Source organism: Salipiger pentaromativorans (assembly GCF_024721115.1).
Lineage (GTDB): Bacteria > Pseudomonadota > Alphaproteobacteria > Rhodobacterales > Rhodobacteraceae > Salipiger > Salipiger pentaromativorans.
In genome coordinates, this window is the sequence record NZ_JAMDHK010000008.1 from 1 (window position 1) to 56,028 (window position 56,028).

At 66.5% G+C, this 56,028-nt stretch carries 56 protein-coding genes (1 of these 56 only partly in view); 50 read left to right on the forward strand and 6 right to left on the reverse strand.

Annotation, left to right across the window (positions count from 1 at the left end; genetic code table 11):
• Positions 1-27: 27 nt before the first annotated feature.
• The gene (locus M4578_RS13430) at positions 28-1,491 is read right to left on the reverse strand and encodes a sigma-54-dependent Fis family transcriptional regulator (protein ID WP_258093793.1); all 1,464 of its coding nucleotides are present in this window, start codon (positions 1,489-1,491) and stop codon (positions 28-30) included.
• 300 nt (positions 1,492-1,791) lie between these two features.
• On the opposite strand from M4578_RS13430, the gene M4578_RS13435 reads away from it, so the two are divergent.
• The 6 genes from M4578_RS13435 to M4578_RS13460 are packed head-to-tail and all read left to right on the forward strand — an operon-like array spanning position 1,792 to position 8,306.
• Entirely contained in the window at positions 1,792-2,844 is a 1,053-nt protein-coding gene (locus tag M4578_RS13435) for an NAD(P)-dependent alcohol dehydrogenase (RefSeq protein WP_258093794.1), read from the forward strand.
• A gap of 44 nt (positions 2,845-2,888) precedes the next feature.
• Positions 2,889-4,424 (forward strand): extracellular solute-binding protein, encoded by a 1,536-nt coding sequence (locus M4578_RS13440; RefSeq protein ID WP_258093795.1) that lies wholly within the window; start codon positions 2,889-2,891, stop codon positions 4,422-4,424.
• 58 nt (positions 4,425-4,482) lie between these two features.
• Positions 4,483-5,343 (forward strand): carbohydrate ABC transporter permease, encoded by an 861-nt coding sequence (locus tag M4578_RS13445; RefSeq protein WP_258093796.1) that lies wholly within the window; start codon positions 4,483-4,485, stop codon positions 5,341-5,343.
• Positions 5,344-5,345: 2 nt separating this feature from the next.
• Positions 5,346-6,191, forward strand: a complete 846-nt coding sequence (locus M4578_RS13450) for a carbohydrate ABC transporter permease (RefSeq protein ID WP_258093797.1) — start codon at positions 5,346-5,348, stop codon at positions 6,189-6,191.
• Entirely contained in the window at positions 6,191-7,255 is a 1,065-nt protein-coding gene (locus tag M4578_RS13455; RefSeq protein ID WP_258093798.1) for an ABC transporter ATP-binding protein, read from the forward strand. Before M4578_RS13450 ends, M4578_RS13455 begins: the two co-directional genes overlap by 1 nt.
• On the forward strand, positions 7,248-8,306 hold the full coding sequence (locus M4578_RS13460; RefSeq protein WP_258093799.1) for an ABC transporter ATP-binding protein: 1,059 nt from the start codon (positions 7,248-7,250) through the stop codon (positions 8,304-8,306). The genes M4578_RS13455 and M4578_RS13460 overlap by 8 nt, the downstream gene beginning before the upstream one ends.
• Before the next feature lie 147 nt (positions 8,307-8,453).
• Here the strand turns inward: M4578_RS13460 and M4578_RS13465 are convergent, their stop codons facing one another.
• Positions 8,454-9,140, reverse strand: coding sequence for a cysteine hydrolase family protein (locus M4578_RS13465; RefSeq protein WP_258093800.1), 687 nt, complete (start codon positions 9,138-9,140; stop codon positions 8,454-8,456).
• 163 nt (positions 9,141-9,303) lie between these two features.
• Here M4578_RS13465 and M4578_RS13470 point away from each other — a divergent pair, with 163 nt between their 5' ends.
• From M4578_RS13470 to M4578_RS13485, 4 genes are read left to right on the forward strand one after another with little or no spacing between them, the layout of a single operon-like run.
• Positions 9,304-10,305: an ABC transporter substrate-binding protein gene (locus tag M4578_RS13470; protein ID WP_258093801.1), complete on the forward strand. Its 1,002-nt coding sequence runs from the start codon at positions 9,304-9,306 to the stop codon at positions 10,303-10,305.
• Positions 10,302-11,114, forward strand: a complete 813-nt coding sequence (locus M4578_RS13475) for an ABC transporter ATP-binding protein (RefSeq protein ID WP_258093802.1) — start codon at positions 10,302-10,304, stop codon at positions 11,112-11,114. Before M4578_RS13470 ends, M4578_RS13475 begins: the two co-directional genes overlap by 4 nt.
• A complete protein-coding gene (locus M4578_RS13480; protein WP_258093803.1) occupies positions 11,107-11,925 on the forward strand; it encodes an ABC transporter permease in 819 nt (272 codons plus the stop codon). Before M4578_RS13475 ends, M4578_RS13480 begins: the two co-directional genes overlap by 8 nt.
• A 55-nt stretch (positions 11,926-11,980) precedes the next feature.
• Positions 11,981-12,721, forward strand: a complete 741-nt coding sequence (locus tag M4578_RS13485) for a sulfite exporter TauE/SafE family protein (protein ID WP_258093804.1) — start codon at positions 11,981-11,983, stop codon at positions 12,719-12,721.
• Here the strand turns inward: M4578_RS13485 and M4578_RS13490 are convergent.
• Positions 12,706-13,389 carry a GntR family transcriptional regulator gene (locus M4578_RS13490; RefSeq protein WP_258093805.1) on the reverse strand — a complete coding sequence of 228 codons (684 nt, stop codon included), beginning with the start codon at positions 13,387-13,389 and terminating at the stop codon, positions 12,706-12,708. The genes M4578_RS13485 and M4578_RS13490 overlap by 16 nt on opposite strands.
• Positions 13,390-13,851: 462 nt before the next feature.
• On the opposite strand from M4578_RS13490, the gene M4578_RS13495 reads away from it, so the two are divergent.
• The 15 genes from M4578_RS13495 (at position 13,852) to dmpG (ending at position 27,016) form a co-directional block, all read left to right on the forward strand.
• Positions 13,852-15,390, forward strand: coding sequence for a class I adenylate-forming enzyme family protein (locus M4578_RS13495; protein ID WP_258093806.1), 1,539 nt, complete (start codon positions 13,852-13,854; stop codon positions 15,388-15,390).
• A gap of 65 nt (positions 15,391-15,455) precedes the next feature.
• Positions 15,456-16,508 (forward strand): TRAP transporter substrate-binding protein, encoded by a 1,053-nt coding sequence (locus tag M4578_RS13500; RefSeq protein WP_258093807.1) that lies wholly within the window; start codon positions 15,456-15,458, stop codon positions 16,506-16,508.
• Positions 16,505-17,005, forward strand: coding sequence for a TRAP transporter small permease (locus M4578_RS13505; RefSeq protein WP_258093808.1), 501 nt, complete (start codon positions 16,505-16,507; stop codon positions 17,003-17,005). Before M4578_RS13500 ends, M4578_RS13505 begins: the two co-directional genes overlap by 4 nt.
• The gene (locus tag M4578_RS13510) at positions 17,002-18,291 is read left to right on the forward strand and encodes a TRAP transporter large permease (protein WP_258093809.1); all 1,290 of its coding nucleotides are present in this window, start codon (positions 17,002-17,004) and stop codon (positions 18,289-18,291) included. Before M4578_RS13505 ends, M4578_RS13510 begins: the two co-directional genes overlap by 4 nt.
• Before the next feature lie 11 nt (positions 18,292-18,302).
• The gene (locus M4578_RS13515) at positions 18,303-19,130 is read left to right on the forward strand and encodes an alpha/beta fold hydrolase (protein ID WP_258093810.1); all 828 of its coding nucleotides are present in this window, start codon (positions 18,303-18,305) and stop codon (positions 19,128-19,130) included.
• Positions 19,127-19,384: a hypothetical protein gene (locus tag M4578_RS13520; RefSeq protein WP_258093811.1), complete on the forward strand. Its 258-nt coding sequence runs from the start codon at positions 19,127-19,129 to the stop codon at positions 19,382-19,384. The genes M4578_RS13515 and M4578_RS13520 overlap by 4 nt, the downstream gene beginning before the upstream one ends.
• A 2-nt stretch (positions 19,385-19,386) precedes the next feature.
• Complete coding sequence (locus M4578_RS13525) at positions 19,387-20,220, forward strand: DODA-type extradiol aromatic ring-opening family dioxygenase (protein WP_258093812.1); 834 nt, start codon at positions 19,387-19,389, stop codon at positions 20,218-20,220.
• Positions 20,217-20,546, forward strand: coding sequence for a Rieske (2Fe-2S) protein (locus M4578_RS13530; protein ID WP_258093813.1), 330 nt, complete (start codon positions 20,217-20,219; stop codon positions 20,544-20,546). Before M4578_RS13525 ends, M4578_RS13530 begins: the two co-directional genes overlap by 4 nt.
• On the forward strand, positions 20,539-21,945 hold the full coding sequence (locus tag M4578_RS13535) for an aromatic ring-hydroxylating oxygenase subunit alpha (RefSeq protein WP_258093814.1): 1,407 nt from the start codon (positions 20,539-20,541) through the stop codon (positions 21,943-21,945). The genes M4578_RS13530 and M4578_RS13535 overlap by 8 nt, the downstream gene beginning before the upstream one ends.
• Positions 21,946-21,950: 5 nt before the next feature.
• Complete coding sequence (locus tag M4578_RS13540) at positions 21,951-22,508, forward strand: 3-phenylpropionate/cinnamic acid dioxygenase subunit beta (protein WP_258093815.1); 558 nt, start codon at positions 21,951-21,953, stop codon at positions 22,506-22,508.
• A complete protein-coding gene (gene hcaB, locus M4578_RS13545) occupies positions 22,508-23,314 on the forward strand; it encodes a 3-(cis-5,6-dihydroxycyclohexa-1,3-dien-1-yl)propanoate dehydrogenase (protein WP_258093816.1) in 807 nt (268 codons plus the stop codon). The genes M4578_RS13540 and hcaB overlap by 1 nt, the downstream gene beginning before the upstream one ends.
• Positions 23,311-24,279, forward strand: a complete 969-nt coding sequence (locus tag M4578_RS13550) for an NAD(P)H-dependent flavin oxidoreductase (protein ID WP_258093817.1) — start codon at positions 23,311-23,313, stop codon at positions 24,277-24,279. Before hcaB ends, M4578_RS13550 begins: the two co-directional genes overlap by 4 nt.
• Complete coding sequence (locus M4578_RS13555) at positions 24,276-25,046, forward strand: 2-keto-4-pentenoate hydratase (RefSeq protein WP_274705630.1); 771 nt, start codon at positions 24,276-24,278, stop codon at positions 25,044-25,046. The genes M4578_RS13550 and M4578_RS13555 overlap by 4 nt, the downstream gene beginning before the upstream one ends.
• A 4-nt stretch (positions 25,047-25,050) precedes the next feature.
• Positions 25,051-25,995 carry an acetaldehyde dehydrogenase (acetylating) gene (locus M4578_RS13560; protein WP_258093818.1) on the forward strand — a complete coding sequence of 315 codons (945 nt, stop codon included), beginning with the start codon at positions 25,051-25,053 and terminating at the stop codon, positions 25,993-25,995.
• A gap of 1 nt (position 25,996) precedes the next feature.
• A complete protein-coding gene (gene dmpG, locus M4578_RS13565; RefSeq protein WP_258093819.1) occupies positions 25,997-27,016 on the forward strand; it encodes a 4-hydroxy-2-oxovalerate aldolase in 1,020 nt (339 codons plus the stop codon).
• A gap of 26 nt (positions 27,017-27,042) precedes the next feature.
• On the opposite strand, the gene M4578_RS13570 is transcribed toward dmpG, so the two are convergent.
• A complete protein-coding gene (locus M4578_RS13570; RefSeq protein ID WP_258093820.1) occupies positions 27,043-27,657 on the reverse strand; it encodes a TetR/AcrR family transcriptional regulator in 615 nt (204 codons plus the stop codon).
• Positions 27,658-27,723: 66 nt separating this feature from the next.
• On the opposite strand from M4578_RS13570, the gene M4578_RS13575 reads away from it, so the two are divergent.
• Positions 27,724-28,929: an NAD(P)/FAD-dependent oxidoreductase gene (locus tag M4578_RS13575; RefSeq protein WP_258093821.1), complete on the forward strand. Its 1,206-nt coding sequence runs from the start codon at positions 27,724-27,726 to the stop codon at positions 28,927-28,929.
• A 91-nt stretch (positions 28,930-29,020) separates the two neighbouring features.
• Here the strand turns inward: M4578_RS13575 and M4578_RS13580 are convergent, their stop codons facing one another.
• Positions 29,021-29,734, reverse strand: coding sequence for a FadR/GntR family transcriptional regulator (locus tag M4578_RS13580; RefSeq protein WP_258093822.1), 714 nt, complete (start codon positions 29,732-29,734; stop codon positions 29,021-29,023).
• Between the two features lie 214 nt (positions 29,735-29,948).
• Between M4578_RS13580 and M4578_RS13585 the strand changes: the two genes are divergently transcribed.
• The 22 genes from M4578_RS13585 to M4578_RS13690 all read left to right on the forward strand — a co-directional run bounded on the left by M4578_RS13585 (position 29,949) and on the right by M4578_RS13690 (position 53,157).
• Complete coding sequence (locus M4578_RS13585) at positions 29,949-31,052, forward strand: ABC transporter permease (RefSeq protein WP_258093823.1); 1,104 nt, start codon at positions 29,949-29,951, stop codon at positions 31,050-31,052.
• Positions 31,049-31,909, forward strand: coding sequence for an ABC transporter permease (locus tag M4578_RS13590; protein ID WP_258093824.1), 861 nt, complete (start codon positions 31,049-31,051; stop codon positions 31,907-31,909). The genes M4578_RS13585 and M4578_RS13590 overlap by 4 nt, the downstream gene beginning before the upstream one ends.
• On the forward strand, positions 31,906-32,718 hold the full coding sequence (locus M4578_RS13595; RefSeq protein WP_258093825.1) for an ABC transporter ATP-binding protein: 813 nt from the start codon (positions 31,906-31,908) through the stop codon (positions 32,716-32,718). Before M4578_RS13590 ends, M4578_RS13595 begins: the two co-directional genes overlap by 4 nt.
• Positions 32,715-33,695 (forward strand): ABC transporter ATP-binding protein, encoded by a 981-nt coding sequence (locus tag M4578_RS13600; RefSeq protein ID WP_258093826.1) that lies wholly within the window; start codon positions 32,715-32,717, stop codon positions 33,693-33,695. Before M4578_RS13595 ends, M4578_RS13600 begins: the two co-directional genes overlap by 4 nt.
• A gap of 39 nt (positions 33,696-33,734) precedes the next feature.
• Positions 33,735-35,366, forward strand: a complete 1,632-nt coding sequence (locus M4578_RS13605) for an ABC transporter substrate-binding protein (protein ID WP_258093827.1) — start codon at positions 33,735-33,737, stop codon at positions 35,364-35,366.
• A 51-nt stretch (positions 35,367-35,417) separates the two neighbouring features.
• Positions 35,418-36,815 (forward strand): M24 family metallopeptidase, encoded by a 1,398-nt coding sequence (locus M4578_RS13610; protein ID WP_258093828.1) that lies wholly within the window; start codon positions 35,418-35,420, stop codon positions 36,813-36,815.
• A 143-nt stretch (positions 36,816-36,958) separates the two neighbouring features.
• Positions 36,959-37,183: an AbrB/MazE/SpoVT family DNA-binding domain-containing protein gene (locus M4578_RS13615; protein ID WP_258093829.1), complete on the forward strand. Its 225-nt coding sequence runs from the start codon at positions 36,959-36,961 to the stop codon at positions 37,181-37,183.
• Positions 37,180-37,563, forward strand: a complete 384-nt coding sequence (locus M4578_RS13620) for a type II toxin-antitoxin system death-on-curing family toxin (protein WP_258093830.1) — start codon at positions 37,180-37,182, stop codon at positions 37,561-37,563. The genes M4578_RS13615 and M4578_RS13620 overlap by 4 nt, the downstream gene beginning before the upstream one ends.
• 324 nt (positions 37,564-37,887) lie before the next feature.
• On the forward strand, positions 37,888-39,516 hold the full coding sequence (locus tag M4578_RS13625; protein WP_258093831.1) for an FAD-dependent monooxygenase: 1,629 nt from the start codon (positions 37,888-37,890) through the stop codon (positions 39,514-39,516).
• Positions 39,513-39,692, forward strand: a complete 180-nt coding sequence (locus M4578_RS13630; protein WP_258093832.1) for a hypothetical protein — start codon at positions 39,513-39,515, stop codon at positions 39,690-39,692. The genes M4578_RS13625 and M4578_RS13630 overlap by 4 nt, the downstream gene beginning before the upstream one ends.
• A gap of 81 nt (positions 39,693-39,773) precedes the next feature.
• A complete protein-coding gene (locus M4578_RS13635) occupies positions 39,774-40,808 on the forward strand; it encodes a TRAP transporter substrate-binding protein (RefSeq protein ID WP_258093833.1) in 1,035 nt (344 codons plus the stop codon).
• Positions 40,809-40,811: 3 nt separating this feature from the next.
• Positions 40,812-41,360, forward strand: coding sequence for a TRAP transporter small permease (locus tag M4578_RS13640; RefSeq protein ID WP_258093834.1), 549 nt, complete (start codon positions 40,812-40,814; stop codon positions 41,358-41,360).
• A complete protein-coding gene (locus M4578_RS13645; protein ID WP_258093835.1) occupies positions 41,357-42,673 on the forward strand; it encodes a TRAP transporter large permease in 1,317 nt (438 codons plus the stop codon). Before M4578_RS13640 ends, M4578_RS13645 begins: the two co-directional genes overlap by 4 nt.
• Before the next feature lie 119 nt (positions 42,674-42,792).
• Entirely contained in the window at positions 42,793-43,542 is a 750-nt protein-coding gene (locus M4578_RS13650) for a helix-turn-helix transcriptional regulator (protein ID WP_258093836.1), read from the forward strand.
• 257 nt (positions 43,543-43,799) lie between these two features.
• Positions 43,800-45,512, forward strand: a complete 1,713-nt coding sequence (locus M4578_RS13655; protein WP_258093837.1) for a glycerol-3-phosphate dehydrogenase/oxidase — start codon at positions 43,800-43,802, stop codon at positions 45,510-45,512.
• On the forward strand, positions 45,509-46,993 hold the full coding sequence (locus tag M4578_RS13660) for an FGGY-family carbohydrate kinase (protein WP_258093838.1): 1,485 nt from the start codon (positions 45,509-45,511) through the stop codon (positions 46,991-46,993). The genes M4578_RS13655 and M4578_RS13660 overlap by 4 nt, the downstream gene beginning before the upstream one ends.
• Before the next feature lie 41 nt (positions 46,994-47,034).
• Entirely contained in the window at positions 47,035-48,315 is a 1,281-nt protein-coding gene (locus tag M4578_RS13665; protein ID WP_258093839.1) for an ABC transporter substrate-binding protein, read from the forward strand.
• Between the two features lie 67 nt (positions 48,316-48,382).
• The gene (locus M4578_RS13670; protein ID WP_258093840.1) at positions 48,383-49,255 is read left to right on the forward strand and encodes a carbohydrate ABC transporter permease; all 873 of its coding nucleotides are present in this window, start codon (positions 48,383-48,385) and stop codon (positions 49,253-49,255) included.
• Positions 49,243-50,058 (forward strand): carbohydrate ABC transporter permease, encoded by an 816-nt coding sequence (locus M4578_RS13675; RefSeq protein ID WP_258093841.1) that lies wholly within the window; start codon positions 49,243-49,245, stop codon positions 50,056-50,058. The genes M4578_RS13670 and M4578_RS13675 overlap by 13 nt, the downstream gene beginning before the upstream one ends.
• Positions 50,059-50,067: 9 nt before the next feature.
• Complete coding sequence (locus tag M4578_RS13680) at positions 50,068-51,153, forward strand: ABC transporter ATP-binding protein (RefSeq protein ID WP_258093842.1); 1,086 nt, start codon at positions 50,068-50,070, stop codon at positions 51,151-51,153.
• A 4-nt stretch (positions 51,154-51,157) separates the two neighbouring features.
• A complete protein-coding gene (locus tag M4578_RS13685; protein WP_258093843.1) occupies positions 51,158-52,165 on the forward strand; it encodes a hypothetical protein in 1,008 nt (335 codons plus the stop codon).
• Positions 52,166-52,203: 38 nt separating this feature from the next.
• Positions 52,204-53,157, forward strand: coding sequence for a sugar-binding transcriptional regulator (locus M4578_RS13690; RefSeq protein WP_258093844.1), 954 nt, complete (start codon positions 52,204-52,206; stop codon positions 53,155-53,157).
• A gap of 145 nt (positions 53,158-53,302) precedes the next feature.
• On the opposite strand, the gene M4578_RS13695 is transcribed toward M4578_RS13690, so the two are convergent.
• Entirely contained in the window at positions 53,303-54,649 is a 1,347-nt protein-coding gene (locus M4578_RS13695; protein ID WP_338054559.1) for a formimidoylglutamate deiminase, read from the reverse strand.
• 91 nt (positions 54,650-54,740) lie between these two features.
• On the opposite strand from M4578_RS13695, the gene hutI reads away from it, so the two are divergent.
• Positions 54,741-55,925 (forward strand): imidazolonepropionase, encoded by a 1,185-nt coding sequence (hutI, locus tag M4578_RS13700; protein ID WP_258093845.1) that lies wholly within the window; start codon positions 54,741-54,743, stop codon positions 55,923-55,925.
• On the forward strand, positions 55,922-56,028 hold the 5' end (the start) of the coding sequence (gene hutH / locus M4578_RS13705; RefSeq protein WP_258093846.1) for a histidine ammonia-lyase. 1,423 nt of this gene lie beyond the right edge of the window; only the first 107 of its 1,530 coding nucleotides appear in the window; its start codon is at positions 55,922-55,924; its stop codon lies off the right edge, out of view. Before hutI ends, hutH begins: the two co-directional genes overlap by 4 nt.

Consider the following 56,028-nt stretch of genomic DNA (forward strand, 5'->3'; position numbering starts at 1 on the left):
TACGAGCCCAAAATCGGTCCCTGTATGCTAAATCAAAGCCCGATTGCATGGAAATCGGCACAGCCAAAACGGTAGATCAGACGTTCCTTCGCCCGAGGCGGCCACGACGAAGACATCGCAGCGCAGCAGCGCGCCGCTGGCCGGGTGCCGGTATTCGCCGCTGTCGAGCACCCGAGCCAGCGTGGCCTGGGCCGGCAATGGCAGCGCGGTCACCTCGTCGAGAAACAGGCTGCCGCCGGAGGCGCGCTCGAGCAGCCCGGGCGCCTCTTCGCCGGCCCCGAAGAAGGCGGCGGAGAAATCCGCCTCGCGCAGCATCCGCCCGTCGAGCACGACGAAGGGCCCCTCCCGCTCGGAGGCGGCATGGGCGAGCCGCGCCACCACCTCCTTGCCGGTGCCCGTCTCGCCATGGATCGAGATCGGGGTGAGGCGGCGCGCGGCGCGCGGCAACGCGGCGAGACGGCGGCGCAGCTCGGCATCCTCGATCACCACATCCTTGAACGGATTTCGGGACGGGGCGGCGGGCGCGGCCCGGGTTGGCTCGGGGTCCGGCGCCCAGGAGCGCAGACGCCCGGCAAGCGCAAAGCTCGCCCGGTTCGCCACCGCGCGCACCGACACCGCCGAGCCCATCCGGTCGCGCAGACGCAGGGTCTCGCCCTGGGCGAGCCGGTGGGCCACGTCCTCGAACCGCTGTTCGAAGATCCGGTCGAAGTTCTCGCCGATCAGCTCGGGAAAGCCGGTGAGGAACATCTCGCCACGCCGGTTGACCGCGTGAATGCGGAAATCCTCTTCCAGCACCAGCATACCCACCGACAGCGTGCCGAGATATTCGCCGCGCGGGTGGAATTGCAGCACGACGCGGGTGTCATGTGCCGCATGCAGCAGGCAGTTCTCGATATTGCTGGCCGACATCTGCACCAGCGCGGCGGTGTGCTGCTGGCGCGCGGCGGTGCAGGAGGAGGCGTCGAGCACCCCCGCCAGATTGCCGCGCCCGTCGAAGATCGGCGCGCTGATGCAGGACACGCCGGAATGGTCGCGCAGGAAATGCTCGCCGCCATAGACCTGCGCCAGCCGGCGGGTGGCGATGCAGAGCCCCAGCGCGTTGGTGCCGCGCAGCTCTTCGGTCCAGACCGAGCCGGGCACCACCGTGCGGCCGGCCTCGGTCGCGGCGAAATCGGTGTCGCTCAGCGTGTCGAGAACGACCCCGTCGGGCGACCCGAGCGCGATCATGAAATGCGAGCCGGCGATCTGGTCGAACAGCAGTTCCAGCTCGGGCCGGGCGAAGCGGATCAGCTCTTCGTGGCGCTGGGTGGTTTCGCGCATCCGGTCGGGCGTGAGCATGAGCTTTGCCGCCCGGCCCAGCGGGTCGAGCCCGTGCGACAGGCTGCGCAGCCAGCTGTCCGAGATGTCGCCGGCCAGCGCGCCGCCGGGAAAGCGTCCCTGCGTTTCAAGCTGATAGCGCGCGCGGTCAAGCGCGGTTGTATGGAAACTCATCGCCTGGCTCCTCCCTGATCCCAAGCTGGCGGGCAGGTTAGCGGAGTCCCCGCCCCACCTGTCAACCGCTCTGCCGATTCGCGCGGGATCTGTTCAGAAAGTGAACGTCGCGACGGCGCGGGCCTGGCGGGGGATGGTCCCGCTGCGCGGCCGTCCAGATGCTGGACGCCGGCGTGGGCGGGCTGTTCGCGGAGTGCACGCGATCCGGCGATGCTGCGGCGCGGCTTGTCCGATCCGGGTCCGGGTCGCGACTGTGCGTCTCGCCGTCACTTCCGGCGGCGGGCGACATGGCGCGAAAAGATGAAAGCACAAGTACTCCACCAATACGATCCGTCTCTCACCGCCCCGACCTGGGTCTCGCTGGAAGACGTTCCCGATCCGGCAATCCGGAAACATACCGATGTGATCGTGCGGATCGGCGGCGCCGGCGTCTGCCGCACCGATCTGCACATCATCGAGGGCATCTGGCAGCCGATCACCGACCCCACCGGCACCGGGCTGCTGCCGCTGATCATGGGCCACGAAAACGCCGGCTGGGTCGAGGAGATCGGTCCCGAGGTCGAGGGCATCAAGGTGGGCGATCCGGTGATTGTGCATCCCAAGCAGTCCGACGGCACCTGCATGGCCTGCCGCCGCGGCCACGACATGCATGGCGACGGCGCCTTTCCGGGCCTCGATGCCAATGGCGGCTATGCCGAATATCTCCAGACCAACGCCCGCAATCTCGTGGCGTTGCCGAAGACGCTCGCGCCCAAGGACGTGGCGCCCTATTCCGATGCCGGGCTCACCGCCTACCACGCCGCCAAGAAGGCCGCGCAGGTGCTGTTGCCCGACCAGACGGCGGTGGTGATCGGGGCAGGGGGCCTTGGCCATATCGGGGTGCAGGTGCTGCGCGCGATGTGCGCCGCGCGGATCATCGTGGTCGATATTTCGGACGAGGCGCTGGAGATGGCCGGCCGCTACGGCGCGGACCATCTGGTCAAGGCCGATAGCGGCGAGGTCGATGCGGTGCTGTCGCTGACCGGCGGCAAGGGCGCCGAGGCGGTGATCGACTTCGTCGGGGAAAAGGGCACGACCTCGAAGGGGCTCGCGATGACCCGGGCGATGGGCAGCTATTACATCGTCGGCTACGGCGAAGAGATCCGCGTGCCCACGGTCGAGATGATCATCACCGAGAAGAACATCATCGGCAATCTCGTCGGCACCTGGGCCGAGCTGACCGAGCTGATGGCGCTGGCCGACCGCGGCCTCGTCGAGCTGGCGACCCGGGATTATCGCCTCGCCGATGCCAACCAGGCGCTGCAGGACCTGCATCACGGCAAGATCCACGGCCGTGCGGTGCTGATCCCCTGAGCTCGCAGCCAAGTTCACGTACCAGTCTTTAGGGAGGAGACTTCATGACCACGACCAAGACGACCGTTCTCAAGCGGGCGCTTTACGCGGCGACCGCGCTGTGCCTGCCGGCGGCGGCGATGGCGCAGGATTACAGCAGCTACGGCATCAAGGAAGACGTGCCCGGCGCCTGCAGCTTTGCCGCGATCGACGCCAAGGATTATTCCGGGCGCACGCTCAACATCATCACCCATGCGATCCCGGTGATCGGCGAGCCGACCGCGCTGCACGCTCAGCAGTTCCAGGAGCTGACCGGCGCCACCGTCAATGTGGTGCATGTGCCCTTCGGCGATCTGTTCCAGCGCATCATGATCCCTTTCCAGACCGGGCAGGCGGCCTATGACGTGCTGTTCTACGCCTCGCTCTGGCTGGGCGATTTCAACCCCTATTTCGCCGAGGTGCCGCAGAGCTATCAGGACAGTTCGGGGATGATGTCGGTGACGCCCACCTACAAGGGGGTCGCCACCTGGAACGGCAAGATGCTGCAATACACGATGGATGGCGACCGCCACTATCTGAAGTACCGCGCCGATGTCTTCGAAAACCCCGAGATGCAGGCGATGTTCAAGGAGAAGACCGGCCGCGACCTCACGGTGCCCGCCACCTGGGAGGAATACAACGAGGTCGCCGCCGCCTTCAACGACATGGATTTCGACGGCGACGGCCAGCCCAATTTCGGCAGCGCCGAGGTGACCAAACGCGACGATCTGATGTTCTCGGCCTTCATCAGCCGGGTGGCGCCCTATGCCAAGCATCCGGACGTCAAGGGCGGGTTCTTCTTCGATCTCGAGACCATGACGCCGCTGGTCAATACGCCGGGCTGGGTGCACGGGCTCGAGCTGTTCGTGGAGGCGCAGAAATCCATGCCGCCGGGGGGCACCTCCTTCGGGCTCGGCGACGAGATTTTCTCCTTCGGGGGCGGGCAGACGCTGATGTCCTATAGCTGGGACGATGCCTTTATCCAGGCGATGCAGGAGGACAGCCCGATCCGCAACAAGGTGGCGGCGGCGATCCTGCCCGGCGCGCATGAGGTCTGGAACCGCGACACCGGCGCATGGGATCATTTCGACGAGCCCAACCGCGCGCCCTATGTCACCTGGGGCTGGTCCTCGGCAGTGGCGGCGAACAGCCAGAACCAGGACATGGCCTTTGACTACCTGTGCTTCTTCGCCAACGAGGCCAACACCCTGTCCGATCTGCAAATCGGCCGCTTCGGGGTGAACCCCTATCGCGACACCCATTTCGATCCGGCCTTCTACGAGACCGAGATGGGCTGGGATGCGGCGGTGGCGGAAAGCTATGCCACCACGCTGCGCGACATCGACGGCGGCGCCAACCAGGTCTTTGACCTGCGCGTGCCGGGGGTGGGCGAATTCATGTCCTCGCTGGCTGCGGGCGTGGCGCGGGCCATGTCGGGCGAGGCCAGCGCGCAGGAGGCGCTGGACGGCGTCGCCGCCGAATGGGGCCAGATCGTCGACCGGATCGGCGCCGACCGCGTGCGCGCGGCCTATGCCAACGTCGTGGCGCTCGAAGACCGCTGAGCCCGACCGTTAGAAGGGGCCGGTCCGCCGGCCCCTTCGTGCCCCCCGAGAGGCCGTCATGTACCGTCAGAAATACCTTTTCCTGTTGCCGGGCCTCCTGGTTCTGGTGGCGATCATCCTCTTCCCGCTGCTGTTCACCATCCGCGTGAGCTTTTCCTCCTGGGATGTCTACAACCCCGGTCTGAACTGGATCGGCGGCGACAACTTCACGCGCCTGCTGGCGGACAGCCGTTACTGGCAGGCGCTTGTCCGGCTGTCGCTGCTGACGCTCGCCACCGTGACGCTGCAATATGTGCTGGGCTTCGGGCTGGCGCTGCTGGTCTGGCGCGACATCGCCGCGCGGCGGCTGTTCCGGGTGCTGTTCCTGGTGCCGATGATGACCACGCCGGTGGTCATGTCGGTGATCTGGCGCACCATCTTTCACGAAAGCCTGGGGCCGCTGAACCCGATCCTCGACGCGCTCGGCATCGGCGCGCAGCCCTGGCTGTCGCAGGCCGGCCACGCGCTGGCGGCGGTGATGATCGTCGAGATCTGGCAATGGACGCCCTTCATGTTCCTGATGCTGCTCGCCGGGCTGCTGTCGCTGCCGCAAGAGCCCTATCTGGCCGCCAGGATCGACGGCGCCGGCCCGATACGGACCTTTCTCTCGGTGACCTTTCCGATGATGGCGGCGATTTCGACCGGGGCGATCCTAATCCGGCTGATCGAGGCCTCGAAGCTGATGGAGACGATCTATGTGCTGACCTCGGGCGGGCCGGGCACATCGACCGAAACCACCAGCTATTACATCTATATCCGCGGCATGCGCGACTTTCAGATCGGCTATTCGGCGGCGCTGTCGCTGACCTATCTGGTGGTGATGATCGTGTCGCTGACCGTCATCGCCAAGGCGCTGACCCGCATGGTCGTGAAGGACTGAACATGAAACACACCTCTTATCTCGCGCTGAAATACCTGGTGGTTCTCGCCTGGTCGGCCTTTGTGGTCTTTCCCTTCCTGTGGATGCTCTCCACCAGCTTCAAATCCGCCAATGGCGTGACCGGCGGCGCCACCTGGCTGCCCTGGCTGCAATACGAACCCTCCACCGCCGGCTGGAGCGCGCTGTTCGGCGGGCCCGGCGGGGTGAACATCCTGCGCCCCTATCTCAACTCGGTGATCGTCACGCTCTCGGCCTCGGCGCTGTCGCTGGTGCTGGGCACGCTGGCCGCCTACGGGCTGTCGCGCTTCACCTTCCGCGCCGGGCCGGTGCGTAACGGCGACATCACCTTCTTCTTCATCAGCCAGCGGATCATGCCGCCCATCGTGCTGGCGATTCCGTTCTTCCTGATGCTCAAGACGCTGGGCCTGCTCGATACGCTGACCGGGCTGATCCTGGTCTATATCGCGCTGCTGCTGCCCATCGCGGTCTGGGTCATGGTGGATTTCTTCAACTCGGTGCCGCGCGGGCTCGACGAGATGGCCTGGATGGACGGCTGTACCCCGGTGGTGACCTTCCTGCGGGTGATCCTGCCCAATGCGATGCCGGGGCTGGTTGTGGCGGGGATGTTCTGTCTGATCTTCGGCTGGAACGATTTCTTCTTCGCCTTCACGCTGACCTTCACCAAGGTGCAGCTTCTGCCGGTCTCGATCGTCGCGCTGAACTCGTCGGTGACGCCCTGGTGGGCGCTGTCGGCGGCGGCCATCGTGTCGGTCGCGCCGCTGGCGGTGCTGGCCTTCGTGGTCGAACGGTTCCTGTCGCGCGGCGGCCTGGCCGGGGCGGTGCGCTGATGCTCGAGATCCGCTCTCTCTCGCTTGTGCAGGACGGCGATACCTGCCTCGACGATGTGTCGATCCGGTTCGAGCCGGGTCAGCTTACCACGCTGCTGGGGCGCACCCTTGCGGGCAAGACCTCGCTCATGCGGGCCATCGCGGGGCTGGTGCAGCCCGATGCGGGCAGCATCGCGCTCGACGGCACCGACTGGCTCGGGCTGCCGCCCTGGCGGCGCCCGGTGGCGATGGTGACGCAGCAGTTCATCAACTATCCGCATCTTTCGGTGCTCGATAACGTGGCCTTTCCGCTGCTGCGCCGGGGCGTCGCCCGCGACGAGGCCCGCGACCGCGCCCGCGACATGCTGGGCCGTGTCGGGCTGGCCGATTTCACCGACCGCCGCCCGGGGCGGCTGTCGGGCGGGCAGCAGCAGCGCGTCGCGATCGCCCGCGCGCTGGTCAAGAAGGCGCCGGTGCTGCTGCTGGACGAGCCCTTTGTCAATCTCGATTACAAGCTGCGCGAGGGGCTGCGCGAAGAGCTGATCGACATCCTGACCGCCGAGACCGGGACGATGGTGGTTTATGCCAGCACCGACCCGCGCGAGGCGTTGCAGATGGGCGACCGGGTGGTCCTGCTTTCCGAGGGCCGTGTGGTGCAGGCGGGTCCGCCGCGCACGGTCTATGGCGCGCCGGTCTCGGTCGCCGCCGCGCAGGTGGTGAGCGATCCGCCGATCAACCTTCTCGAGCTGGATGTGGCCGAAGAGGGGGCCGAGGTGACCGGTCTCGGCGCGGTCACACCCGCCGATCTGGGCCGCGCGCTGCCGCCCGGGCGCTATACGCTGGGGCTGCGCGCGCATGATCTGCGGCTGGGCGGCCCGCATGCGGCGCATGTGGCGCTGACCGAGGTCTCGGGATCGGAGACCGTGACCCATCTCGTGCTGGCGGGGCAGAATCTCGTGATGCTCGAACGCACCGTCACCGAGCACGCGCTTGGTGCCACCATCGGTATCGGTCTCGACCTGACCCGCGCACGGGTCTTCGATGCGACCGGCACCCTTGTTCCGAACGGAGCCGATCATGGCTGAAATCACGCTTGAAACCCTTGGCCACCGCTATGCGCCGGGCCTGCCCTATGCGCTGCGCCCGTTCAGCATGACCTGGCAGGACGGCGGCACCTATGCGCTGCTCGGCCCGTCGGGCTGCGGCAAGTCGACCATGCTCAACATCATCTCCGGGCTGCTGCGCCCCTCGGACGGGCGGGTGCTGTTCGACGGGGTCGATGTGACGGAGCGCGACACCGGCAAGCGCAACATCGCGCAGGTGTTCCAGGTGCCGGTGATCTACCGGTCGATGACGGTGGCGGAAAATCTGGGCTTTCCGCTGGTCTGCCGGGGTGTGCCCGCGGCACGCATCCGTCGCCGGGTGGATTCCATCGCCGAGCGGCTGGGGCTGGCGCGCCATCTCAAGCGCCCGGCGCATGCGCTGTCGGCGGATCAGAAGCAGCTCGTCTCGCTGGGCCGCGGTCTGGTGCGCGAGGACGTTGCCGCGATCCTGCTCGACGAACCGCTGACGGTGATCGACCCGCAGCTCAAGTTCGAACTGCGCCGCATCCTCAAGGAGATCAACGAGGAATTCCGCCTGACCACGGTGCTGGTGACCCATGACCAGACCGAGGCGATGACCTTTGCCAAAGAGGTGATCGTGATGAATCTGGGCGAGGTGGTGCAGGCGGGCGCGCCGCGCGCGCTTTTCGAACGACCGGCGACCGAACATGTCGGCTGGTTCATCGGATCGCCTGCGATGAATTTCCTTCCTGCCCGGCAGGAATCCGGCCGGGTGACCGTCCCGGGCACGACACTGTCCGCGGCCGCGCCGGAGGGGCTGGGCGAGGGCCGGCTCTCCCTCGGGTTCCGGCCCGAACATGCCCGGGTCGTGAGCGAAAGCCCGCAGGTCGCGGGGCAGGTCGAGCGGATCTGGTTCGAGGGCTCCGACGAGGTTGTGGCCTTGCGCGCCGAGGCGCTGACCCTGCGGGTGCGGCTGCCCGGCGGTCGGGTTCTAGCGACGGGCGACAGGCTGGGCATCTCGGTGCCGCCGGAGAACCTGCTGATCTATCGCGACGGGCGGCTGGTGGCGTGAGCCGCTTGCGCGCGCCGGGTTGCCGTTCGTAGCGGGGCAGCAACTGCAAGGCCGGTGCTGAGGCGCGGGGGAGGGGCCCCGGAGGGCTTTTGCCGCCGGTGGCCGCTCCCCGGATGAACCCGGAAGGCGGGCGCGGGCGGGGGAGTGTCAGCCGTAGCGGGCGACCAATTCGTCCGTGTCGGTGACATCGCCGAAGAACAAGGCGAAATGGATCAGCGCGAAGGCATGCTCGTCGTCGCGGATCGAGGCGCAGCCGTCATGCACCATGGTGGTGCGGAAGTTGCGCATCATCGCGTCCCGGGCGGTCGATTCACAGCAGGCGTTGGTCATCGTGCCGGTGACCAGAAGCGTGTCGATGCCCGCCGCGCGCAACCGGTCCTCCAGGGCGCCCGCACCCTGGATCATCCCGCTGTAGCGGGTCTTTTCGACAATCATGTCCTCGGGCTGCACATCCAGTGCAGGCCAGAGCTGCGAGCCCTCGGCATCGCGGTCGAGCGCGGCGCAGCGGGTCTCGAAGCGGGGAGGGGTCAGCAGTTCGCGGTGGAAATGCGGGATCGTCTCAAGCGCGTCTTCGGTGAACAGCGTGCGGATCCAGACCACACGGCCGCCCGCCGCGCGCAGGGCAGTGGCGAGCCGGTTGATATTCGGCACGATCGCCCGCGCATTGGGCACCGAGGCGCCGCTTGCTGGGTCGAGAAAGTAATTCTGCATATCCACCACCACCAGAGCGGTCGATGTCGCGGGCCGGTCCTTGAAAACCAGGGCGCTGCCCTGACGGGCCACGACGCGCTCCTGTGCCCAGTCCGGCATCTCGAAAGGGTGGATATGGCTCATTTTCGGTCTCCTGACGCTGATTTTTGCCCGATTATTGGGCGTTTCGCGGGGAAGTCCAGGGTTTGATCCGCAGACTTTCATTTCGTCTATTGTATACAAAGAATCTACTCAATAGGGACGCTTCTGCAACCGTTTCGTCAGAGTTCACAACAGGGAAATTCACATGAAGCTCACGCGCCGTCTGACACTCGCCGCCGGTCTCGCCGCCGCCACGTTCGGGCTGGCCCCGGCCATGGCCCACGCCAACGAGGTCACCAAGATCGCCTTCATGGAGGTGATCCATTCGCTCTTCTACTCTCCGCTCTATGTCGCGCTGGACCGGGGCTATTTCGAGGACGAGGGCATCGCCTTCGATCTGGTTGCCGGTCAGGGCAGCGACAAGGTGACCGCCGCGCTACTGGGCGGGTCGGTCGATATCGCGCTCGCCGGGCCGGAAACCACGATCTACGTCGAAACCGGCAAATCGCCGGAGAAGATCCGCATCTTCGCCGGGCTCACCGCGACGGACGGGTCGTTTCTGGTCGGTCGTGAACCGGGGGAGGAGGCTTTCGACTGGGCCTCGCTGAAAGGCAAGACGATCCTCGGCTGGCGCGAAGGCTCGTCGCCGGCGCTGTTCCTGCGCGAAGCGCTGACCAAAGCGGGGCTCGATCCCGACGAGGATGTCGAGATCATCACCAATGTCGCCATCCCGGCGCGGGTCGGCGCCTTCATGTCCGGCGTGGCCGATTACGGCACCTTCTTCGAGCCCGACGTGACCAAGCTGGAGGCGAGCGGGCTGCACTCTATGACCAATGTCGGTCAGGCGGTGGGCGACATCGACTATACGGTCTTTATCGCGCGCGAGAGCTATATCGCCGAGCATCCCGAGATCGTCGGCGGCTTTACCCGCGCCATCGCACGGGCCGAAGCCTGGATCGACACCGCCCCGGCGGAAGAGGTGGCCTCGTCGCTTGCAGCCTACTTCCCAGGCGTCAGTGCGGAAGAGCTGGCCCAGACCGTCCTGCGCCATCGCGAAGCCGGGGTCTGGAAAACCACCCCCGCCGTGACGCCCGAGGCGGTGGCGGCGCTACAGGCGCTTCTGGTCGGCAATGGGCTGATGGCGGCGGGCAGCGAGGTGCCCTTCGAGCGCGTCGTCGATCCGCAATTCTTCGAGGCGGCGGAATGACCACACATGACACGTCTGGGCGGCACAAGGAGGTGCCGCCCAAGGTCGAATTTCGCAAGGTCAACCTGCATTACTTCTCGGACGAGGGGGAAACCCACGCGGTCAAGGACATGAGCTTTTCCGTCGGCCGGGGCGAGTTCGTCTCGATTGTCGGGCAATCGGGCTGCGGCAAGTCCACGCTGCTGTCGCTGCTCAGCGGGCTGATGAAACCGACGAGCGGGCAGGTGCTGATCGACGGCAAGCCGGTCGCGGGGCCGTCGCCGCAGGTGGGCTTCATGTTGCAGCAGGACACGCTGTTCGAATGGCGCACGATTCTTGAAAACGCCCTTCTGGGCCCGGAGATCCGGGGCATGGACATGGGCGCGGCGCGGCAGCGGGCGGAACGGATCCTGACCAGCTACGGGCTGGGCCAGTTCCTGCATCACAAGCCGCCGCAACTCTCCGGCGGAATGCGCCAGCGCGCGGCCCTGGGCCGGACCATGTGTATGGAGCCCGACATCCTCCTGCTGGATGAGCCGTTCTCGGCGCTGGATTTCCAGACCCGGCTGTCCATCGCCGAGGAGATCGGCGAGATCATCCGGCGCGAGGGCAAGACGGCGATCCTGGTGACCCATGACATCCCCGAAGCCATCGCGCTGGCGGATCGTGTCGTGGTGCTGAGCCCGAGACCGGGGCGGCTGAAGAGCATTCACGAGATCGGGTTCCCGAGCGCCGGTCCGGCGCGTCCGGGCAGCATGGCCGCCCGCGAGGCGGAGGAGTTCCGCGACTACTATCATACGATCTGGACGGAGATGGAAACGCATGACTGAGACCGCTCCCCCCGAAGCCACCGCAGCAACGCCCAGCGTGGCCTACCGGAACTGGATCGAGCGGCAGGCCCGCAACCGGCGCAAGGTGCAGGTCGGCCGGGTTCTGATCCTGCTGGCGTTTCTGGCGCTGTGGGAGGCCGCCCCGCGCGCGGGCCTCGTCAACCCGATGTTGACCAGCTACCCCACGGCGGTCTGGGACGGCTTTCTCGAATTGCTGGCGCAAGGCAGCCTGGGGCTGCATATCGGCGTGACGCTTCTGGAAGTGGTGATCAGCTTTGCCGTGGCGATGATCCTCGGCACCGTCGTGGCGATATGCCTGTGGCTGTCCCCGATGCTGGAAAAGATCCTCGACCCGTTTCTCGTGGTGGCGAATGCGCTGCCGAAAATCGCGCTGGTGCCGATCTTCTATATCTGGCTGGGGCCGGAAGGGTCGATCTATGCCGTGGCGATTGCCGTGGCGCTCTTCATCACGATCCTGATGCTCTACACCGGGTTCAGCCAGACCGATCCGAACAAGATCAAGCTGGCGCGCACGCTGGGCGCGGGCAAGCGCCAGATTCTGACCAAGGTCGTGCTGCCCGGAAACGTCCACACCTTCATGGCGACGCTCAAGGCCAATGTGGGGCTGAGCCTGGTGGGCGTGATCGTCGGCGAGTTTCAGGCCTCGAAAGCCGGGCTTGGCTATCTGATCGTCTATGGCAGCCAGATCTTCCGCATGGATATGGTCATGGCCGCGATTGTGATCCTCAGCCTGATCTCGGTCGCCATCTACCTGCTGGTGCAGAAAGCCGAAGGCTGGCTGATGCGCTAGGACTGTCCCGCCGGGGACGGCGGGACAGCACATCTCAACTTGGAAAGAAAAGACGATGGTATCGCTCTTCGAGCAGATGCTGGCCCATCACTGGCATTGGATTGCCCTGGTGGTGTTTGCCGGTGCGTTTCTACAAGGTCTCAGCGGGGTGGGACTGGGCATGGTGGCCTCGCCGCTGCTGGCACTGCTGGCGCCGGAGCTGGTGCCGGGGCCCCTGCTGATGATCTCCTGCGTGATCGCGGTGATGTCGGTCGTCCGGGAACGCGCCGCGCTGGATATGTCGGGGCTGGGATTCGCGTTGATCGGGCGGCTGATCGCCTCGGTTCCCGCCGCGCTGCTGATCGGCCTTCTGCCGGTGCGCGGGCTGGCCATCGCCTTTGCACTGGTGATCCTGCTGGCGGTGGTGGCGAGCCTGCTGAAGCTGCCGCTGCGTCCGACCCGGCTGAACCTGCTGATCGCGGGCAGCGTCTCGGGCTTCATGGGCACCCTGACCTCGGTCGGGCTGCCGCCGATCGCGCTGGTCTATCAATCGGTCCCGCCGGCACAGCTCCGCGCCTCCATCGGCGGGTTTCTGGCGGTGGGCGCGCTGATCTCGATCCTGGCGCTGGCGGCGGTGGGGCGGTTCGGCCCGCATGAAATGGGGCTGGGGCTGGCGATGCTGGCGCCGCTGTTTCTGGGCTTTGCCGTTTCCGGGCGGCTGCGCCACCTTCTGCCCGCGCGCCACATGCGGCTGATCGTGTTGACCATCGCGGCGGGCAGCGCGGGGCTACTCCTGCTGCGTCAGCTCGTGGCCTGAGCCGCCTCAAGCCGCTCCCGTGCCCTGTCGCCCGCCTTCAACACATGGCTGCGCGACAGGGCTTCGGCGGTGTCTTCGTCGCCGTCGAGGATCGCTTGCAGTATGCCTGCATGCTCCTGCCATGACTGGGCCTGCACCACGGGATCGCTCATCGCGAAGCCGAGCGAGGATTTGAGCCGCATCGCGCCCAGCATCTCGCTCAGGCTCTCGTTTTCAGACGCCCGTGCGAGCGCCTTGTGAAACTCGTCGTTCAGCGCACCCAGCGTGTTGATCTTCTCGGCGCTCAGGGCCGCCTGTCCGCGCGCCAGGATCCGGCCTGCGGCGGCCAGCAGCTTGGGATTGCCGCGCCGGGCGGCGAGCCGGGCGTTATGGCCCTCCAGCACCGCGCGGATCTCGACCAGCTCCTGAATTTTCGCCGGGTCCGGCACCGCGATATAAACCCCGCGCCGGGCGTTGACGTCGATCAGCCCGTCGGCGCTAAGCATGCGGATCGCCTCGCGCACCGGGTTGCGCGAAACGCCGAAATCCTCGGCCAGCCGGTCTTCGACCAGCCGGTCGCCGGGGCGCAGCTCGCCGCGCTGGATGCGGTCGCGCAGCGCTTCGTAGATCTGGTGGAAAAGCGCCGTATGCGCGGCGCCGAGCGGGCGCGAGGAGTGCGGTTTTTTCATTGTAACGTTCCGGGATCGTTCGACGTCGGTTGTATACAATGTACGGGCTATCACCGATCGCGGGCGCTGAAAAGGTAAGAGGTCGCAGGGCCACGCACCAGCCTTACGGGACACGGAAGGAGCGGCGGGGTTTGCCGCCGGCACGGGTCTGCGGGAACGCGATCAGGACTGCGTCATCATGGAACTTGCGGCCCGCGCCCTGCCCTAAGAACGTTTTTCAGGGTTCGCGATCCGGGGGCGCTGTGCCCCGGGAGATGCCGCGACCGCGGGTGCGGTGATTCCCGGGAGCGGCGGGCGGGTGTGTGCCGGGGAGGTGGCCCGGCGATGTCCGCCCGGGGAAATTTCCTCGCAGAATCAGCGCTGTTCCGGCCCAGGGCGCAGGCGCGGAAAAACAATACCAAAAAGTATTGACAGGAAAGAGGTTCCTGTGGTGCATATTATTTGCGAATGGGAGGAGACCGCATGACAACAGGATCGTTCCTGATCTGGCAGCACGCCGACACGGCAGCCAGCCTTGTTGAAATTTTCGAAAGCCGCGCGAAACAGCACCCAGAGCGCCTGTTCATCGCAGATTCGACCCTTCGCGCCTCGTGGGGCGAGGTTGCCTCGGCGCTGCACGGCTTTGCCGAAACCTATGGCCCCCGCATTCGTGGCAAGGACGTGGCCATGTTCATGAGCAACGGATCCCGCTTCTTCATAACATACCTTTCAGTATTGTTTTGCGGCGCGCGCCCGGCGCTTTTCAACGCGGCGATGCCGCGCAAGTCGGGTCAGAAGCTGATGGAGATCCTCGAACCCGAGATGATCTTTGCCGATCACCATCTCGAATTTGCGCCCGATGCGGTCTGTGTCGATGCGGACGCGCTGCGACGCTGGATCGCCACGCCCTCGGACGCCCGGAGCCTTTGCGGTGCGGGCGACACTCCGGCCACCTATTTCTATTCCGGCGGCACCACCGGCACGCCCAAGCGCATCCTCTACAGCCACCGCCAACTCATCGCCGCCGGTGCGCGCATGCAATGGGGCTGGCCGATGCGCGAAGGCGAGGTCTTTCTGCCCATCGCCCCCTACAGCCATATCTACGGTTTCCTTTCGGGCATCTGCCTGCCGCTGCAATCGGGCGGCAGCTCCATCGTGCCCGAGCGGTTCCACCCCGCCGATGTGCTGGATCTGATCGAGCGCGAGAAGGTCAGCGTGCTGGGGGGCGGCCCGCCTGCCGTTTATCAGGCGATGATGGCCGACCCGGATCTCGACAGCCGCGACCTCAGCTCGCTGCGGGTCTGTCCCGGTGGGGGTGCGGCTTTTCCGGTCGAGGTGCACCGCCGTTGGAAAGCGCTGACGGGGCTTACGATCTACGAGGGTTACGGCATGACCGAGGTGGCACCCATCGCGGTCAACACCGAGGAGATGGGGCATCGCGCAGGCGCCGCCGGCAAGCCGGTGCCGGACACCGATGTCGATATCGTCGATATGGAGACGGGCACCCGCTCGGTGCCGCGCGGCGAGGCCGGCGAGATCCGGGTGCGCGGGCCGCACATCATGCCGGGCTATTGCAACAACCCCGAAGAAACCGCGCTCGTGCTGCGCGACGGCTGGGTGCATACCGGCGACATCGGCGTGATGGACGAAGAGGGTTTCCTGACCATCACCGACCGCAAGAAGGACGTGATCATCCACAAGGGGTTCAACGTCTTCCCGCGCGAGGTGGAAGAAGCGGTGATCTCGCACCCCGCCGTGTCCGGGGTCTGCGTGGTGGGCCGCCCTGATGACCGCGCGGGCGAGGTCGTGGTGGCCTATGTGGCCCTGCGCGCGGGCGAAAACGTCAGCGCCGAAGAGCTGGCCGAAAGCTGCCGCCAGTTCCTGGTGAGCTACAAGATGCCCGGCGTGATCGAGTTTCTAGATGCGATGCCGCTGACCCCCGCCGGGAAGATGGACCGCATGGCGCTGCGCGAAAGGGCGCGGGCGCCGGAACACCGGGAAGTGCGGGCGGCCAACGCCTGAGCCGCCCCGGCATCTTACTGAAAACCATCCCGTTTCTAGCTTTGTCCTGAGGGAGGAGACAAGCCATGACAACCCGACGCGCGACCCGCCGGTCGTTTCTGAAAACCGGCCTTCTGGGTCTCTCGGCCACGCTGGCGCTGCCGTCGCTGGCCCGCGCCGCCGACACGCTGGTGCTGAACTACAACCAGTGGTTCCCGAGCGGGCACTGGAGCCAGGCCGACGGGCTTTATAAATGGTTCGAGAAGATTTCCGAGGTGACCGACGGCCGCGTGACGTTGCAGGCTTCGGCCAAGCCGCTGGCGCCGCCGAACCGCAACTATCAGGCGGTGGTCGATGGCGTGGCGGACATCGCCTGGGGGCCGCATGGCTATACGCCGGGGGTCTTTCCGCTGACCGAGATGGTCGAGCTGCCCTTTATCACCCATGACGCGGGTGTTTCCTCGCGCGCCTACTGGCGGCTCTGGAAAGAGTATTTCGAACCGACCGGCATGCAGGCCGACGTGGTCACGCTGGCCATGCACGTCACGGCGGGCGGCAATATCTCGATGCGCAAGGCGCCGGTGACCTCGATGGCCGGGCTCAGGGGCAAGAAGCTGCGCGTGCCGACGCCGGTGGTGGGCCGGGTGTTGCAGGAGCAGGGTGTGGTGCCGGTCTCGGGCTCGCTGACAGAACTGCGCGAGATGCTGTCGCGCGGCATTGTCGATGGCACGGTGATCTCGGACGAGCTGGTGACGGGCTTCAAGGTCGATGAGGACATCCATGGCGTCACGCAGGTGCCGGGCGGGATCTTTTCCAACTCTGCCTTCGTCATCATGAACAAGGGCAAATGGGACCGCATCGCCCCCGAGGATCAGGCCGCGATCATGGCGATCTCGGGCGAGGGCCTGAGCGAGACCATGGGCGGGCTGTGGCAGTCCAACGATCTGGCCGCGCGCGAGAGCTTCAAGGCGCGGCTGGGCGAGAATTACACCGTGGCCGACGAGGCGTTCATGGGCGAGATCGAGACGGCCTTCTCGGGCGAGCTCGACAAGTGGAAGGCGGCCGCGACCGAGGCCGGGATCGACGCCGAGGGCGCCGTGGGTTTCTACAACGCCCAGATCGCGGAGCTTGGCCAGTGAGCGACCGTCATTCGGTCATACTCGCCCTCCAGTGGCCGTTTCGCCTTTTGGCGCAGGCGGCGCTGGTCGGGCTCGTGGTGATCACCGCGGTCGACGTGATCGGCCGGGTGGTTTTCAACAGCCCGCTTGGCTTTGCCTATGAACTGGTGGGGCTGCTTTTGGGGGTGTCGGTCTATGCCGGGCTTATCGGGATGAACTGGCACCGCGAGCATATCCGCATCGACCTGATCGAAGGGCATCTGCGCAAACTGCCGCGTTTCGACCGCGCGCGTGCCGCCATGGTCTGGGCGCTGGAGGTGATCTTCTTCACCATCGTCGCGCTCTATGTGGCGCGGCAGGCGACGCAGATGCTGCGCTGGCACGAGACCTTTCTGTTCCTGCCGCTGGAGAAATGGCTGCCGCTGGCGATCTATGCGGGCTTTGCCGCGCTGGCCGCGCTCAGCACCTTGATCTCGGCGCTGCCCGGCTGCCAGGCCAATCGCGAGGACCTGTCATGATCATTGGACTGGCCTTCCTCGCGCTCATGGTGCTGCTGTTCCTGCGGGTGCCCATCGCCGTGGCGACGGGCCTTGTGGGCATCGCCGGGCTTGCCGCCTTCCAGGGCTGGACCGCCGCCTTTTCGCAGGTTGGCATCATCGCATCGGAAACCGTGCTGACCTATGAATTCGCGGTGATCCCGCTGTTCATCGTCATGGGCGCCTTCATCGCCCATTCCGGCATCGCCGGGGAGCTGTTCCGCGCCTGTTATGCCCTTGTCGGCCACTGGCGCGGCGGGCTGGCGCTGTCGACCATCGTGGCCTGCGGCGGGTTCGGCGCGGTCTCGGGCTCGTCGCTGGCCACCGCCGCCACCATGTCGCGCATCGCCTATCCGCAGATGAAGCGCTACGGCTACAACACGCCGCTGGCCACCGGCTCCATCGCCGCAGGCGGCACGCTGGGGATCCTCATTCCGCCCTCCATCGCGCTGGTCTTTTACGGCATCATGACCGAGACCGACATCGGCGCGCTTTTCATGGCGGGCATCGTGCCGGGCATCCTGGGCATGTTCCTTTATGCGGCGGCGGTGTTCTGGAGCGTGCTGCGCAACCCCGAGGCGGGCCCCGCCGGGGAGAAGCTGGCCTGGTCCGAGCGCATCAAGGCGATCCTTGGCGTCTGGTCGGTGGTGCTGCTTTTCGGTGTGGTCATGGGCGGCATCTATGGCGGGTTCTTTTCGCCGACGGAAAGCGCGGGCATCGGAGCCTTCGGTGCGCTGCTGATCGCGGCGATGCGCGGGCGGCTCAGCGTCAAGATGCTGCGTTCGTCGCTGGCCGACGGGATCTCGACCACGGTGTCGCTGATGATGATCCTGATCGGCAGCTTCCTCTTTGCCAATCTCGTCAACGTGGCCCGCGTGCCGCAGGCGCTGGTGGCGATGATCGAGCATATGGCGATCCCGCCCATGCTGGTGATCTTCCTGATCATCGCGATCTATGTGGTGCTGGGCTGCGTGCTGGAAAGCATCTCGATGATGCTGCTGACCGTGCCGGTGTTCTTTCCGCTCATCGTCTCGTTGGGCTTCGATCCGATCTGGTTCGGCGTGCTGGTCGTGGTGGTGGTGGAAATCAGCCTCATCACCCCGCCCATCGGGCTCAATGTCTTCATTCTCAACGCGGTGCTGCGCGACGTGGCCCTGACCGACATCTTCCGCGGCGTGGTGCCCTTTATCATGGCCGATGTCGCCCGGGTGCTGATGGTCGTGTTCATCCCGGCACTGTCGCTGACGCTGCCCTATCTCGTGAAATAAGGAGGTCTTTCATGCTGGATACCGACGTTCAGACCCTGACGATCACCGCGGCCGACCACCGCACCAACCTGCACCGCGCCGGTGCGGGCAAGCCGGTGGCGCTGCTGCATGGCTCGGGGGCCGGGGTCTCGGCCTGGGCCAACTGGCGCAAGGTGATCGCGCCGCTGTCGGACAGTTTCGACATCATCGCGCCCGACATCGCCGGGTTCGGCGCTACCGAGCTGAAGCCCGACGCGCAATATAACATCATGCTCTGGGTCGAGCATTTCATCGGCATTCTCGATGCGCTGGAGATCGACAAGATCTCGGTCGTCGGCAATTCCTTCGGTGGCGCGCTGGGGCTGATGACCGCGATCAACCATCCCGACCGCATCGACCGGCTGGTGCTGCTGGGCACGCCCTGCGGGCATTTCCCTCTGACCGGGGGCCTGAAGGCGCAGGGCGATTTCAACGGCACGCTCGAGTCCATGCGCGAGGCGATCAGCTGGTTCCCCTACGATGCCTCGTTCATCACCGAGGATCTGATCCAGGCCCGGTTCGAGGCCGCCACCCGCGACGGCGCCTTGGAAGCGTTCCGCAAGCTGATGCCGCCGCCCACCGGTGAAAACCCCATCGTGCGCGGCATCCCCGAGAAACTGCTGCGCAAGGTTGGCCACAAGACGCTGATCCTGCACGGACGCGAGGACCGCGTGGTGCCCTTCGAGCGCGCGCTCGACATGCATCAATGGCTCGACAATTCCGAGCTGCACAGTTTCGGCCGCTGCGGGCACTGGGTGCAGATCGAACGCGAGGCCGAGTTCCTGACCCTTGTCACCGATTTCCTGGGAGAACAGGCATGAGCCGCAACGTGCTGGAGAAGGTGCTGTACGATCTGTCGACATCCGGCGCCAACAAGAAGAAATTCGCCGAGGACCCGGACAAATACCTGTCGCGCTATCAGCTGGGCGCCGAGGAGCGCGCGCTGATCACCGGTTACAAGGTGCGCGAACTGGCCGACATGGGCGTGAACACCATGCTGACCTGGGGCTTCTGGCTACAGGCGGGCAAGTCCAACGGCGATTACCTGAAACTGATGAAACGCGAGGAGGCGTAAGGATGGCGCAGATCGTCGGGGGCTTTGTCGCCCCGCATAACCCGGTCATGTATTTCAACCCCAAGGGCGCGACGCAGGAACAGTCCGACCTTTGCTATGGCGCCTATGCCGAGATGGCAAAGCGCATCGCGGAGCTTGAGGCCGACAGCGCGATTGTCATTGGTTGTGACCACTACATACTCTTTGGTACTGAGTGCCTGCCGCCCTACGTGATCTCTACCGGAGAGATCGAGGGCCCGGTTGACCAGTTGCCGGGGCTCAAACGCAAGCCGCTGAAATCTCACGGCGCGCTGGGGGAGCATATCGCGAAGGTGGGCCGCGAGACCGGTTTCGACTGGACGGTGGGCCGTGCGCTTAACGTCGATCATTCCGTCGCGGTGCCGCATCACCTGATGCTGGAGCCCACGGGCAAGGACATTCCCATCGTGGCGGTCATGCTGGCCTGCGGTGTGGATCCCTATCTGCCGATGAAGCGCGCTTGGGATCTGGGCGAGCATATCGCCGAGGCGGTGGCGAGCTTTCCCTCGGACGAGCGGGTCGTGGTGATCGGTTCGGGCGGCATCTCGCACCATGTGGGCGACGAGCGCATGGGCGAGGTGAACCCGGAGTTCGACAAGAAGGTGCTGGATATCGTCACGCGTGGCGACAAGGCGGCGATGCTGGGCCTCACCGACGAGGAAATCCTGCGCGACGGCGGCAATGGCGCGATGGAGATCCGCACCTATGCCTGCGCCATGGCGGCGACCCGCGCCGCCGGTGGCCGTGTCATCGCCTATGAGCCTGTGCCCGGCTGGGTCACCGGCATGGGCTTTGCCGAGCTGGAGGTCGCCGCATGATGATCGAGCTTTGCGACAGCAGCGCCATCGGCGAGGGCGAGATCCTGCGCGTGGATGTCGATGACTTCCCCGCCATCGCCGTCGCCCGCCACGAGGGCGCGCTCTACGTCTTCCCCGACCGCTGCCCGCATGCGGATGAATCGCTGGCCGAGGGCTGGCTGGAAGACGGGCGCGTCGTCTGCGGCGTGCATTTCGCCGAATTCGAACTGGGCACGGGGGCGGTGCACAACCCGCCGGTCGGCTGCCCCAACCTCTCTTTCTTCAAATGCGAGGACCGCGACGGAAAGGTCTTTGCCACGCTCGCAGGAGGGCCTGTCAATGTGTGAAGGTGGATGCAAGGGGGCGGCAAAGGGCCGTCCGGACATGAAGCCGGTCTATCCCAGGGCCGCAAGCTATCCGCAATACGCCGGTCTGGTGGACCGCAAGAACGCGCAGGTCGACCGGCAGGTCTTTGTCAGCGATGCGGTCTATCAGGCCGAGCTGCAACAGATCTTCGCCCGCGCTTGGCTGTTCCTGGCGCATGAAAGCCAGATCCCCAACCCGGGCGATTTCATCCGCACCTCGATGGGCGAGGACGATGTGATCGTCGTGCGCCAGCGCGACAAGTCGGTGAAGGCGTTCCTGAATTCCTGCCCGCACCGGGGCAACCGGGTTTGCATGGTCGATGCCGGCACCAAGGCGCGCGGCTTTATCTGCAATTATCACGGCTGGTCCTTCGGCATCGACGGCGCGCTGCGCGGCACCGACGGCAAAGTCTATGAAAAGGACCAGAGCTTCGAGAAGGCGCAGATCGGCCTGACGCCGGTGGCGCAGATCGACAGCTACAAAGGGCTGATCTTCGCCACCTTCGACCCGGACGCGCCCTCGCTGGCCGAATATCTCGGGCCGTTCACCTGGTACATGGACATCATGCTCGACAATGATCCCGAGGGGACGGAATTCGTCGGCGGTGCCATCAAGTCCGAGATCGACTGCAACTGGAAATTCCCCGCCGAGAATTTCGTGGGCGACATCCTGCACGCTTTCTGGACGCACCAGTCCGGCGCGCAGGCGATCCTGGGCGGCGGCGTCGATCTGGGCTCGCGCTATGACGAGCTGGCGTTTCAGGCCTCGGTCTACGGCCACGGCATCGAGACCAATCTCGACAAGGTCGGCAACACCCGCACGCTGGGCTACCCCGAGCTGGTCGATTACGTCTTCGACCTGAGCGAAAAGGCCAAGGACCGGCTGGGCGAGCTGCGGGCGCGGGCCATCGGGGCGGTCAGCTCCTGCACCGTCTTCCCGAACTTTTCCTTCCTGCCGGGGCAGAACACCTTCCGTGTCTGGCACCCGCGCGGCCCGGGCAAGATCGAGCTGGTGGTCTGGACGCTGGTCAATAAATCCGCCCCCGAGCACATCAAGGAGCAATACCGCAAGGGCGTGATGATGACCTTCTCGCCGGGCGGCGTGTTCGAGATGGATGACGGTGAGAACTGGGAATATTCCACCCGCGTCAACCAGGGCTTCGTCACCCGCCAGCAACCGCTGCACTACGCGCTGGGGCTGGAAAGCGCCGATCTCGAACGCGATCTGCCGGGCCATGTGCACAAGGGCTCGCTCAACGATGCCAACCAGCGGCTGTTCTACACCCGCTGGGCCGAGTTCATGGAATACGACAACTGGACCGACCTTCAGAGCGGCGAAACCGCGCCGCCGCAGAAGAAAGCGGTCGAGGCGGCGGAGTAACGCGCATGCTGGATCTTCTCAATATCGCCAAACCCTTTGCCGACATGGACACCCCCGTGGATGCGGAAACCGAACGCGCCGTCTGCCGCTGGCTTTATGCAGAGGCGCGGTTTCTGGATGCCGAACGCTACCAGGACTGGCTTGAGGGGTTCATCGACCCCGAAATCCATTACTGGATGCCCGATATGGAGACGCGCCGCCGCGACGATCCGCGCGGCACCTTCTCCTATGGCGAGGCGGCCTATTTCGACGACAACCTGCCCGAGCTGACGATCCGGGTGAAGCGCTACAACGAGCCCTCGGCCTGGGCCGACAACCCGGCCACGCGGCACGCGCATCTGATTTCGAACATCGAGGTCAATGCAACCGACGACCCGTCGCTGCTGGCGGTCTGCTCGGCCTTCACCAATGTGCGCAACCGCAACGAGGCCGATCAGGACATCATCCATGGCCGCCGCGAGGATGTGCTGCGCAAGGTCGAGGGTGGATTCCGGTTGCTGCGGCGCCGGGTGTTCATCGTGCAGAACGTGCTTCTGTCGAAAAACCTGAACACGTTCTTCTGATGACCCGGCTCGACGGATATTCCGCCCTCGTCACCGGGGGCGGCAAGGGGATCGGCCGGGCGGTGGTCGACCGCTTTGTCGCCGAGGGCGCCCGCGTGGGCGTTCTGGTCCGCTCGGAGGGCGATGCCGCCGAGCTGACCGCCGCACATGGCGATGCCGTCGCCCCGGTGGTGGGCGACGTGCGCAACTGGGCCGACAATCAGGCCGCCGTGGCCGAGGTGCTGGCGCGGTTCGGCACGCTCGACGTGCTGGTGCCCAATGCCGGCGTCTACGATTTCTCGGATCCGTTCGAGAGCATCGCGGGCGAGGATATGGCGGATCGTTACCGCCAGCTCTTCGACGTGAATGTGCTGGGCTATCTGCTGGCGGTGCGCGCGGCGCTGGATGCGCTGCGCGCTTCAAAAGGCGCGGTGGTGTTCACGCTCAGCTCGTCCTCCTTCTATTCGGGCGGGGGCGGGGCGCTTTACGTCAGCTCGAAACATGCGCTGGTCGGCACGGTGAAACAGCTCGCCTATGAGCTGGCGCCCGACGACATCCGGGTGAACGCGGTGGCGCCGGGGGGCACCCGGACGGGGCTGGGCGGGCTGCCGGGCGACAACCGCGCGCTCGATGCGGTGTCGGGGTTCGAGGAGATGGTGGCGCGCAATGTGCCGCTGGGGTTCCTGTCGGAACCCGAGGACCACGCCAGCCTCTATGTCACCCTCGCCTCGCGCGAGGAGAGCCGGTTCGTCACCGCCGAGATCATTCGCTCGGATGGCGGGATCGAGGTGCGCGGCAAGCGCCGCAAAGCGAAGGAGACGTCATGACGCCCGCTCAGAAAATCGCCGCGCTGAAGGCGCGTCTGCGGCTGCCGGTGGTGGCGGCGCCGATGTTCCTCGTCTCCGGCACCGACATGGTGATCGCGGCCGCGCGTGCGGGCATTCTCGGGGCCTTTCCCGGCCCCAACGGGCGCAGCATCGCCGATCTGCGCGCCTGGTTCGAGACGATCCAGGCCGCGCTGGGGCCGCAGAACCTGCCCTTTGCCTTCAGCATGATCACCCATTCCAGCTATGGCCGTTTCGACGAGGAGCTGGCGCTGATCGAGGAGTTCCGCCCCGAGATCGTGATCACCGCGCTTGGCGGCCCGCACCGGGTGACCGAGGTCGTGCATCGCTATGGCGGGCTGGTGCTGGCCGATGTGAACTCGCCCAGCTACGCAAAGAAGGCGCTCGACAAGGGGGCCGACGGGCTGGTGCTGGTCTGCACCGGGGCGGGGGGCCATACGGGCAGCTATGCCATGGCGCCCTTTCTCGACGAGGTGCGTGGCTTTTTCGACGGGCCGGTCGCGGTGGGCGGGGGCATCTCCACCGGCGGGGGCGTGCTTGCGGTCGAGACGCTGGGTGCGGATCTCGCCTATGTCGGCACGCGGTTTCTGGGCGCGCAGGAAAGCCTCATCCCGCAGGGCTACCGCGACATGGTGATGGCCAGCAGGCTTGAGGATCTGATCGCCTCGCGCGCCATCACCGGGGCGCTCGGCAACTGGATGCGCGCCTCGGTCGAAGCGGCGGGGTTCTCGCCCGAAGACATGAAGGCCGAGGGCAAGATCGACTTTTCCGGCGATATGCACGCGGGCGCCAAGGCGTGGAAAACCGTCTGGAGCGCCGGGCAGGGGGTCGGGCAGATCCGGCGGATCGAACCGCTTGATGCCATCGTCCGGCGGATGGAGCGCGGCTATCGCGAGGCGCTGACACGGATGGCGGCACGGGCCGCCGCATTGGAGGAACTGGCATGAGCCATGAAGAGATCGCCGCCGCGCTGCGGCAGGCGGAGGCGACGGGCGTGCCGATCGCGCCGGTGCGCGACCGGCTGGCGGGCGCCGGAGACGCCTATGCGGTGCAGGAGATCAACACGAAGCTGCGGCTCGCGGCGGGCGGGCGTCTTGTGGGCCGCAAGATCGGCCTGACCAACCCGGCGGTGCAGGCGCAGCTTGGGGTGGATCAGCCGGATTACGGCATGCTGTTCGCCGATATGGATCTGGCCCATGGCGCCGAGCTGCCCTGGTCGGAAGGCGCGCAATGGAAGGCCGAGGCCGAGCTGGCCTTTGTCATGGGCCGCGATCTGACCGCGCCCGACTGCACCATGGGCGAGGCGATGCGCGCGGTGGAATACGTGGTGCCCGCCATCGAGATCGTGGGCTCCCGCATCGCCGCCTGGGACATCCGCTTTACCGACACCGTGGCGGACAACGCCTCCTCCGCCTTCTTCACCCTCGGCCCCTCGGCCCGGAGGCTGACCGAGGCCGATCTGCTCGATTGCGCCATGGAGATGACCGACGCGACAGGTGTGGTCAGCCAGGGCTCGGGCCGGGCCTGTCTCGGTTCGCCGCTGAATGCGCTGGTGTGGCTGGCGCGCGTCATGGCCGCCTCGGGCCGTCCGCTGGGTGAGGGCGACGTGGTTCTTTCGGGCGCGCTTGGCCCCATGGTCGCCGCCACCCCCGGCGCCGCCTTCACCGCCCGGATCGCGGGCTTTGGCGAAACCGCCATCCGTTTTGGAGACTGACACAATGGACAAGATCAAATGCGCGATCATCGGGTCGGGCAATATCGGCACTGATCTGATGATCAAGATCATGCGTATGTCGAAAGTGCTGGAGATGGCCGCCATGGTGGGCATCGACCCGGCCTCGGACGGGCTGGCCCGCGCCGCGCGGCTGGGTGTGGCGACCACCCATGAGGGCATCGAGGGGCTGACGAACCTGCCCTGCTACAAGGACATCCGCATCGTATTCGACGCCACCTCGGCAGGCGCGCACAAGCGCCACGACGCGGTGTTGCAAAAGGACGGCAAACAGGTGATCGACCTGACCCCCGCCGCCATCGGCCCCTTCACCGTGCCTGCGGTGAATATCGACGCCAATCTGGCGGCGCAGAACGTCAATATGGTGACCTGCGGCGGGCAGGCGACCATCCCGATGGTTGCTGCCGTGAACCGTGTCGCCAAGGTGCATTACGGCGAGATTGTCGCTTCGATCTCGTCGAAATCCGCGGGCCCGGGCACGCGCGCCAATATCGACGAGTTCACCGAAACCACGGCCCACGCCATCGAACAGGTCGGCGGCGCCACACGGGGCAAGGCGATCATCATCCTCAACCCGGCCGAGCCGCCGATGATCATGCGCGACACGGTTTATTGCCTTTGCGACGAGGCCGACCGGGAGGCCATCCGCGCCTCCATCGCCGAAATGGTCGCCGAGGTGCAAAGCTACGTCCCCGGCTACCGGCTCAAGCAGGAGGTGCAGTTCGAACATGTGGGCTCGAACCAGCCGCTGCACATTCCCGAGATGGGCGGCGATTTCACCGGGCTGAAAGTGTCCGTCTTCCTCGAAGTGGAAGGGGCCGCGCATTACCTGCCGGCTTACGCGGGCAATCTCGACATCATGACCAGCGCCGCGATGAAGACCGCCGAGCGTCTGGCCATCAAACGCCAGTGGATCGCCGAGGCCGCCTGACATGACCAAGCTCTATATCCAGGACGTGACCCTGCGCGACGGCATGCATGCCGTCCGTCACCAGTACGATCTGGGCCATGTGCGCGCCATCGCGCAGGCGCTGGACGAGGCGGGTGTGGATGCCATCGAGGTCGCCCATGGCGACGGGATCACCGGGTCGACCTTCAACTACGGCTTCGGCAAATGCACCGATGAGGCGTGGATTGCCGAGGCCGCCAAGGTCTGCAAACGCGCCAAGCTCACCACGCTGCTGCTGCCGGGGATCGGCACCATCGAGGATCTGAAGCGGGTCCGCGATCTGGGCGTTCAGTCGGTTCGAGTCGCAACCCATTGCACCGAGGCCGATGTCGCCGCCCAGCACATCGCCGCGGCGAAAGAGATGGGCATGGACGTCTCGGGCTTCCTGATGATGTCGCATATGAACACGCCCGAAAAGCTCGCCGAGCAGGCCAAGATGATGGAGAGCTACGGGGCGGATTGCGTCTATTGCACCGATAGCGGCGGGCGGCTGACCATGAAGGACGTGGCCGCGCGGATCGACGCCTATAAGGGCGCGCTGGCGCCCGTGACGCAGATCGGCGCGCATATGCACGAGAACCTGTCGCTGTCGGTGGCCAACTCGGTGGTGGCGGTCGAACAGGGTGCGACCCGTGTGGATGCCTCGCTGGCGGGCATGGGGGCGGGCGCGGGAAATACGCCCATCGAGGCGTTCATCGCCGTCGCCAACCTCTACGGCTTCGATCATGGCTGCGATCTTTTCAAGTTGCAGGACGCCGCCGAAGAGCTGGTGCGCCCGTTGCAGGACCGCCCCGTCCGGGTGGACCGCGAAACCATGACGCTGGGCTATGCCGGGGTCTATTCCTCTTTCCTGCGCCATGCGGAAAAGGCGGCGGGGCTATACGGGCTCGACACCCGCGAGATCCTCGTGGAACTGGGCAAGCGCGGCATGGTGGGCGGTCAGGAAGACATGATCGTCGATGTGGCGCTCGACATGATCAAGGCGCGCGAGGCCGCTGCATGAGCCATGGCGCGCCGCATGTGACGGGATCAGGCGTCGGGCTGGCCGGTGGTCATCGCCAGCGCCTTTTCCAGGAATTCCTCCTGCGACATCGGGTTGATCGAGCTGTGCAGGATGGAATCCCCCATGAGCAGGCAATAGGCCAGATAGGCCCGGCGGCGCGCCTCTTGCGGCGGGTGTCCCATGTCGCGAAACAGCTTGGTGATATAGTCGAAGCGGATCTCGTCCACCTCGGCCACCGCCTCGCGCGGCATCTCCACCCGGCGCGCCCAGTCGCGGATCGAGGTCTCGATCTGCGCGAAGGCGGGAGAGTTCTTGCGGCGCGGAAGCGACAGAAGGTTGCGCAGCCGCCCGCGCGGGTCGTCGCCGGAAATCGAGATCGAGCGGATGACGTTCAGCGTCATCTTCTTGCGCCAGTGGCGCAGCATGGCGCCCAGAAGCTCGCTGCGCGTCTTGAAGTGCCAGTAGAAGCTGCCCTTGGTGACGCCAAGCTTTTTGCAGAGCGTGTCGATCTTGATCCCGCGCACGTTCTCGCTGACCAGAATGTCCAGCGCCGCCTGCACCCAGTCCTGTTCGTTCAGCGGGCTGCCCTTGTGCCGCTGGGTGGGCCTGCGTCTGGTCGGGGCTTTCGTGGTCTCCGGCATCGAGATCTCCAGATGTGACAACAGTACCTTAGAGGACTGATTTGGCGATATGAAGAGAGGGAGAAGATGAAAAACGTGGTGATTGTCGGTGGCGGGCAGGCCGGAGCGGCTGCGGCGCTGAAACTGCGAGAGCTCGGCTACGATGGCGGCATTGACCTGATCGGGGCCGAATCGTCCCCTCCCTACGAGCGTCCCGAGCTGTCCAAGGGTTACCTCACCGGCAGCACGGCGTTCAACGGGCTGGTGCTTTTGCCGCCCGACAAGGCCGCCGAGGCGGGCATCGTCTTTCATCCGGGCGTCACGGCGACGGGCATCGACCGCGCCGCGCGGCAGGTGATCACTGCGCGGGGCACTTTGCCCTATGACGCGCTGATCCTCGCCACCGGCGGAGAACCTCTGCGTCTGCCGCTGCCGCCGGCGCTGGCCGGGCGCAGTTTCGCCATCCGCAGCCGCGCGGATGCCGACGCGCTGCGCGCGCGGCTGGATTCGGCGCGCTCGGTCGCGGTGATCGGCGGGGGGTGGCTGGGCACCGAGGTTGCGCTGACGGCGCGGAGCTTTGGCGCCGAGGTCGCACTGATCGAGGTCGCGCCCCGGCTCTGCGCCCGTGTCGCGCCCGCCTGGCTGTCCGAGCGGTTGGCGCGCATCCAGCAGGAGGCGGGGGTGCGCCTGCATATCGGCGCGCGCCCTGAATTCAGCCCCGACGGCACGATCCGCATTGGCGCCGCCGCGCTGGTGCCCGATCTGGTGATCGAGGCGATCGGGATGCGCGCAAACGATGCGCTGGCGGAACAGGCGGGGCTGGCCTGCGCCGACGGTGTTCTGGTCGGGCCGCAGGGCCGGACCGAGGATCCGGCGATCTTTGCCATCGGCGATTGCGCCCGCGAGGCCGGTGGCGCGCGGCTGCGGCGCGAAAGCTGGCAGAACGCCAATCACAGCGCCGAGGACGCGGTGCGCCTGCTGCTCGGCCATCCGTTGCGCCGCCCCGAACCCGATTGGTTCTGGTCGGTTCAGGGCAAGTCGCGGGTGCAGATGCTGGGCACTTGCCCGGACCAGGCCGAACAGCTCGACCGCACCGGCCCGCGGGGCGGCTACAGCCGGCTGTTCCTGCGCGGGGCGCAGTTGATCGGCTGCATCGCCATCGACAACCCGCGCGAGATCGCCGAGGCCCGCCGGGTGTTGTCGGGCGCCATGGCGCTGGACATCGCGCGCCTGTCGGACCCGTCGCTGCCGCTGTCGCGCTGCCAGATCGACGCGCGCGAAGCGATCCGCTGATGCGCCAAAACCCGATCCCTGCCCGTCAACTGGCGCTGCCCATGCCGTTTGACGGGCAGGGAATACGCGCTCTGGAGACAGCGGGGTTTCTTTACCGGTTCGACGTCTCGCGGCCTTCCCGCATGAAACGGTGCACATCGTCCAGATGGCGCCGCATGGCTTCCTCGGCGCCGTCGAGATCGCGGGCGGCGACCGCCTCATAGACCTCCCGGTGACCGGCGATGCAGAGGCGGCGGCTTTCCTGTGTAGCATGCGCGCGGATCCGCCCCTCCTGCGTGCGGTCGGCCACCATCTTGCTGACCCCGAGCACCAGAGGGTTGCTGCACATCCGCGCCAGCACGAGATGGAACTCGATGTCCATCTGTAGCGACTGCTCGGGCGGCAGATATTCGTGGCTGGCATTCAGCACGGCCTCGAGCTGAAGGATGTCGGCCCGGGTGGCGTTCTGCGCGCCCAGACGGGCGAGATGCGGCTCGATGAGATTCTCGATCTCGATGGCATGATCGGCAGAGGAGGGCAGATCGGAGAGATCTTCGTGGACAGAGCCCGCATCCTTGTGGAACCCTGTCACGATGGACTGTCGCCCGTGGTGGCGCTCGATCAGCCGCTTGTTCTCCAGCTCCTGCAGCGCCTCCCGGAGCGAGGTGCGCGACACCCCCAGCGATTCGGCCAGCTTGCGCTCGGCGGGCAGCGCCTGACCCGGCGGGAAATGGCCCGAGGCGATCATCTGCTCGAGATGGGCCGTCAGCTCGGCGCTGAGCGACCGGGGCCGGCGCCGAAAGGCGGGTGCGGGGGCTTTTCCCATATCTCTCTACTCACTCGACCACATTGGTTTACTCCTTAGACCAAAATACCATTCAAAACACAACACCGCGCGGGTGCGAGGCGAATGCTTGAAATTTAGGCACAACTGCGAAAAAGAAGACGTTTTTGTCGGAAGGTTGGCGGCTGTCTCTTCACGATGGAGAGTCCACTGTTCTACTGGTTGGACCAGTTGAGACGAGACCCGAGACCGCAGAATGTCCTCCTTCCCGAACAGCCAGCCGACCGCCAGCGCCTCCGGGGGCCGCCGCATGGCGCGGCTGGCCCGGCCGGTCGCGCAATTCGGCCTGAATTCCCGGAGCGTTCTGGCAAAGACGGCGAGCGCGGTTCTGGTCATCGTGCTGATTGTGTCGCTGACCTTTCTGGCCTCGCGCGTGTTCACCGCCGATCCGGTCAACCTCTTCGTCGGGAACTCGGCCTCTACGGAAACCCGCGAGAAGGCGCGCGAGGAGCTCGGGCTCGCCGATCCGCTGCCGGTACAATATCTGAAGTTCCTTGGCGGTCTGGCGCGCGGCGATCTCGGGCGCTCCTATCTCACCGGCCGCCCGGTCTCGGCCGATCTGATGAGCCGCCTGCCCGCAACCATCGAACTGGGCCTCTACGCGCTGATCCTCGGCATCTCCGGCGGGATCGTGGCGGGGGTGCTGGCGGCGGTGAACCGGGGCGGCATTCTGGACGCGGCGGTCAGGGCGGTGACCATCGGCGCGCTGTCGCTGCCGCAATTCTGGATCGGGCTCATGCTGCTGTGGCTGTTCTTCGTGAACCTGCAATGGCTGCCGGGGCCGTCGGGCCGGCTGCCCATCGGCATGTCGCCGCCCGACCGGATCACCGGGCTCTATGTGGTGGATGCGCTGCTTCACGGCCAGACGGATCTGGCGATCCGGGCGCTGCGGCAACTGGTGCTGCCGGTGATCACCCTAGCGCTGGGGGTCTTCGCCCCCATCGCACGGCTGGTGCGCTCGGCGATGGTCGAGTCGCTCGAGTCCGACTACATCCGCACCGCGCGGGCGATGGGCATCCCCACGGCGCGCATCTGGTTCGCCTATGCGCTGAAACCCGGCCTTTTGTCGGTGCTGACCATCGCGGCGGGGCTTGTCGGCTGGGTGCTGGCGGGGTCGGTTCTGGTCGAGAGCATCTTTGCCTGGCCGGGCATCGGACAATTCGCCCTTACCGCGATCAAATCCTCGGACTATCCGGTGATCCAGGGCTTCGTCCTCTATGTCTCGGTGGTCTATGTGGTGATCTGGGCCATCCTCGAATACGTCTACAGCCGCATCGACCCGCGGGTGCGGGCGCAATGAGGGCCGCTGTCGCACATCCGCGCCGCAGCGCAAAGACGGCTGCCCGCCGCCGCGTCTGGTCGCTGCGCTTTGGGATTGTCCTGCTTCTGGCGCTGGTCGGCACCGGCCTCTTCGCCATGGTCTGGACGCCCTATCCGCCCGACGCGATGGGCGTCGGCGGGATTTATCAACCGCCAAGCCTCGCCCATCCCTTCGGCACCGACCGGCTGGGCGCCGATATCCTGTCGCGCAGCATGGATGCAGCGACCACCGATGTGGGCATCACCGTCGCGGTCGTCGCGCTGTCCCTCATCGTCGGCAGCATCTGGGGCAGCCTCGCGGGGTTCTTCGGCGGCTGGTTCGATTACCTCACCATGCGCGTCCTCGAACTGCTCAACTCCTTCCCCTCGCTGCTGCTGGCGATGCTGGTGATCTCGATTGCGGGGCCCGGCGTGCTGAAGGTGATCTTTGTCGTCGCGGTGCTGCCGCTGCCCGATTACGTGCGGCTGATCCGGATCGAGATCCGCTCCAAGAAGACCTGGCAATTCGCCGATGCCGCGCGGATGGTCGGGCGGCGTCCGCTGGGCGTGCTTTTTGCCCATCTGCTGCCCAACAGCCTCCGGCCCGTGCTGAGCTATGCCTCAGTCAACGCCTCCTGGGTGGCGGCGACCATCGGTGCGCTCGGGTTCCTCGGGCTGGGGATCGAGCCCGGCTCCGCCGAATGGGGTTCGATGATCTCGCGCGGGCAGGATGCGGTGCTGTCGGGAAAATGGTGGGTCTCGTTCTTCCCGGGGCTGGGCATCTTTCTGCTGGCGGCGGCCTTTCACCTGATCGGCGACGGTCTGTCGGATGCGCGGACGAAAGGCGGGCGGGCATGAGCGGCAATCTCGGGAAACCGTTGCTGGAGGTGGAAAACCTCTCCGGCGGCTTCATGGGGCCGGCCGGCGACATCGCCCCGGTGCTGAACGGCGTGACCTTCACGGTCGAGGAAGGCGCCTTCTTTGCGGTCGTGGGCGAATCCGGCAGCGGCAAATCCCTGACGGCGCTTGCCGCGCTTGGGGTGATGCCGCAGGGCTTCTGCCGCACCGCCGGAGCGATCCGTTTCAACGGCACCGACCTGCTGGGACTGGACGAAGCGCGGCTGCGGAATATCCGGGGCTCGCAGATCTCCATCGTGTTCCAGGACGCGCGGGCCGCGTTGAACCCGGTCTTCACCGTGGGTCAGCAGATCATGGATGTTTGCCGCGTGCACCAGAATCTCAGCCGCCGCGAGGCACGGCGCAGGGCCGAGGAAATGCTCGACCGGGTCCGCGTGCCCGAGGCGAAGCGGCGGATGGCGCAGTATCCGCACGAGTTCTCCGGCGGGATGGCGCAGCGCGCGCTGCTCGCCATGGCGCTGATCTGCCAGCCGCGCCTGCTGATCCTCGACGAGCCGACAACCGGGCTGGATGTGACGATTCAGGCCGACATCCTCGACCTGATCGTCGAGCTGCGCGCCGCCAGCAATATGACGATCTGCCTGATCACCCACGATCTCGGCATCGTGGCAGAGAACTGCGACCGCGTTGCCGTCATGCGCCACGGATCGGTCTGCGAGACCGGCGATTGCGTACAGGTGCTGAGCGACCCCCGCCACCCCTACACACGCGCGCTGATCGCCAACAGCCAGCTTGAGGAGATCGTATGACCGAATCCCCTGTGCTCAGCGTGCGCGATCTGCGCAAGGATTACGACATCCGGGGCAGGGGGCGGCGGCGGACCCTGACGGCGGTCGATGGGGTGAGCTTTGATGTCTACCCGGGCGAGACCGTTGCCATCGTCGGCGAAAGCGGCTCGGGCAAATCGACCATCGCCCGCTGCGTCACCCGCCTGACCGAGCCGACATCGGGCGCCGTCACGCTGGCCGGCACCCCGGTGCTGGAGCTGAGCGCCCGCGCCCTGCCGGCGATCTATCGCGATTTGCAGATGGTGTTTCAGGATCCGAACTCTTCGCTCGACCCGCTGATGCGGGTGCGCGATCTGCTCGACGAGCCGCTGCGCCTGCACACCAAACTGGACAAGGCCGCCCGCGCCGCAAAGATCGCCGAGCTGCTGCGGTCGGTCGATCTGCCCGAGGACATGGGTGCGCGCCTGCCGCATCAACTGAGCGGCGGCCAGCGCCAGCGCATCGGCATCGCCCGGGCGCTGGCGGTCGATCCCAAGGTGATCGTTCTGGACGAGCCCACCGCCTCGCTCGACGTGTCGATCCGGGGGCAGATCATCCGGCTGCTGAAGCGGCTCCAGGCGGAACAGGGCATCGCCTATGTGCTCATCAGCCACGACCTCGCGGTGGTGCGGCGGATCTCGGACCGGGTGCTGGTGATGTATCTCGGCAAGACCGTCGAGGAGGGCAGTGCGAAGGAGATCTTCGAGGCGCCCGCCCATCCCTATACCCGCGCACTGCTCTCCGCCGCGCCGAAGATCGCCTTTGGCGAGAGCCGCACCCGGCTGAAGCTGGAGGGCGAGATCCCCAGCCCGGTCGATCTGCCGCCGGGCTGCCGGCTGGCCGGGCGCTGCCCGCTGGCGTGGCCGGACTGCCGCCGCGCCGATCCGCCCCTTCTCCCCATCGGCGGCACGCATCGTGCCGCCTGCCCCGTGACCGTCCAAGAGACGCAGCGGGCCTGACGAAGACGACAACAAGAACCCCAACAGGAAAGGTACAACATGCTGACAATAAGACAGATTCCCGACCGCCTGCGGGCCCTTGGCTCGGCGGCGCTGACCGCGGGCCTGGTGTTTGCCGCGGGCGCCGCCACCGCCGAGGCGACGCTCACCACCGCCTGGCCGAGCGATGTCACCAGCCTCGATCCCGTCGCCGTGTCCAACTCGCCCGACATGGCGGTGGCCTTCAACGTCTATCAAGGTCTCGTGGGCTTCTCCTTCGAGCGCAACGACGAAGGCTCCTATATCGCGCAGGGTTCCGAACTGGCGCCTGCGCTGGCCGAAAGCTGGGAGCTGGGCGAAAGCTCCGCCACCTTCCACCTGCGCCCCGACGCGACCTTCTACCCCTCCGGCAACCCGGTGACCGCCGAGGACGTCAAATGGAGCCTGACGCGCGCGCTCAACGGGCTGAACGCGCAGGATCTGACCACCAACGGCATGCAAAGCCCCGATGATGTCGAGATCGTCGACGAACACACCGTGACCCTGCATTTCCGCGATTCCGACGGCGCGCCCGTGGCGCCGACCACCACGACGCTGGCCATCTACATGATGCCGCAACAGTCGATCGTCGATTCCGTCGCGGCCATGGAACACGCCACCGAGGCCGATCCCGATGCCTCGGACTGGCTGCGCGCCAACACCGCCGGCACCGGGCCGTACTACGTTTCCGACCACCAGCCGGGGCAGGAGCTGACCCTGAGCGCCGTGCCCGGTCACACGGCGGACCCGTATTATACCGATGTCATCATCCGCATCGTCAACGACGCCAATATGGCCTCGCTGCTGCGCGCGGGTGAGATCGACATGGGCGAGTACAACCTCTCGATCACCGACATGAATGCGCTGGAAGAGGCCGGGCTGACCATCGCCTCAGAACCCGCGCCGCGCATGACCTATCTCGGCCTTGCTGCCGATACCGGCCCCTTTGCCGACAAGACAGTGCGCCAGGCCATCGCCTATGCGCTGCCCTATGACATGATCGTGGATGCGGTCTATTTCGGCCGCGCCAAGCGCGCGCTCTCCTTCGTGCCCAGCACGTCGAGCGCCGCCACCGATGCCTGGGCGATGTATGACACCGACATCGAGCGCGCCCGCGCTCTGATGGAAGAGGCCGGCAGCCCCGAGATTTCGGTTCCGCTGCATTATGGCAGCACCAACCGCACGCAGGAGGACATCGCGCTGCTGATCCAGGGCAGCCTGCGCCAGATCGGTATCGACGTGACGCTGACGCCGCATACCGACGCGGAACAATGGGACGTGGTCAACGCCCGCTCGCAGCCCGCCGAGGGTGTCGCCCCCGCCGCGCCGGAAATGGTGCTGTTCAACTGGGGCGCCTGGGCCGACGATCCCAAGATCCCCGTGGGCTTCTCCTCGACGACCGGCGGCGTGAACAACTACTCGCTCTGGGCCGACCCGGCGGTCGATGAGATCAACGCGACCTGGCAGATGCAGCCCAATTCGCCCGAGCGCGATGCCGCCTACAAGAAGGCGCAGGAGATCATCGCCGACGCGGCTGCCGTGATCCCGATCACCTATGCCGACCGGGCCGTGGTGCTGGCGCCCGGCATCACCGGCGCCTCCTTCATGGTCTTCCCGCAAAGCCGCTTCGACCTGCTCGAAGCCGCGGAGTGAGGCCCGGGCCCCTTCCCTGACGACAGACAAGACAACAAGGACGAGACGTAAATGACATCGACCCAGGCATGCGAACGGTTGCTGGACGGTTTCGAACCGGATTTCGACTTCGAAGCGGCCCCTCCGATCCCACCGGCGGAGTTCGCGGAGCGTATCGAGCGGCTGCGCCGGGAGGCCATCGTTGCCGAACACGATGCCATTGTCGTCAACGCCAACGCCGGCAACGGGTTTTCCGTCACCAACGGGTTCCTGCGCTATCTGTGCGACTGGGCCAGGGAAGGGGTTCTGGTCATTCCGACCGATCCGTCGAAGGGGATGCACCTGTTCTCCTTCTACACCGAAAACGTCATCTTGCCACCGGGGGGAGAGCCCCTCGGCGTCGAGGCCATCTGGCAGATCAGCCCGTTCAGCCTCGAATATGGCGGCCGGAGCGGCAATCGGCACCGCAGCACCGTCGGCGCGGTGAAAACCCGTCTGGCCGAGCTGGGCTGCGCGCGCGGCAGCATCGCCGTGATCGGCGACGAAAGCTCGGGCTGGGTCTGGGCCGGGCTGCGGGAAGAGCTTCCCGGTGCGAAATACACCGACGAGACCCGCATGGTGCAGCGCATGCAAAGCATCCTGTCGCTCAACGAACGGGCACAGGTACGCAGCGCGGCGCAGCTCGCCGATATCGGCTATCAGGCCGCCTGCCATGTGACACGCCCCGGCGTGAGCGACTATGAAATCTATGCCGCCTTCACCTTTGCCCAGATGGCGCGGGGCGGCGAAAGCGGCGACGGCTATCAGATCGGCATCAACCAATGGGGCACCGCCTGCGGCAAGCCCTACGGTCACCGGGTGCGCGAAGGCGATCTCATCAACATGTATGTCTCGGCGGTCTCCTATCACGGTTATTGGGCACAGACCGCGCGCATGATGGCGGTGGGCGAGATCACCGCCCGGCAGGAGGAAACGCTGGAGATGTGCACCGATGCGGTGCGGCGGGCGGAAAAGCTCATCCGCCCCGGCGTGCCCTTCAAGGATCTGCACGCGGCGGCGTTTTCCGCCTATATCGAGCATGGCTATCTGAAGGACGATGTGACCGCGACCATGCCCTATAACTGGGACGCAATGGCGGATGGCAGCCCCCGGCTGGTGCCCGCGCAATATGTGCCCAATGCCGATTACGAGGCGCAGGGCCGGCGGCTCGACCATGTCTACCCGGCGACGCGCGGCCCGCATAACCCCAATCTCGGTCATAGTGTCGGCAGCTTCGGCAATCCGAAGTTCAACGTGACCTCGCATAACACCGCCCGCGCCGAGCCGGGCATGGTCTTTGTCCTGCACGCGCAATGGCTCGACCCGCTGAGCGACGGCGCGAATATCGGCGATTGCTACCTGATCACCGAGGACGGCTATGAAAACCTGAGCTGTCACTCATCGCTGGAGACGTTCCGCGTGCCCGCATGAGGGGTGCAACGCACAAGGCGTGCCCAAGGGCGCGCCGGTTCTGGCACCGGTCGGGACGGGCAGGGCGCGCGCAAGCCCCATGGCGGATTGACGCTGAACGGCGCGCCCGTATATACATACGTATAAACCGAAGAGGGCCTGTCATGATCGAAGTCAAGATCCGCAAAGTCGGCAATTCCGCCGTGATGACCCTCAGCGCGGAAATGCTGGCCCTGCTTGACGCCAAGGAGGGCGACACGCTTTACGCGGTGCGTACCGACGATGGCGGGCTGAAGCTGATGACGGAAAACCCCGAGCTGCAAGCGGCGCTTGCTGCCGCGGAAATCGTCATGGATGAGAACCGCGACCTGCTGCAAGCGCTCGCATGACGCATTGGGTCTGGGTGCCGCTGCCCGCCCTGCATATCGTGCACGATCGCCAGATCGCGCGGCACGGCGGAGCGCCGGGAACCCGTGACCGGGCGCTCTTGGAAATGGCCTGTGCCCGCCCGATGAACCTGGCGGCTTACGAAGATCCCGATGTGTTTGCGCTCGCCGCAGCCTATGCGTTCGGCATCTCCAAGGCGCATGCATTCGTCGATGGGAACAAGCGAACGGCGTTTGTGGCCAGCTTCACCTTTCTTAGGCTGAACGGCGTTGCGATCCGTCCCGATCCCGTCACCGGCGTCAGGATGATGGAGGATCTGGCATCCGATCATGTGAGCGAGACCGAGTTTGCGGCCTGGCTGCGGGGGCTTCATTCCGAATAACCCCAGGTTCATGAGCTGTGCCGCGGGCCGCCGGCCCATAGCGCGTAAGCAATGTTATGTTAAGTAACCCGGAAGCGACATGTCGGCGCTCGCCGAGCGGGATCTGTCGCAATCCCGGCATGCACGGCGTTTCGGGGAGGTCCGGCGGATATGGGCCACACCCCTCTTCCGCCACACCAGGCTCGGGCCCTTGCCAGACCCCGAAAATCCCCAAAACACGCCTCCCGACGGGGGACAGCTTGTCCCCTTTTCGAAGGGACAGACATCCCCGGGCCGCGCTCTCTATGGTCGCCGGATCGCAGCGTGAGATTGGGAGGAGACGCGGTGAGGCCCGCAGGACGTTCGGAAACAGACTCGCTTTATTTCGACTATCCGCATTTCGATGCGCCACAGGCATCCAGCGCCGAGAAAGCGGCGCGCAGCGCGTGTGTCGCCATCGTCGGAGCCGGGCCGGTCGGCATGACCGCCGCCCTCGCGCTGGCGAAGGAGGGCATCCCCTCGGTGCTTTTCGACAACAAGTCGACCTTCAACGACGGCAGCCGCGCCATCTGCATCGCGCGCCCCAGCTACTATATCCTGGAAAGCCTGGGCGTGGTCGCACCCTTCGTCGACAAGGCGCTTGGCTGGACCACCGGCCGCTCCTTCTATCGCGGCGAAAAGATCCTCGAATTCAAGATGCCGGACAGCGCGGACGAGAAATTCCGCCCGATGTACAATCTTCAGCAGCAATATATCGAACAGTTCCTGTGGGATGCGGTGGCCGCGAACCCGCTGATCGAAACCCGGTGGCAGAGCGAAGTCACCGGGATCGAGGATGTCGCGGACGGTGTGTCGCTAAGCGTCACCGATCCCGGCGGCAGCTATGCGCTGCTGGCGGAATGGGTGCTGGCCTGCGACGGCGCGCGCAGCCCGATCCGCACCATGCGCGGCCACAGGCTCCAGGGTCAGAACTACGAAGGCCGCTATGTCATCGCCGACATTCAGATGGCCCATGATTACCCGACGATCCGGCGCGCGCTCTTCGATCCCTCCTCGCGCCCCGGCGGGACCGTGCTGATCCACAAGCAGCCCGATGACATCTGGCGCATCGACTATCAGCTCGAGGACGACGAGAGCACCGAGGACGCGCTGCGCGAGGACAATGTGCGTGCCAGCGTCGGCTCGGTTCTGAAGGATCTCGGCTACGAGGGGCCATGGGAGCTCGAGTGGTGGAGCGTCTATTCCGCCAACACGCTGGCGCTGGCGGATTACCGCGACGGACGCGTTTTCTTTGTCGGCGACAGCGCCCATATCGTGCCGATCTTTGGGGTGCGCGGGCTGAACAACGGGCTGGCGGATGCGGCGAATATCGGCTGGAAGCTGGGCTGGGTGTTGAATGGCAAGGCGGGCGAGGCGCTGCTTGACAGCTATTCGCCGGAACGCCGGGGCGCGACGCTCGATGTCTTCTCCAATGCGTCGAAAAGCGCGCGCTTCATGACCCCGCACAGCCATGGCTGGAAGCTGATGCGCGACGCGGCCCTGTCGCTGGCGCTGACCCATCCCTTTGCCGGAGAGCTGGCGAACCCGCGCCAGATGACCGCCTACACCTATAGCGACAGCCCTGCCGTGCTGCCCGACGACCCGGAGTTTGCCGGTGGGCAGGGCATCGGCGAGGTGCTGCCCGAGGCGAAATGGGACGGCGGCTATCTCTCCGACCGGCTGGGCGACGGGTTCACCCTGCTGTGTTTCGAGCCCGGTCTGGCGCGCGAGATCGAGGCGGGTCTGTCGCCTGCGGATGCGCTGACGGTGCTGGTAATGCCACCGGCGCTGGCCGAAAGGTTCGGCGCGCAGTCTGGCAGCGCCTATCTCGTGCGCCCCGACATGCATATCGCCGGGCGTTGGCACAGGGCCACGGCGGCGGCGGTTCTGGACGGCTACGGCCAGGTCACTTTCCGTGAAGGAGCGCTGCAATGACACGGACCGAGCTTGAAGCGATCTACGAAGCGCTGGCCTGCCGGATCGACGAGGTCGGAGAGGCGAACAGCCCGCTATACCTGGCCAAACTCGCCCTGCTGCTGGCCGAGAGGCTCGGCGACGCAACCGCCGTGCAAAGCTGCCTCGACGACGCGGCGCAGGCGCTCGACGCCTGATCCCGCCCCCGTCCCGGCGCAGAGGAAACGCCGGGACGAACGGGCATGAAAACACCCAAAAAAGACTCTGGAGGAGACCCGATGAAACGCGCGAACACATCCTTTGGCCTGCTGCTGGCCTCTGTCGCCACGGCGCTTAGCCTGACGGCATCGGCGGCGCTGGCCGAAACCAAGCTGGTTCTGTCGAGCTGGCTGCCGCCCCGCCACCCGCTGGTCAGCGAGGCGATCAAACCCTGGGCCCGTCAGGTTGAGGAGGTGACCGAAGGCCGCGTCAGCGTCCGCATTCTGGCCAAGCCGATGGGCGCCCCCCCGGCGCATTTCGACATGGCGGCGGAAGGCATCGCCGACATCACCTACGGGCTGCATTCCTTCACCACCGACGACCGGTTCTTGCGGTCGCGGATCGGCCAGTTCTCCTTTATCGCCGACGATGCGGTGAGCGGTTCCAAAGCGTTCTGGAAGATCTATACCGAACAGCTCGGCGCCGCCGAAGAACATGAGGGCGTCAAGGTGCTGAGCCTCTTCGTGCACGGGCCCGGCCTGCTCAGCAACAACATCCGCCGGATCGAGACGCCGGACGATCTCGCCGGTCTCAAGATCCGCACCCCCGGCGGCTATATCGCCGATCTGATCGGCGATCTTGGCGCGACCACGCTCTTCATGTCCTCGGGCGAGGTCTATGAAAAGTTGACGCGCGGGGTGATCGACGGGGTGACCTTCCCCTATGACGGGCTCGCGCAGTTCAAACTGGCGGATTACCTGAAATACACCATGTCGGTGCCCGGCGGCTTCTACAACACCACCTGGTTCCTCGTCATGAACGAAGACAAATGGGCCGAGATTTCGGAGACGGACCGCGCCGCCATCGAGGCCATCTCGGGCGAGGTCTTTGCCGAGCTTGCGGGCAAGGCCTGGGACGGCTCGGATGCGCAATCGCGCGCGGTCGTCGAAAAGGCGGGGGTCGAGATCCACGAGGCCACACCCGAAACGCTGGCGGCGATCAAGGCGGCGGCGGCGGGCTATGAGGCGGAGTGGGCCGAAGCGGTCTCCGAAGGCGGCTATGACGGCGCTGCGGCGCTGGCCGAGCTGCGGGCGCAAACCGGCGTGACGTACTGATCCGTGTCGGGACAGCCGAAAAATCCCTACGGGTCGGGCCCCGTCGGAGCGGGGCTCGACATCGGCAGGCTGCTGGAGCGCTCGCTTGGCATCGTCGCGGCGTTTCTGCTTTTGCTGCTGATCCTTGTGACCTGTGTCGACGTGGTCGGCCGGTACTTTTTGAACGCGCCGCTGACGGGCGCGTTCGAACTCACCGAAATCCTGCTGGCGGCGTTGGTCTTTACCGCGCTGCCGCTGACCACCGAACGCCGCGAACATGTGGAGGTGGACCTGTCGAGCGGATTTCTGGGCGCATTGCCGAACCGCCTGCTGATCGCGGTGTCGGGGCTGTTCAGCGCGGCGGTGCTCATCACCTTCGCCTGGCGGCTCTTCACGCATGCGATGAAGGCCGCGGGCGACGGCGCGGTGACCAACACGCTCGAGATTCCGCTGGCACCCTTCGGCTTTCTGGCCGCGGCGGCCTGTCTGGTCAGCGGGCTCATCGCCTTTCTGCGCGGCATTGATCCGGGTGGCGCGGGCTTCGAAAGCGGTACAGAGGAGCGGGCACAATGACGGAATCGCTTCTGGGCTTTGCGGTCCTGCTCGGCCTGATCCTGCTGCGGGTGCCCATCGCCTTTGCCATGGCGGCGGTCGGCGGTTTCGGCTTTGCGCTGATGCGCGGCTGGGAACCGGCCTGGGCGCTGACCGGGCAGATCGCCTTCGACACCGGGCTGTCCTACAGCCTGTCGGTGATTCCGCTCTTCATCTTCATGGGCAACGTGCTGGCGATGTCCGGGGTGGCGCACGGGCTGTTTGCCGGGGCCGACCGGCTCTTCGGGCGGATGCGCGGCGGGCTCGCCATGGCGACGGTGTTTTCCTGTGGCGGCTTTTCGGCGGTCTGCGGATCGTCGCTGGCCACGGCGGCGACCATGTCCAAGGTGGCCATGCCCTCGATGCGCCGCTTTGGCTATGACGACCGGCTTGCCACCGGCTCCATCGCGGCGGGCGGGACCCTGGGCATCCTGATCCCGCCCAGCGTGATCCTGATCATCTACGGGCTGTTGACCGAGACCAATATCGCCAAGCTGTTCATCGCCGGCATCCTGCCCGGTCTGCTGGGCGTGCTGCTTTATCTGGTCGCGGTGCGCATTGCGGTCGCGATCAATCCGGCGCTGGCGCCGGACGAGGCGGGCAAGGAGCCGATGTCGCGCGCGGATGTGATCGGGGTGATTTGCGTGCTGGGGCTGTTCCTGTTCATCATGGTCGGCATCTACGGCGGGTTCTTTACCCCGACCGAAGCGGCCGGCATGGGCGCGGGCGCCTCGATTCTGATCGCGCTGGCGCTGCGCAGCATGTCGATTGCGGACTTCTTTCAGGCTTTCGTCGACGCCGCGCGCACCACGGCGATGATCTTTGTGATCATCATCGGGGCCGAGCTCTTCACCAACTTCATCAACTTCGCCGGTCTGCCCGATGCGCTGGCCGTTGTGGTGTCGGATTGGGAGCTGTCGCCGGGCGTGGTGATCGCGGCGATCATCGTCATCTACCTACTGTTGGGCTGCGTGCTGGAAAGCCTGTCGATGGTGTTGCTGACGGTGCCGGTGTTCTATCCGCTGATGTACGAGCTCGATTTCGCCAACGAGATGCTGCTCGACCCGGAAAATGCACTGATCTGGTTTGCGGTCGTGGTGGTGGTCGCCACCGAAATCAGCCTGATCACCCCGCCCGTGGGCATGAATGTCTTCGTCCTCAAGGGCGTGCTCCGTGACGTGCCGCTCTCGACGATCTTCAAGGGTGTGCTGCCCTTTTGGATCGCCGACATTTTCCGGCTGACCTTCATCATCCTCGTGCCCGGTCTGTCGCTCTGGCTGGTGACGGCAATGTAGCGCATATGGCGCAGGATGCCCGTCTGCCGGGACACAAGCGGCGGCCTTTTGGCGAAGAGGCCGCCGCGCCCAAAGGGTCGCCTCTTGCCGGTGGCGCGCGCTTCCCGCAAAATCGGTGCATGTCGATCGAACTGCCCCTTGACGGTTTCACCTCCAACCGCAGCCTCGAGGCGGTCTCGACCTGCCTTGAAACCATCGGCACCACGCGGTTCAACCAGTCGTTCATTGCCTTCGCCATGGGGCCGCTCGGCGCCGATCAATGCATGATCTTCGTCTATGAGGAGCAGTCCGCGCGCTGTTTCCTGTCCTACAACACCCTGCCCGACACCGGCGCCCGCGCCCTGGCCGAGAACTACATCCTGCGGGGCCATGAAACCGACCCGATCCGCGCGCGGGTCGCGTCGCGGCGGCAGGCGGATGGCATCGACATCTTCCCGCTGGCGGCGCTCTGGGGCGAGATGAGCGAAAGCTACCGCAAGGATTATTTCGAGACGCCGGGCATGGTCGACAAGATCGCGGTTCTTGCGCGGGGGCGCGGCCTGCTGCTGGGGCTCAATTTTTACCGCTACCGGGAAAGCGGTCCCTATGACCAGGGGGCCGCCGATCAGGGGGCCACGCTCTGGCGCATCGCCGCCCAACTTGCGCTTCTGCACTACAGTTCTTCGCAGGACCATTCTCTGGAAGACCCGCTGCTGACACTTTCAGAGCGCGAGCGCGAAACCTGCCAGTGGATTCTCAAGGGGCTGAGCACCGAGGCCATTGCCTTTGAAATGGATCTCAGCCCGAACACGATCACGACCTATCGCAAGCGCGCCTACGACAAGCTCTCGATCAACTCGAAAGCGGCCCTCTTCGCGCTCTGCCGGTAAGCCCTGCGCCCACTTGGGGCGCGGTGATCGGACAAGGTGCGGCGCAACGTCGTCGCGCGCTGGCGCGCCCCGCCACATGACAAGACAAATCCCTGCCGCGTGACCACAGCTAAGCTGCGCTAGCCCTCTGTCGTGATCCAGTGGACACGGGCGCCCTGGGCTTTGTCAGGAGAGGTATCGGCACTGCATCTACGACGTTAGTTTAATTTTTGGAAAACATACTTTACAAAAGTATAAGAAATCCCTCTACTCCCCGCATGACAGGGCATTCAGACATTCCGCGCGCCGACGGCGCCCCCTCCGCTCCGCTTCGCGAGACAGCGAAGGCGCGGCTTTCCGGGCTGACGGAGGTCGATGTGCTGATCCTGGGCGGCGGTGTGAACGGCATCGCGACGCTGCGCGATCTGGCGCTGAACGGCGTGTCCTGCGTGTTGCTCGACACCGGCGATTTTGCCGCGGGCGCCAGCAGCGCGTCGAGCCGCATGGCCCATGGCGGGCTGCGCTATCTGGAAGGCCGGGAGTTCCGGCTGGTGGCGGAATCGGCGCGCGAACGCAACCGGCTGATCGCCAATGCGGGTCATATCGTGAAGCCGCTGGCGATCAATGTGCCGCTCGACCATCTGGTCTCGGGCATCGCGGGGTCGGTCGCGCGGTTCCTTGGCCTGTCGCGCCGGGGCGGGCCGCTGTCGCTGGCCGCGCTCGAAGGCGCGCTCAGGCTCTATGAGGCCTATGGCCGGCGCGAGCACCCCCTGCCCGCGCACCGGACCCGGCTGCGCCGCGCGGCTTTCCCGGCGGGGCTGCCGGGAAGAACCCGCGCTATGGTGACCTATTTCGACGGCCAGATCACCCAGCCCGAGGGGCTCATGTTCGAGATGATCGCCGAGGCGATGGCCCAAGGTCCGCAGATCGCCGTGCTCAACCACGCCACATGGCAGCGCGACGGCGCGGCCTTCGTGATCGCCGACCGCTTCGACGGCGCGGTCGGGCGGATCGCTCCGAAGATCGTGATCAACGCGACCGGCGCCTGGATCGACCGTGTGAACGCGGCGCTCGGCGGCGAGACGCGCTATCTGCGCGGCGTCAAGGGCGCGCATCTCGTGCTCGACAACCCCGCCCTGCACGCGCGTATGAATGGCGAGGCGTATTATTTCGACGATGGCACCGGGCGCATGGTGATCACCCTGCCCGTGGGCGACAACGTATTGGTCGGCACCACCGAGGTCGAAACGACCGAGCCCGACGATCAGGAGGTTGCCGATCGAGAAATCGGCTATCTGCTGCGGGCGATGGACGGGCTGTTCTCGGACGTCTCCGTCACCGAGGAGCATATCGTCTCGATGACCACCGGCATCCGCCCGCTGCGGCGCGGCACCGGCTCTGTGACCAGCGCGGCGCGCGACCATGCGCTTGAGGAAGACCGTTTCGCCGGGCTCGACGCACCGGTGCTGTCGCTGGTCGGCGGCAAATGGACCACCTTCCGCGCCTTCGGCGAGGAAACCGCCGACCGGGCGCTGACGCTGCTGGGCCGTTCCCGTCAGGTCTCGACCGCCAGCCGCGCCTATCCCGGCGCGGCGCCCTGCTCTACCGACGCGCTGACGCAGAACCATCACATCGCCCCCGTACTCGCCGAACGGCTGCTGCACCGCTACGGCGCCCTCGCCCGCGAGGTCGCACCGCTTTGCGCCGGGTCCGGTGCGACGCCGCTCTCCGGCGCGCCCGACTATTGCCATGGCGAAATCCTCTGGGCGATCCGGGCGCGCGGCGCGCAGCGGATCGAAGATATCGTGCTGCGGCGCACGAGGCTGACCTTCGGCCACGGGCTGCGGCCCGAGACTCTCGACGCGCTCGCGGCGATCCTGCACACCGAGACAGGGCGCCCCGCCGATGCGCTCGCGGCCGAGATCCGCGGCGCGCTCGGCGATCCGCGGCTGATGGGGCCGCGCGCGTATCGCGAGGAGGACGCGGCATGAGCGAGGATCTTCTGATCGCCATCGACGCCGGGGGGACGGCGGTCAAGGTCGTGGCCTTCGACCTGCACGGCACGGAAATCGCCTCGAAAACCGCCGATGTCGAGACCATCCACCATGCCGACGGGCGCGTCGAACGCGAGGTCGCCGCCTTCTGGTCCGGCACCGTTTCGGCGCTGCGCCGCCTCGTGGCGGATTGCGCCGGGCATCGCATCGCCGGGGTCGGCTGCACCGGTTTCGGCAACGGGCTTTTTCTGGTCGACGAGGACGGAAACAGCACAAGGCCCGGCATCGTCTCGGTCGATCACCGCGCCCAGCCGCTGGTCGACGAGTTGACGCAGAGCGGCGAGGCGGCCTCCATTTCGGCGCTCACCGGGCACCGGCTCTGGGGTGGGCAAAGCCTGATGCAATTCGCTCAGCTCGCCCGCAGCGAACCCGATGTCATGGCGCGCAGCCGCTGGGCGCTGGCCTGCAAGGATCTCCTCCGCCTGCGGCTGACCGGCGAGGCGCTGACCGACCCGACCGACGCCAGCGGCGGTGGCATGATGGACATCGCCCATGGCGGCTATGCCACGGAGGCTTTCGCACAGCTCGGGCTGACGGACCACGCACACCGCCTGCCCCCCATCGCCGCCAGCGATGGCGTGGCGGGCCGGGTCTCGCGCCAGGCCGCAGAGGAGACCGGGCTGCCCGAGGGCACGCCCGTCGCGGGCTCGATGATGGACGTGGCCGCCTGTGCGCTTGGCGCCGGTGCGGTGGATGTGCCGGTGCTGACGATGATCGCGGGCACCTGGTCGATCAACAGCCTGGAAAGCGGGCCGCCCAAAGGCTGCGGCGTGCCGATCCTCAACATGCATTATCGCGGCGGTGACAAACGCCTCATCGCCGAGGGCAGCCCCTGCTCGGCGGCCAATCTGGGCTGGTTTCTCCATCACGCAATGGGTGGGCGCGTCTCGGTCTCGGAAGCGAACGAACGGGTCGCAAGTTGCCCCGTCGAGGCCCGCCGCTGCCAGTTCCTGCCCTATGTCTTCGGCCCCGAGCCCCGGCGCGGCGGCTTTGTCGACATGGGCGCGGGGGACGATCTCGGCACCATGCTGCGGGCGATCTACGAGGGTGTGGCCTTTCAGGCGCGCCGCCACGCGGAAGATGCGGTGGCGCTGGCCGGGCAGGCGTTTCCGCCCGCGATCCGCCTTGCCGGAGGGGCCGCGAAATCGCCGGTCTGGGGGCAGATCTTTGCCGATATCTGCCAGCGCCCCGTGGAGGCGGTGCGCGCGGCGGAGGTGGGCGCGCTCGGCGCCGCGATCTGCGCTTCGGTGGCCTGCGGCGCCCATGCCGATCTGGGCCAGGCCGCGCGGGCGATGACCGGCGTGGCGCGGCGCCACACGCCCAACCCGGCGCTGGCCGGATTTTACGACGACAGGTTTCGCAGGTTCCGCCAGCTCGACAAAGGCATGGCGGCGCTGCTGGAGGAGGCGGCCCGCTGAGGCCGCGCGGGACACGACAAAAACCACAGGGAGGAAGACCAATGCAACGCAAGACTCTGCTGCTCGGCACGGCGCTTTGCGCGCTGGCCGCGCAGGTTCAGGCGCAGGACGCGATGGCCTGCAAGGGCGCGGTGCCCACGCTGAACGTGATCGGCCAGGGCATGCCCGCGGTCACCGCGCTTGACGGCGCGCTGTCCGAGTTCAACGAGAAATGGGACACCGAGGTGCGCATCACCCTGCTGGGCGAGAACGAGCGGCGCGCCAAGGCGCGGCTCGATGCCTCGACCGGGGCGGGCGCTTATCAGGTGCTTTATATCGACGAGGCGAACCTCGCCGAATATGTCGATGCGGGCTGGGTCTATCCGCTCGCCGATGTGGTGCCCGAAAGCTATGATCTTGACGATTTCCGCACCGATCTGAGCAATGTCGCCACGGTCGACGGGGTGCAGTATTTCGCCCCCTTCGTGGGCGGCGGCGACGTGATGATGTACCGCAAGGATTTGCTGGAGGCCGCAGGCATCGCGGTGCCGACCACGCTCGATGAGATGGTCGCGGCGATCAAGACGCTGGACGCGGCGGACAACGGCGCGCATGGCTGGTCGGCGCGCGGCCAGCGCGGCTCGGGCATGAATGTCTGGCGCTGGACACCGTTTTTCCGCGCCATGGGCGGCGAGTGGCTCGACGACGGCGGCATGCCCGCCTTCAACGGCGAGGCGGCGGTCGAGGCGACCGGGCTTTATACCGAGCTGATGGACTACGCCCCGCCGGGCGTCGCCACCTTCAACTGGTCGGACTCGGTCGAGGCGTTCCGGGGTGGTCAGGTGGCGATCCTGATCGAATCCGACGTGTTCGGCCCGTGGATGGAAGACCCCGAGAAATCCTCGGTCGTGGGCAAGGTGGGCTATGCCCCGCCGCCCGATCCGCTGCCCTCGGCGGGCTGGGCGCATGGCTGGGCGGTGTCCAGGGTCGGCGCGGCGGAGGACTGCCTGAAGACCGTGGCGGGCGATTTCGTCGGCTGGGCGACCTCGAAGGAGATGGAGCAGAAACGGCTTGCCGCAGGCATCGCCTCGGATATCGGCCGCGTCTCGACGCTGCAAAGCGACGCCTTCAAGGCGCTGGTGCCGCAGGCCTATATCGACGCGCTGCTCGACACCGGCCCCAAGACCGGCCTGCTGATCATGGCCAGCCCCGCCTGGCCGGAGATCGGCGACACGCTGGGTCTGACGCTGGAAGAGATCTTTGCCGGCACCCGCGACGACACGCAGGCGGCGCTGGATGAGGCGGCCTTCTTTGCCGAAGACAGCCTGATGCGGCTGAAGTAAACCGCCCTCCCCCGGCCCGGTGCGCTGCTCCCGCGTGCCGGGCCCCACTCCCCCTGAAGGATAGGACATGACCCGGAAACGGTTCGTCACCCTGACACTTGTCCCGGCGATCGGGCTGCTGGCGACGCTGGCGCTGGTGTCGATCGCGGGCGCGGTGTGGTTCGCCGTCATGAACCGCACGCTGCGCTCGCCCGATTACGATTTCGTCGGCGCCTACAACTTCCTGCGCCTGCTGCGCGACCGGCGGTTCTTCAACGCGCTGGAAATCTCGGCGGTCTGGGAGGCGGTCACCGTCATCGGCACGCTAGCGCTCGCCGTGGTCCTCGCGGTGCTGATCTTCGAGACGGTGAAAAAGCCGCTCACCCGCAACCTGATCTGCTTCGCCTTCCTCGTGCCGGTGCTGCTGCCGCGCGTCGCCGCCGCCTTTATCTGGCGCTTTCTCTATTCGCCGTCGCTGGGCGTGATCAATTATCTCTGCGGCCTTGTCGGCATCGGCCCGGTCGAGTTCCTCGCCGACCCGTCGCTGGCGCTGATCTCGGTCGCGGTGGTGGATATCTGGCAATGGGGGCTGTTCTTCACGGTCATCCTGCTCAAGCTGATGGAGACCCTGCCCCGCGATCCCATCGAGGCGGCGATGCTCGACAATGCCCGCACCTGGGAGATCCACGCCTATGTCACGCTGCCGATGCTCAAGGGGCCGCTGATCAGCCTCGCGCTGGTCAAGGCGGTGGAAAGCCTGCGCTCCTTCGATCTGATCTTTGTCATGACCGGCGGGGGGCCCGGCACCGCGACCGAAACGCTCGATCTCTATGCCTATCAGATGGGGATCAATATGGGCGGGCGGATCTCCTACGCCTCGGCCATGTCGCTGCTGCTGCTGGTGGTCACCACCGTCGCCTTCACCATCATCTGGAAAGCGGGGAAGAAATGGGCAAGCTGATTTCCGCAACCCTCACCCGCGCGGTCCTGGCACTGCTGATCGTGCTGGCGCTGGGGCCGATCCTCTGGACCGTGCTCGGCGCGTTCAAGGAACTGCGCGACATCGTCACCCCGGTGCCGAAGCTGGTCTTCACCCCGACGCTGGACAATTTCGCCACCATCCTGCGCAACCCCACCATCCGCGACGGGCTGCTGCATTCGGTGATCGTGGTCTCCGCCGCGGTGCTGATCGGCGCGGTGCTGGGCATCCCCGCCGCCCATACGCTGGCGCGCCACGCCCGCAAATGGGGGGACGACGTACAGTTCTTTGTCCTCTCGCTGCGCTTCATGCCGCCGGTGGCCATCGCGATCCCGTTCATCGTGATCTATCTCGATCTCGGCATCTACGACACGCTCTTTGGGCTGGTGCTGGTCTATCTGATTGTCACCGTCTCGACCGTGATCTGGCTGGCCGTGCCCGCCTTCGAGCGCGTGCCCCGCGACATCGAGGAGGCCGCCGCCATGGAGGGCTGCGGCCCAGCGGAAATCTTCTGGCGGTTCTCGCTGCCCGTCGCCGCCCCCTCGCTCTTCGGCGCGCTGGTCTTCACCTTCGTGCTGGTCTGGAACGAGCTGCTGCTGGCGCTCACCCTTGCGGCGCAGAACGCCACGCTGCCGGTGGTCGCCGCCTCCATCACCTCGCTCGGCAAAGAGGTGCCCTGGGGCGTGATCAATGCCGCCACCGTGCTGCTGGTGCTGCCGCCGCTCGTCTTCATCGGCCTGCTTATGGGCCTTCTCAACACCATGGTCCGCAGCGGCCCGAAATAGGACACTCCCATGGCCAATATTACCTGTACCGACATCGTCAAAGCCTATGGCGCCCACCCGGTGATCGAGGGGCTTCAGCTCGACATCCCCGACCATGAGTTCGTGGTCTTCCTCGGCCCCTCGGGCTGCGGCAAATCCACCATGCTGCGGATGATCGCCGGGCTCGAAGAGGTGACCGGCGGGCGCATCGCCATCGGCGGCACCGACGTCACCGACCTGCCGCCGGGCGAGCGCGGCGTCGCCATGGTGTTCCAGAGCTACGCGCTTTACCCGCATATGTCGGTGCGCGACAACATCACCTTCGGCCTGCGCCGTCAGGGCGCCAGCCGCGCCGAGATCGAACCGCGTCTGACTCAGGTGGCCGAGCTTCTGGGGCTGGAAAAGTTCCTCGACCGGCGTCCCAGGAACCTCTCGGGCGGCCAGCAGCAGCGCGTCGCCATGGCCCGCGCGATGATCAAGACGCCGCAGGTCTTCCTGTTCGACGAGCCGCTGTCGAATCTCGACGCCAAGCTGCGCGAGAAGCTGCGCACCGAGATCCGCAAGATCCACATGCAGCTCAAGACCACGACGATCTTTGTCACCCACGACCAGCTCGAAGCGATGACCATCGCCGACCGCATCGTGCTGATGCGCGACGGCAAGATCGAGCAGATGGGCAGCCCGGACGAGATCTTCGAACGCCCGGCCTCGCGGTTCGTGGCGGATTTCATCGGCACCCCGGCGATGAATTTCGTCCATGCCGAGATCGTCGCCGGCGACCGGCTCACCGCGCATGGCGGCGGCATGACCCTGCACCTCTCGCCCCAGGCCTTCACGACACTGAAACCGGGGCAGCGGGTCGAGCTGGGCCTGCGCCCGGCGCGCATGGATCTCTGCGAGCCCGGTGCCGAGAACGCGCTCAGCGGCAAGGTGGTGCTGGTCGAGAACATGGGCGCCGAGGGTCAGGTGATCACCGAGGTCGCGGGGCAGGAAATTTCCTTTGTGACCCAGGCGTTCCGCAGCCTCTCGCCGGGCGACAGCGTGTGTTTCGCCATCTCGCCCGACCATATCCACGCCTTCGACCCGGAAACGGGCGACAGTCTTCGTCAGGAGTGATCCGATGACCGCCACCCGCTACGCTGCCAAGCTCGCCCGGATCCGTGCCGGAGTGTACACCACCGGCGATTACATGATCGCCGACGCCAAGGATGCCGACGTGACCGGCGGCATCCCCGCCACCGGATCGCGCCGTGATGCGCAGGGACGGCCCGCCGGGCCACGCACCCGGCCCGAATTCCTCGACCAGATCCGCGCGGTGATCGACCAGGACGTGGTCGACATCATGCTCACCTCGGCGGGCAATCTCGACGCGCTGAACGAGGCGCAGGCGTTTCGCGGCAGCGCCATTCAACCCGCCTTTCGCGGCAACGAAACCACCTGCGTTTGGGGAAATATCCGCGGCGGGCGCTATACCGAAGCCCCTTCCCGCCCCTATCGCGGCGCCGATCTGGGTTTTGCGCCGGGCGATCTGTGCCTCTATTCGCTGACCTTCAACAACGACGCCGAGGCCGACACAAAGATGCTCGATGCCTATGCCGCCTTTCGCCGCGAGGCGCGGGCCGCGGGGGTGAAGCACTTTCTGGAGGTCTTCAACCCCAACCGCCCCGATGCCGTCGCCAAAGACGCGCTCGGCGCCTATGTCACCGATTGCATTCTCCGGCTACAGGCCAGCATGACCCGGGCCGAGCGCCCGGAATTCCTCAAGGTCGCCTATAACGGCCCCGAGGCGATGCAGCAGCTTGCCGCGCATGACCCCTCGATGGTGGTGGGCGTGCTGGGCGGTGCCGGTGCCACCCATCGCGACACGTTCGAGCTGATCGCGCAATCCGAACGCCACGGCGCGCGGCTGGCGCTTTTCGGGCGCAAGATCAACCAGGCCGAGGACCAGTGCCTGCTGATCGCCTGGATGCGGCGTGTCGCCGACCGCGCCGCCACGCCCGAAGAGGCGGTACGGGGCTATCACGCGGATCTCGCGCGCAAGGGCCTGCATCCCGACCGCGCGCTCGACGCGGATCTGACAATCACCAGCGAGGTGTTGCGCTTTGACGCCACCCCGGTCGCCGTCTAGTGTGCGCCGATCCGCAGCGCCGCAAGACGAGGCCCAAGATGGTCCGCTCGAACCACCCCTCCGACAGGATCGTCGCCGAGGTTGCCTGGCTCTACTATATCAAGGGGCTGAATCAGGCCGATATCGCCAAGCACCTGGCCCTGTCGCGGCCCACGGTCGTGGCCTATCTGCGGCTGGCCAAAGAACGCCAGATCGTCGGCGTGAAGATCCAGGGCGCGCATTTCCGGGTCAACGCGCTGGCCGACGGGCTGCGTGAGCGCTTCGGGCTGGAAAGCGCCTTTGTGGTGCCCGAGGAAGGGAGCCGCGCCGAGACCGCGCAGCAGGTCTGCGAGGCGGCGGCGCAGTTCCTGCCCGATTTCGTCCGGCCCGGCGACACGCTCGGCGTAAGCTGGGGGCAGACCGTCTCCTTCGTCTCCGAGCGTGTGCCCTGGTGGCCGGTCGACGGGCTCGTCGTGCGCCAGCTCATCGGCTCGCTGGCCAACCCGCTGCTGCCGACCTGCGAAAGCTGCACCACCGAGATCGCCCGGCGCCTCTCGGCGCAATGCATCAACCTCAACGCCCCCGCCGTCTGCACCGAGGCCGGTCTGGCCGAAAGGCTGCGCGCGGAGCCGATCATCGCCGAACAGCTCGACCGCCTGCGCGACTGCAACAAGGCGATCTATTCGCTGAGCCCCTGCACCCCCGACACCCATGTGGTGCAGTTCAACCTCGCCACCGAACAGGACGTGGCGGACTACGTTGCCGAAGGCGCCGTTGGCATCATCGCCGGGCGCTTCATCGACCGGGACGGCACGCCTGTGGCCGGAGAGCTGGACCGGCGCATGATCGGCGCCGAACTTGACGTGCTGCGCGAGATGGAGGGGCTGGTGGTGGTCTACGGGCTCGAGAAACTCGACGCCACCCGCGCGGCGCTGCGCGGCGGCTACGTCTCTCACCTGGTGCTGGATACGGTCCTTGCCGAAGCGCTGCTTGGCGATGGGGAACTGCCCTGACGAACGGTCCGGGCGCCCTCCCGGAGAGGTTCGGGACATACCAGGCGCATCCCTCGCCCGCCGGCAAGGGCCGCCGCGCCCCGTAGATAGAGAACCCGGCCACCGGGAGCAGCCATCGGCACGCTGGGCCGCAATCATCCGCCCCTCAGGCGCGCTCCAGCACCTCGCGCACGACGGTTGCAAAGCGCGCGGCGACGGCCTCGCGCGCCACATGCCGCCCCTCGCGCACCAGATGCGCACCGCGCGCCCAGGTGTCGGACACCCGGACATCCGGGCCGAACAGCCAGCGATCCAGCATCTGCGCGCCGTCGCTGCCGAGGCCCAGCGGATCGTGCAGCGCAACCAGATCGGCGGGCGCGCCCACCGCAATCGCGGCATCCGGCGCCCCCAGCGCCTGCGCGCCGCCCGCAAGTGCGCGCCGCAGTAGCTGCGTTCCCGTCGAGCCGGGCTCTGTCGCCATCACGTTCCGCTCCCGCGCAAAAAGCCGTTGGCCGTATTCCAGGCAGCGCAGCTCATTCGCCAGACCGATGTGGACATTGCTGTCGGTGCCGATGCCAAAGACGCCGCCCTCGGCCAGATAGGCCGGCCCCGGAAAAAGCCCGTCGCCCAGATTGGCCTCGGTCACCGGGCAAAGCCCCGCGACGGCCCCCGAACCCGCGATGGTGCGCCGTTCCGCATCGGTCAGATGGGTGGCGTGGATCAGGCACCAGCCGGGCCCGACCTCCACGGTCTCGAAGAGCCGCTCCACCGGGCGGCGCCCGCAGAAGCCCAGACAATCCTCGACCTCCTTCACCTGCTCGGCCACATGGATATGCGCCCGGCGCCCCGGCAATGCCTCTGCCAGCGCCCGCAGATCCGGGGCATCGGCCGCGCGCAGGGAGTGCGGCGCATAACCCACCACATCGCCGGGCCGCGCCATGGCCTCGCACCGCTCGACCAGCGCCAGAAAGGCGTCGCGCTCGTGCAGAAAGCGCCGCTGGCCCGCGCCCGCGGGCTGGCCGCCGAAGCCGCCATGCGCGTAGAAGACAGGCAGATGCGTGAGCGCGATCCCCGTCGCCCCGGCGGCGGCAAAGATCCGCGCCGACATCTCGGCGGGATCCTCATAGGCGCCACCGTCCGGCGCGTGATGCAGATAATGGAACTCGCCCACCCGGGTGTAACCCGCCTCCAGCATCTCGACATAGGCCATTTCGGCAATCGCCTGCGCCCCGTCCGGATCGAGCTGCAAGGCAAAGCGATACATCATCTCGCGCCAGGTCCAGAAACTGTCCCGCGCCGCTCCACGGGCTTCGGTCAGCCCGGCAAAGCCGCGCTGGAAGGCGTGGCTGTGCAGGTTGGCCGCGCCGGGGATCAGGCAATCCACCCGAGGGGCCGAGGCCCCGCGCGCGGGGGCCAAATCCGAGATGACGCCGTTTTCGACGGTGAGCTGAACGTTTTCCGCCCAGCCCTCGGGCAGCAACGCCCATCTCGCGGCAAGGTGCATCGCTTGCATGACCTCTCTCAGCCTCCTCTGCGCTTTCGGGCTTCCCGCCTCGCTGTCAATATGTATATACTTAATCGAATCCCAAGGAAAGAGGCGAGCGATGCGAAAGCTCTGGACACAGGCGCGGGTGATCACCGGCGCGGAAGGTGTGACGCCGGAACCGCTCGAGGTTCTGACCGAGGACGGGCGTATCCTGGCGGTGGGCGCGGCGCTCGACCGCGCCGGGGCCGAAATCGTCGATTGCGGCGGTGCGCTGATGACGCCGGCGCTCATCGACTGCCACACGCATCTGATCCATGGCGGCCACCGCGCCCGCGAATTCGAGCTGCGGCTCGAAGGCGCGAGCTATGAGCAGATCGCGCGCGAGGGTGGCGGCATCGCCTCGACCATGGCGGCCACCCGGGCGCTGTCGGTCGACGAGCTGGTCGCCACCGCCCTGCCCCGGCTCGACCATCTGCTGGCCGAAGGGGTCTGCACGGTCGAGGTGAAATCCGGATACGGGCTGGAGATCGAGGCGGAACTGACCATGTTGCGCGCCGCGCGCCGCCTGCAAGAGCTGCGCCCGGTGCGCATCGTCACGAGCTGGCTGGCGGCCCACGCCCTGCCCCCGGCCTATGCGGGCCGCGCCGAAGACTATATCCGCGAGGTCGCCATCGCCGGGCTCGACCTGGCGGTGGCCGAGGGGCTGGTGGATGCGGTGGATGCGTTTTGCGAAAGCATCGCCTTTTCCACCGAGGAGCTGGAGCCTTTCTTCGCCCATGCGACACGGCTGGGCCTGCCGCTCAAACTGCACGCGGAGCAGCTCAGCCAGTCGGGCGGCTGCCGGATGGCCGCGCGCTACAAGGCGCTGTCGGCCGACCATGTGGAATATGCCGACGCGGCGGATGCGGCGGCCATGGCCGCGTCCGGAACCGTGGCCGTACTGCTGCCCGGCGCGTTCTATACGCTGCGCGAAACCCAGCAGCCGCCGGTTGCCGCCTTCCGCAGCCATGGCGTGCCGATGGCGCTGGCCACCGACCTGAACCCCGGCACCTCTCCGCTCAGCTCGCTGCTGTTGACCATGAACATGGGGGCAACGCTGTTTCGCCTGACGGTGCCCGAATGCCTCGCCGCGGTGACGGGCCATGCCGCCGCGGCCCTGGGGCTTGGGGCGGAGACCGGGCGCATCGCGCCGGGTCTCTCGGCGGATTTCGCGCTGTGGGAGGCCGAGAGCGCCGCCCTGCTGGTCAACCGGATCGGATTCAACCCGCTGAAAGCGCGGGTCTTCAAGGGAGAATTCGCATGATTACCCTTTCGCCGGGCGACGTGACGCTGAACACGCTTGCCGAGGTCTATTGGCAGGGCACGCCCGCGCGGCTGACGCCCGATGCCCGGCCGGGCATCGAGGC

Excerpts from the sequence above, each read along its gene's own strand:
- M4578_RS13485 (WP_258093804.1), top strand. The coding sequence starts at position 11,981 with ATGGTATCGCTCTTCGAGCAGATGCTGGCCCATCACTGGCATTGGATT.
- M4578_RS13455 (WP_258093798.1), top strand. The coding sequence starts at position 6,191 with ATGCTCGAGATCCGCTCTCTCTCGCTTGTGCAGGACGGCGATACCTGC.
- M4578_RS13605 (WP_258093827.1), top strand. The coding sequence starts at position 33,735 with ATGCTGACAATAAGACAGATTCCCGACCGCCTGCGGGCCCTTGGCTCG.
- M4578_RS13475 (WP_258093802.1), top strand. The coding sequence starts at position 10,302 with ATGACCACACATGACACGTCTGGGCGGCACAAGGAGGTGCCGCCCAAG.
- M4578_RS13525 (WP_258093812.1), top strand. The coding sequence starts at position 19,387 with ATGGCGCAGATCGTCGGGGGCTTTGTCGCCCCGCATAACCCGGTCATG.
- M4578_RS13650 (WP_258093836.1), top strand. The coding sequence starts at position 42,793 with ATGTCGATCGAACTGCCCCTTGACGGTTTCACCTCCAACCGCAGCCTC.
- M4578_RS13480 (WP_258093803.1), top strand. The coding sequence starts at position 11,107 with ATGACTGAGACCGCTCCCCCCGAAGCCACCGCAGCAACGCCCAGCGTG.
- M4578_RS13465 (WP_258093800.1), bottom strand. The coding sequence starts at position 9,140 with ATGAGCCATATCCACCCTTTCGAGATGCCGGACTGGGCACAGGAGCGC.
- hcaB (WP_258093816.1), top strand. The coding sequence starts at position 22,508 with ATGACCCGGCTCGACGGATATTCCGCCCTCGTCACCGGGGGCGGCAAG.
- M4578_RS13630 (WP_258093832.1), top strand. The coding sequence starts at position 39,513 with ATGACACGGACCGAGCTTGAAGCGATCTACGAAGCGCTGGCCTGCCGG.
- M4578_RS13635 (WP_258093833.1), top strand. The coding sequence starts at position 39,774 with ATGAAACGCGCGAACACATCCTTTGGCCTGCTGCTGGCCTCTGTCGCC.
- M4578_RS13610 (WP_258093828.1), top strand. The coding sequence starts at position 35,418 with ATGACATCGACCCAGGCATGCGAACGGTTGCTGGACGGTTTCGAACCG.
- M4578_RS13550 (WP_258093817.1), top strand. The coding sequence starts at position 23,311 with ATGACGCCCGCTCAGAAAATCGCCGCGCTGAAGGCGCGTCTGCGGCTG.
- M4578_RS13645 (WP_258093835.1), top strand. The coding sequence starts at position 41,357 with ATGACGGAATCGCTTCTGGGCTTTGCGGTCCTGCTCGGCCTGATCCTG.
- M4578_RS13620 (WP_258093830.1), top strand. The coding sequence starts at position 37,180 with ATGACGCATTGGGTCTGGGTGCCGCTGCCCGCCCTGCATATCGTGCAC.
- M4578_RS13660 (WP_258093838.1), top strand. The coding sequence starts at position 45,509 with ATGAGCGAGGATCTTCTGATCGCCATCGACGCCGGGGGGACGGCGGTC.
- M4578_RS13680 (WP_258093842.1), top strand. The coding sequence starts at position 50,068 with ATGGCCAATATTACCTGTACCGACATCGTCAAAGCCTATGGCGCCCAC.
- hutI (WP_258093845.1), top strand. The coding sequence starts at position 54,741 with ATGCGAAAGCTCTGGACACAGGCGCGGGTGATCACCGGCGCGGAAGGT.
- M4578_RS13560 (WP_258093818.1), top strand. The coding sequence starts at position 25,051 with ATGGACAAGATCAAATGCGCGATCATCGGGTCGGGCAATATCGGCACT.
- M4578_RS13665 (WP_258093839.1), top strand. The coding sequence starts at position 47,035 with ATGCAACGCAAGACTCTGCTGCTCGGCACGGCGCTTTGCGCGCTGGCC.
- M4578_RS13670 (WP_258093840.1), top strand. The coding sequence starts at position 48,383 with ATGACCCGGAAACGGTTCGTCACCCTGACACTTGTCCCGGCGATCGGG.
- M4578_RS13490 (WP_258093805.1), bottom strand. The coding sequence starts at position 13,389 with ATGAAAAAACCGCACTCCTCGCGCCCGCTCGGCGCCGCGCATACGGCG.
- M4578_RS13440 (WP_258093795.1), top strand. The coding sequence starts at position 2,889 with ATGACCACGACCAAGACGACCGTTCTCAAGCGGGCGCTTTACGCGGCG.
- dmpG (WP_258093819.1), top strand. The coding sequence starts at position 25,997 with ATGACCAAGCTCTATATCCAGGACGTGACCCTGCGCGACGGCATGCAT.
- M4578_RS13535 (WP_258093814.1), top strand. The coding sequence starts at position 20,539 with ATGTGTGAAGGTGGATGCAAGGGGGCGGCAAAGGGCCGTCCGGACATG.
- M4578_RS13570 (WP_258093820.1), bottom strand. The coding sequence starts at position 27,657 with ATGCCGGAGACCACGAAAGCCCCGACCAGACGCAGGCCCACCCAGCGG.
- M4578_RS13690 (WP_258093844.1), top strand. The coding sequence starts at position 52,204 with ATGGTCCGCTCGAACCACCCCTCCGACAGGATCGTCGCCGAGGTTGCC.
- M4578_RS13575 (WP_258093821.1), top strand. The coding sequence starts at position 27,724 with ATGAAAAACGTGGTGATTGTCGGTGGCGGGCAGGCCGGAGCGGCTGCG.
- M4578_RS13675 (WP_258093841.1), top strand. The coding sequence starts at position 49,243 with ATGGGCAAGCTGATTTCCGCAACCCTCACCCGCGCGGTCCTGGCACTG.
- M4578_RS13530 (WP_258093813.1), top strand. The coding sequence starts at position 20,217 with ATGATGATCGAGCTTTGCGACAGCAGCGCCATCGGCGAGGGCGAGATC.
- M4578_RS13450 (WP_258093797.1), top strand. The coding sequence starts at position 5,346 with ATGAAACACACCTCTTATCTCGCGCTGAAATACCTGGTGGTTCTCGCC.
- M4578_RS13460 (WP_258093799.1), top strand. The coding sequence starts at position 7,248 with ATGGCTGAAATCACGCTTGAAACCCTTGGCCACCGCTATGCGCCGGGC.
- M4578_RS13435 (WP_258093794.1), top strand. The coding sequence starts at position 1,792 with ATGAAAGCACAAGTACTCCACCAATACGATCCGTCTCTCACCGCCCCG.
- M4578_RS13590 (WP_258093824.1), top strand. The coding sequence starts at position 31,049 with ATGAGGGCCGCTGTCGCACATCCGCGCCGCAGCGCAAAGACGGCTGCC.
- M4578_RS13685 (WP_258093843.1), top strand. The coding sequence starts at position 51,158 with ATGACCGCCACCCGCTACGCTGCCAAGCTCGCCCGGATCCGTGCCGGA.
- M4578_RS13445 (WP_258093796.1), top strand. The coding sequence starts at position 4,483 with ATGTACCGTCAGAAATACCTTTTCCTGTTGCCGGGCCTCCTGGTTCTG.
- M4578_RS13495 (WP_258093806.1), top strand. The coding sequence starts at position 13,852 with ATGACAACAGGATCGTTCCTGATCTGGCAGCACGCCGACACGGCAGCC.
- M4578_RS13555 (WP_274705630.1), top strand. The coding sequence starts at position 24,276 with ATGAGCCATGAAGAGATCGCCGCCGCGCTGCGGCAGGCGGAGGCGACG.
- M4578_RS13600 (WP_258093826.1), top strand. The coding sequence starts at position 32,715 with ATGACCGAATCCCCTGTGCTCAGCGTGCGCGATCTGCGCAAGGATTAC.
- M4578_RS13470 (WP_258093801.1), top strand. The coding sequence starts at position 9,304 with ATGAAGCTCACGCGCCGTCTGACACTCGCCGCCGGTCTCGCCGCCGCC.
- M4578_RS13655 (WP_258093837.1), top strand. The coding sequence starts at position 43,800 with ATGACAGGGCATTCAGACATTCCGCGCGCCGACGGCGCCCCCTCCGCT.
- M4578_RS13500 (WP_258093807.1), top strand. The coding sequence starts at position 15,456 with ATGACAACCCGACGCGCGACCCGCCGGTCGTTTCTGAAAACCGGCCTT.
- M4578_RS13510 (WP_258093809.1), top strand. The coding sequence starts at position 17,002 with ATGATCATTGGACTGGCCTTCCTCGCGCTCATGGTGCTGCTGTTCCTG.
- M4578_RS13430 (WP_258093793.1), bottom strand. The coding sequence starts at position 1,491 with ATGAGTTTCCATACAACCGCGCTTGACCGCGCGCGCTATCAGCTTGAA.
- M4578_RS13595 (WP_258093825.1), top strand. The coding sequence starts at position 31,906 with ATGAGCGGCAATCTCGGGAAACCGTTGCTGGAGGTGGAAAACCTCTCC.
- M4578_RS13695 (WP_338054559.1), bottom strand. The coding sequence starts at position 54,649 with ATGCAAGCGATGCACCTTGCCGCGAGATGGGCGTTGCTGCCCGAGGGC.
- M4578_RS13515 (WP_258093810.1), top strand. The coding sequence starts at position 18,303 with ATGCTGGATACCGACGTTCAGACCCTGACGATCACCGCGGCCGACCAC.
- M4578_RS13615 (WP_258093829.1), top strand. The coding sequence starts at position 36,959 with ATGATCGAAGTCAAGATCCGCAAAGTCGGCAATTCCGCCGTGATGACC.
- M4578_RS13520 (WP_258093811.1), top strand. The coding sequence starts at position 19,127 with ATGAGCCGCAACGTGCTGGAGAAGGTGCTGTACGATCTGTCGACATCC.
- M4578_RS13580 (WP_258093822.1), bottom strand. The coding sequence starts at position 29,734 with ATGGGAAAAGCCCCCGCACCCGCCTTTCGGCGCCGGCCCCGGTCGCTC.
- M4578_RS13540 (WP_258093815.1), top strand. The coding sequence starts at position 21,951 with ATGCTGGATCTTCTCAATATCGCCAAACCCTTTGCCGACATGGACACC.
- M4578_RS13585 (WP_258093823.1), top strand. The coding sequence starts at position 29,949 with ATGTCCTCCTTCCCGAACAGCCAGCCGACCGCCAGCGCCTCCGGGGGC.